Source organism: Marinomonas sp. BSi20584 (assembly GCF_002792415.1).
In the GTDB taxonomy this organism is placed as follows: Bacteria; Pseudomonadota; Gammaproteobacteria; order Pseudomonadales; family Marinomonadaceae; genus Marinomonas; species Marinomonas polaris.
Genome location: NZ_KZ454876.1, coordinates 57,672 through 115,342, shown reverse-complemented (window position 1 = coordinate 115,342; position 57,671 = coordinate 57,672). Strand labels below are relative to the sequence as shown.

Annotated in this window: 59 protein-coding genes (2 of these 59 cut by a window edge); 27 read left to right on the top strand and 32 right to left on the bottom strand. The window is 44.3% G+C overall.

Annotation, left to right across the window (positions count from 1 at the left end; all coding sequences use genetic code 11):
• From TY87_RS09365 to TY87_RS09310, 12 genes are all read right to left on the bottom strand, one after another.
• On the bottom strand, positions 1 to 167 hold the 5' portion of the coding sequence (locus TY87_RS09365; protein WP_100186885.1) for a putative phage tail assembly chaperone. 160 nt of this gene lie to the left of the window's left edge; 167 of the gene's 327 nt are visible here — the first part of the coding sequence; its start codon is at positions 165 to 167; its stop codon lies off the left edge, out of view.
• Positions 168 to 169: 2 nt separating this feature from the next.
• Positions 170 to 355, bottom strand: a complete 186-nt coding sequence (locus TY87_RS09360) for a phage holin (protein ID WP_100186884.1) — start codon at positions 353 to 355, stop codon at positions 170 to 172.
• Between the two features lie 15 nt (positions 356 to 370).
• Positions 371 to 931, bottom strand: coding sequence for a hypothetical protein (locus tag TY87_RS09355; RefSeq protein ID WP_100186883.1), 561 nt, complete (start codon positions 929 to 931; stop codon positions 371 to 373).
• Positions 931 to 1,332 carry an N-acetylmuramoyl-L-alanine amidase gene (locus TY87_RS09350; protein WP_100186882.1) on the bottom strand — a complete coding sequence of 134 codons (402 nt, stop codon included), beginning with the start codon at positions 1,330 to 1,332 and terminating at the stop codon, positions 931 to 933. Before TY87_RS09350 ends, TY87_RS09355 begins: the two co-directional genes overlap by 1 nt.
• A complete protein-coding gene (locus TY87_RS09345; RefSeq protein WP_157789886.1) occupies positions 1,333 to 1,755 on the bottom strand; it encodes a phage protein in 423 nt (140 codons plus the stop codon).
• A 39-nt stretch (positions 1,756 to 1,794) separates the two neighbouring features.
• On the bottom strand, positions 1,795 to 2,907 hold the full coding sequence (locus TY87_RS09340; RefSeq protein ID WP_100186880.1) for a DUF2586 domain-containing protein: 1,113 nt from the start codon (positions 2,905 to 2,907) through the stop codon (positions 1,795 to 1,797).
• Between the two features lies 1 nt (position 2,908).
• Entirely contained in the window at positions 2,909 to 3,553 is a 645-nt protein-coding gene (locus tag TY87_RS09335; RefSeq protein ID WP_157789885.1) for a phage virion morphogenesis protein, read from the bottom strand.
• A gap of 55 nt (positions 3,554 to 3,608) precedes the next feature.
• The gene (locus tag TY87_RS09330) at positions 3,609 to 4,064 is read right to left on the bottom strand and encodes a phage tail protein (RefSeq protein ID WP_100186878.1); all 456 of its coding nucleotides are present in this window, start codon (positions 4,062 to 4,064) and stop codon (positions 3,609 to 3,611) included.
• Positions 4,061 to 4,570 carry a head completion/stabilization protein gene (locus tag TY87_RS09325; protein ID WP_157789884.1) on the bottom strand — a complete coding sequence of 170 codons (510 nt, stop codon included), beginning with the start codon at positions 4,568 to 4,570 and terminating at the stop codon, positions 4,061 to 4,063. Before TY87_RS09325 ends, TY87_RS09330 begins: the two co-directional genes overlap by 4 nt.
• 107 nt (positions 4,571 to 4,677) lie before the next feature.
• A complete protein-coding gene (gene gpM / locus TY87_RS09320; protein ID WP_100186876.1) occupies positions 4,678 to 5,727 on the bottom strand; it encodes a phage terminase small subunit in 1,050 nt (349 codons plus the stop codon).
• 79 nt (positions 5,728 to 5,806) lie between these two features.
• Positions 5,807 to 6,832 (bottom strand): phage major capsid protein, P2 family, encoded by a 1,026-nt coding sequence (locus TY87_RS09315; RefSeq protein WP_100186875.1) that lies wholly within the window; start codon positions 6,830 to 6,832, stop codon positions 5,807 to 5,809.
• A gap of 63 nt (positions 6,833 to 6,895) precedes the next feature.
• Complete coding sequence (locus TY87_RS09310) at positions 6,896 to 7,783, bottom strand: GPO family capsid scaffolding protein (RefSeq protein WP_100186874.1); 888 nt, start codon at positions 7,781 to 7,783, stop codon at positions 6,896 to 6,898.
• Between the two features lie 176 nt (positions 7,784 to 7,959).
• On the opposite strand from TY87_RS09310, the gene TY87_RS09305 reads away from it, so the two are divergent.
• From TY87_RS09305 to TY87_RS09290, 4 genes are all read left to right on the top strand, one after another.
• Positions 7,960 to 9,786, top strand: coding sequence for a terminase large subunit domain-containing protein (locus TY87_RS09305; RefSeq protein ID WP_100186873.1), 1,827 nt, complete (start codon positions 7,960 to 7,962; stop codon positions 9,784 to 9,786).
• A gap of 15 nt (positions 9,787 to 9,801) precedes the next feature.
• A complete protein-coding gene (locus TY87_RS09300) occupies positions 9,802 to 10,884 on the top strand; it encodes a phage portal protein (RefSeq protein ID WP_100186872.1) in 1,083 nt (360 codons plus the stop codon).
• 2 nt (positions 10,885 to 10,886) lie between these two features.
• The gene (locus TY87_RS09295) at positions 10,887 to 11,615 is read left to right on the top strand and encodes a DUF7217 family protein (RefSeq protein WP_100186871.1); all 729 of its coding nucleotides are present in this window, start codon (positions 10,887 to 10,889) and stop codon (positions 11,613 to 11,615) included.
• Positions 11,616 to 11,696: 81 nt separating this feature from the next.
• Positions 11,697 to 13,022, top strand: a complete 1,326-nt coding sequence (locus tag TY87_RS09290) for a hypothetical protein (protein WP_100186870.1) — start codon at positions 11,697 to 11,699, stop codon at positions 13,020 to 13,022.
• Positions 13,023 to 13,035: 13 nt separating this feature from the next.
• Here TY87_RS09290 and TY87_RS09285 read toward each other — a convergent pair whose 3' ends face one another.
• The 11 genes from TY87_RS09285 to TY87_RS09240 all read right to left on the bottom strand — a co-directional run bounded on the left by TY87_RS09285 (position 13,036) and on the right by TY87_RS09240 (position 19,431).
• Positions 13,036 to 13,479, bottom strand: coding sequence for a hypothetical protein (locus TY87_RS09285; protein WP_100186869.1), 444 nt, complete (start codon positions 13,477 to 13,479; stop codon positions 13,036 to 13,038).
• Complete coding sequence (locus tag TY87_RS09280; protein ID WP_198432067.1) at positions 13,476 to 13,772, bottom strand: DUF7415 domain-containing protein; 297 nt, start codon at positions 13,770 to 13,772, stop codon at positions 13,476 to 13,478. Before TY87_RS09280 ends, TY87_RS09285 begins: the two co-directional genes overlap by 4 nt.
• 54 nt (positions 13,773 to 13,826) lie before the next feature.
• On the bottom strand, positions 13,827 to 14,213 hold the full coding sequence (locus TY87_RS09275) for a hypothetical protein (RefSeq protein ID WP_100186868.1): 387 nt from the start codon (positions 14,211 to 14,213) through the stop codon (positions 13,827 to 13,829).
• A gap of 7 nt (positions 14,214 to 14,220) precedes the next feature.
• Positions 14,221 to 15,648: a DNA cytosine methyltransferase gene (locus TY87_RS09270; RefSeq protein ID WP_232617100.1), complete on the bottom strand. Its 1,428-nt coding sequence runs from the start codon at positions 15,646 to 15,648 to the stop codon at positions 14,221 to 14,223.
• Positions 15,649 to 15,650: 2 nt separating this feature from the next.
• The gene (locus tag TY87_RS09265; RefSeq protein ID WP_100186866.1) at positions 15,651 to 15,905 is read right to left on the bottom strand and encodes an ogr/Delta-like zinc finger family protein; all 255 of its coding nucleotides are present in this window, start codon (positions 15,903 to 15,905) and stop codon (positions 15,651 to 15,653) included.
• Complete coding sequence (locus tag TY87_RS09260; protein WP_100186865.1) at positions 15,889 to 17,724, bottom strand: replication endonuclease; 1,836 nt, start codon at positions 17,722 to 17,724, stop codon at positions 15,889 to 15,891. Before TY87_RS09260 ends, TY87_RS09265 begins: the two co-directional genes overlap by 17 nt.
• Positions 17,687 to 18,241, bottom strand: a complete 555-nt coding sequence (locus TY87_RS09255) for a hypothetical protein (RefSeq protein ID WP_100186864.1) — start codon at positions 18,239 to 18,241, stop codon at positions 17,687 to 17,689. Before TY87_RS09255 ends, TY87_RS09260 begins: the two co-directional genes overlap by 38 nt.
• A complete protein-coding gene (locus tag TY87_RS22480; protein ID WP_157789883.1) occupies positions 18,171 to 18,377 on the bottom strand; it encodes a hypothetical protein in 207 nt (68 codons plus the stop codon). The genes TY87_RS09255 and TY87_RS22480 overlap by 71 nt, the downstream gene beginning before the upstream one ends.
• A gap of 238 nt (positions 18,378 to 18,615) precedes the next feature.
• On the bottom strand, positions 18,616 to 18,753 hold the full coding sequence (locus tag TY87_RS22475) for a hypothetical protein (protein WP_157789882.1): 138 nt from the start codon (positions 18,751 to 18,753) through the stop codon (positions 18,616 to 18,618).
• A gap of 3 nt (positions 18,754 to 18,756) precedes the next feature.
• Positions 18,757 to 19,194, bottom strand: a complete 438-nt coding sequence (locus tag TY87_RS09245; RefSeq protein ID WP_100186862.1) for a phage regulatory CII family protein — start codon at positions 19,192 to 19,194, stop codon at positions 18,757 to 18,759.
• Positions 19,195 to 19,230: 36 nt separating this feature from the next.
• Positions 19,231 to 19,431 carry a Cro/CI family transcriptional regulator gene (locus TY87_RS09240; RefSeq protein ID WP_100186861.1) on the bottom strand — a complete coding sequence of 67 codons (201 nt, stop codon included), beginning with the start codon at positions 19,429 to 19,431 and terminating at the stop codon, positions 19,231 to 19,233.
• Between the two features lie 103 nt (positions 19,432 to 19,534).
• Here TY87_RS09240 and TY87_RS09235 point away from each other — a divergent pair, with 103 nt between their 5' ends.
• The 8 genes from TY87_RS09235 (at position 19,535) to TY87_RS22465 (ending at position 22,966) form a co-directional block, all read left to right on the top strand.
• Positions 19,535 to 20,185: a LexA family protein gene (locus TY87_RS09235; protein ID WP_100186860.1), complete on the top strand. Its 651-nt coding sequence runs from the start codon at positions 19,535 to 19,537 to the stop codon at positions 20,183 to 20,185.
• Positions 20,186 to 20,288: 103 nt separating this feature from the next.
• Positions 20,289 to 20,630, top strand: coding sequence for a hypothetical protein (locus TY87_RS09230; protein ID WP_100186859.1), 342 nt, complete (start codon positions 20,289 to 20,291; stop codon positions 20,628 to 20,630).
• Positions 20,631 to 20,640: 10 nt separating this feature from the next.
• The gene (locus tag TY87_RS09225) at positions 20,641 to 20,907 is read left to right on the top strand and encodes a helix-turn-helix transcriptional regulator (RefSeq protein WP_100186858.1); all 267 of its coding nucleotides are present in this window, start codon (positions 20,641 to 20,643) and stop codon (positions 20,905 to 20,907) included.
• 76 nt (positions 20,908 to 20,983) lie between these two features.
• The gene (locus TY87_RS22470) at positions 20,984 to 21,121 is read left to right on the top strand and encodes a hypothetical protein (protein ID WP_157789881.1); all 138 of its coding nucleotides are present in this window, start codon (positions 20,984 to 20,986) and stop codon (positions 21,119 to 21,121) included.
• 9 nt (positions 21,122 to 21,130) lie between these two features.
• On the top strand, positions 21,131 to 21,493 hold the full coding sequence (locus TY87_RS09220) for a hypothetical protein (RefSeq protein ID WP_100186857.1): 363 nt from the start codon (positions 21,131 to 21,133) through the stop codon (positions 21,491 to 21,493).
• A 4-nt stretch (positions 21,494 to 21,497) separates the two neighbouring features.
• Entirely contained in the window at positions 21,498 to 21,887 is a 390-nt protein-coding gene (locus TY87_RS09215) for a DUF7673 family protein (protein ID WP_100186856.1), read from the top strand.
• Positions 21,888 to 21,919: 32 nt separating this feature from the next.
• On the top strand, positions 21,920 to 22,438 hold the full coding sequence (locus TY87_RS09210) for a hypothetical protein (protein ID WP_100186855.1): 519 nt from the start codon (positions 21,920 to 21,922) through the stop codon (positions 22,436 to 22,438).
• Positions 22,439 to 22,804: 366 nt separating this feature from the next.
• Positions 22,805 to 22,966 (top strand): hypothetical protein, encoded by a 162-nt coding sequence (locus TY87_RS22465; RefSeq protein ID WP_157789880.1) that lies wholly within the window; start codon positions 22,805 to 22,807, stop codon positions 22,964 to 22,966.
• A gap of 38 nt (positions 22,967 to 23,004) precedes the next feature.
• Here the strand turns inward: TY87_RS22465 and TY87_RS09205 are convergent, their stop codons facing one another.
• Positions 23,005 to 24,219: a tyrosine-type recombinase/integrase gene (locus TY87_RS09205; protein ID WP_100186854.1), complete on the bottom strand. Its 1,215-nt coding sequence runs from the start codon at positions 24,217 to 24,219 to the stop codon at positions 23,005 to 23,007.
• Between the two features lie 670 nt (positions 24,220 to 24,889).
• Between TY87_RS09205 and TY87_RS09200 the strand changes: the two genes are divergently transcribed.
• The 5 genes from TY87_RS09200 to TY87_RS09180 all read left to right on the top strand — a co-directional run bounded on the left by TY87_RS09200 (position 24,890) and on the right by TY87_RS09180 (position 32,475).
• The gene (locus TY87_RS09200) at positions 24,890 to 25,654 is read left to right on the top strand and encodes an ABC transporter ATP-binding protein (RefSeq protein WP_072840288.1); all 765 of its coding nucleotides are present in this window, start codon (positions 24,890 to 24,892) and stop codon (positions 25,652 to 25,654) included.
• Positions 25,655 to 25,674: 20 nt separating this feature from the next.
• Positions 25,675 to 26,541 (top strand): iron-siderophore ABC transporter substrate-binding protein, encoded by an 867-nt coding sequence (locus TY87_RS09195; protein ID WP_232617099.1) that lies wholly within the window; start codon positions 25,675 to 25,677, stop codon positions 26,539 to 26,541.
• The gene (gene fhuB / locus TY87_RS09190; RefSeq protein ID WP_072840286.1) at positions 26,541 to 28,517 is read left to right on the top strand and encodes a Fe(3+)-hydroxamate ABC transporter permease FhuB; all 1,977 of its coding nucleotides are present in this window, start codon (positions 26,541 to 26,543) and stop codon (positions 28,515 to 28,517) included. Before TY87_RS09195 ends, fhuB begins: the two co-directional genes overlap by 1 nt.
• Before the next feature lie 85 nt (positions 28,518 to 28,602).
• Positions 28,603 to 30,258: a multidrug ABC transporter permease/ATP-binding protein gene (locus TY87_RS09185; protein WP_100186852.1), complete on the top strand. Its 1,656-nt coding sequence runs from the start codon at positions 28,603 to 28,605 to the stop codon at positions 30,256 to 30,258.
• Between the two features lie 36 nt (positions 30,259 to 30,294).
• Positions 30,295 to 32,475 (top strand): TonB-dependent siderophore receptor, encoded by a 2,181-nt coding sequence (locus TY87_RS09180; protein ID WP_100186851.1) that lies wholly within the window; start codon positions 30,295 to 30,297, stop codon positions 32,473 to 32,475.
• Positions 32,476 to 32,587: 112 nt separating this feature from the next.
• Here TY87_RS09180 and TY87_RS09175 read toward each other — a convergent pair whose 3' ends face one another.
• Positions 32,588 to 33,298, bottom strand: a complete 711-nt coding sequence (locus tag TY87_RS09175; protein ID WP_100186850.1) for a 4'-phosphopantetheinyl transferase family protein — start codon at positions 33,296 to 33,298, stop codon at positions 32,588 to 32,590.
• Positions 33,276 to 33,851 (bottom strand): nitroreductase family protein, encoded by a 576-nt coding sequence (locus TY87_RS09170; protein WP_100186849.1) that lies wholly within the window; start codon positions 33,849 to 33,851, stop codon positions 33,276 to 33,278. Before TY87_RS09170 ends, TY87_RS09175 begins: the two co-directional genes overlap by 23 nt.
• A 249-nt stretch (positions 33,852 to 34,100) precedes the next feature.
• Here TY87_RS09170 and TY87_RS09165 point away from each other — a divergent pair, with 249 nt between their 5' ends.
• From TY87_RS09165 to phnE (TY87_RS09140), 6 genes are all read left to right on the top strand, one after another.
• Entirely contained in the window at positions 34,101 to 35,993 is a 1,893-nt protein-coding gene (locus tag TY87_RS09165) for an ATP-binding protein (RefSeq protein ID WP_100186848.1), read from the top strand.
• Complete coding sequence (locus tag TY87_RS09160; RefSeq protein ID WP_100186847.1) at positions 35,994 to 37,361, top strand: sigma-54-dependent transcriptional regulator; 1,368 nt, start codon at positions 35,994 to 35,996, stop codon at positions 37,359 to 37,361.
• Between the two features lie 219 nt (positions 37,362 to 37,580).
• Positions 37,581 to 38,624, top strand: a complete 1,044-nt coding sequence (phnD, locus tag TY87_RS09155; RefSeq protein WP_072840279.1) for a phosphate/phosphite/phosphonate ABC transporter substrate-binding protein — start codon at positions 37,581 to 37,583, stop codon at positions 38,622 to 38,624.
• Between the two features lie 105 nt (positions 38,625 to 38,729).
• Positions 38,730 to 39,515 (top strand): phosphonate ABC transporter ATP-binding protein, encoded by a 786-nt coding sequence (gene phnC, locus TY87_RS09150; RefSeq protein WP_072840278.1) that lies wholly within the window; start codon positions 38,730 to 38,732, stop codon positions 39,513 to 39,515.
• On the top strand, positions 39,503 to 40,297 hold the full coding sequence (phnE, locus tag TY87_RS09145; protein WP_072840277.1) for a phosphonate ABC transporter, permease protein PhnE: 795 nt from the start codon (positions 39,503 to 39,505) through the stop codon (positions 40,295 to 40,297). The genes phnC and phnE (TY87_RS09145) overlap by 13 nt, the downstream gene beginning before the upstream one ends.
• A gap of 22 nt (positions 40,298 to 40,319) precedes the next feature.
• Positions 40,320 to 41,117, top strand: a complete 798-nt coding sequence (phnE, locus tag TY87_RS09140; protein ID WP_072840276.1) for a phosphonate ABC transporter, permease protein PhnE — start codon at positions 40,320 to 40,322, stop codon at positions 41,115 to 41,117.
• A gap of 81 nt (positions 41,118 to 41,198) precedes the next feature.
• Here the strand turns inward: phnE (TY87_RS09140) and TY87_RS09135 are convergent, their stop codons facing one another.
• Together TY87_RS09135 and TY87_RS09130 are read right to left on the bottom strand one after the other, a co-directional pair.
• The gene (locus tag TY87_RS09135) at positions 41,199 to 44,327 is read right to left on the bottom strand and encodes an efflux RND transporter permease subunit (RefSeq protein ID WP_100186846.1); all 3,129 of its coding nucleotides are present in this window, start codon (positions 44,325 to 44,327) and stop codon (positions 41,199 to 41,201) included.
• Between the two features lie 3 nt (positions 44,328 to 44,330).
• Positions 44,331 to 45,524, bottom strand: a complete 1,194-nt coding sequence (locus tag TY87_RS09130) for an efflux RND transporter periplasmic adaptor subunit (RefSeq protein WP_100186845.1) — start codon at positions 45,522 to 45,524, stop codon at positions 44,331 to 44,333.
• Between the two features lie 93 nt (positions 45,525 to 45,617).
• On the opposite strand from TY87_RS09130, the gene TY87_RS09125 reads away from it, so the two are divergent.
• Positions 45,618 to 46,196: a TetR/AcrR family transcriptional regulator gene (locus tag TY87_RS09125; protein ID WP_100186844.1), complete on the top strand. Its 579-nt coding sequence runs from the start codon at positions 45,618 to 45,620 to the stop codon at positions 46,194 to 46,196.
• Here the strand turns inward: TY87_RS09125 and TY87_RS09120 are convergent, their stop codons facing one another.
• The 4 genes from TY87_RS09120 to TY87_RS09105 form a co-directional block, all read right to left on the bottom strand.
• Positions 46,197 to 47,087: a DMT family transporter gene (locus tag TY87_RS09120; protein ID WP_072840268.1), complete on the bottom strand. Its 891-nt coding sequence runs from the start codon at positions 47,085 to 47,087 to the stop codon at positions 46,197 to 46,199.
• Positions 47,088 to 47,219: 132 nt separating this feature from the next.
• A complete protein-coding gene (locus TY87_RS09115) occupies positions 47,220 to 48,533 on the bottom strand; it encodes a Na+/H+ antiporter NhaC family protein (RefSeq protein WP_100186843.1) in 1,314 nt (437 codons plus the stop codon).
• A gap of 311 nt (positions 48,534 to 48,844) precedes the next feature.
• Positions 48,845 to 51,184, bottom strand: coding sequence for a glucose/quinate/shikimate family membrane-bound PQQ-dependent dehydrogenase (locus TY87_RS09110; RefSeq protein ID WP_100186842.1), 2,340 nt, complete (start codon positions 51,182 to 51,184; stop codon positions 48,845 to 48,847).
• 197 nt (positions 51,185 to 51,381) lie between these two features.
• Positions 51,382 to 52,575, bottom strand: coding sequence for an FAD-dependent monooxygenase (locus TY87_RS09105; protein WP_072840265.1), 1,194 nt, complete (start codon positions 52,573 to 52,575; stop codon positions 51,382 to 51,384).
• Positions 52,576 to 52,907: 332 nt separating this feature from the next.
• Here TY87_RS09105 and TY87_RS09100 point away from each other — a divergent pair, with 332 nt between their 5' ends.
• The 3 genes in view from TY87_RS09100 to TY87_RS09090 are tightly spaced (at most 2 nt apart) and all read left to right on the top strand, a layout consistent with a single transcriptional unit that may run on beyond the window.
• Positions 52,908 to 54,362: a circularly permuted type 2 ATP-grasp protein gene (locus TY87_RS09100; protein WP_072840264.1), complete on the top strand. Its 1,455-nt coding sequence runs from the start codon at positions 52,908 to 52,910 to the stop codon at positions 54,360 to 54,362.
• A gap of 2 nt (positions 54,363 to 54,364) precedes the next feature.
• Entirely contained in the window at positions 54,365 to 55,309 is a 945-nt protein-coding gene (locus TY87_RS09095; RefSeq protein ID WP_072840263.1) for an alpha-E domain-containing protein, read from the top strand.
• Positions 55,306 to 57,671 carry the 5' portion of a transglutaminase family protein gene (locus TY87_RS09090; RefSeq protein ID WP_100186841.1) on the top strand. Its footprint extends 994 nt past the window's final position, so the window shows 2,366 of its 3,360 coding nt (coding positions 1–2,366); the start codon lies at positions 55,306 to 55,308; its stop codon lies off the right edge, out of view. The genes TY87_RS09095 and TY87_RS09090 overlap by 4 nt, the downstream gene beginning before the upstream one ends.

The following is a 57,671-nucleotide window of genomic DNA, read 5'->3' as shown; positions in this document are numbered from 1 at the left end:
ACAAACTTCGCGTGCTGCTCGTTATCTACCGCGTTTGATAGCATGTTATAAGCGGGCAATACGGCACCACCTTTGGTCATACCATCCACAAATTTGTTGTACATTCTGTCATCAACAGTGAAGCTAAACGCTACCGCGCCCGCTGTAATACAAATCACCTGAGCCATGTTTATTCCCCTATTTTTGCTGTCAAGCGAGCTATTTTTAGATGCTCGCGTTTAAACCATAAATTCGTTAAAAATGTTGCAACACCTATAACCAGACCACCAACAGCTACCCACTCGTTGACTGACAATCCAGTAAAAAATGTAAAGATCGACACCCAATAGTTGGCCGTAACGTTGGTCTGTTCCATGTGCTACCTATCCTTTTATTTGCGTAAAAAACCCATCACGCCACCCACCACATCAGCAATAGGCTGACCCGTTGCCGCTGCATACCTAGCCTGTTTTTCTTTGGTTCTCATACCAAAGTAAGCTCGCAATAGCGCGGTTGGAGTGCCCAACAAAACCAACATGAGTTCCCAGCTTTCTTTAAGCTCTTTTAACATTGCCGAGTCTTTCATTACGACCGCAACAGCCCAAATTAGCATCATTCCACAAACAGCGATAAATACCGTCCACGCCATCATATAGGCTATTTTTGGCCGCATATTTGCCGTTGGTGTTTCTGCTGAAACCATAGCTTGAAGCTTGTCTACCGAGGCATGTATTTCTGCCATTTCTACTTCAAACCGCTTTTCAATCGTTGCCTTTTCGCCTTCACCCAGTCCATTGAAGGCGTTCAAAATATCCCGACCAGTGGTGTTTTTTTCGTCCATTTTTTTATCATCAGGCAAAAAAGCATTTACGGCTTTTGCAGCAATAGCCACACTTGGAACAAATGCACCGACCAAATCCAACGTGCCACTTAAAAAAGATCTAATGTTCATCAATCAATATTCCTTTTCAGCACTTCCGCCCACCACGTTTTCACGTCGAAATTTGGACAGGTTTTATGTGTGTTCAAATCACAATGGCCGACTATTTGCGCGTTTGGATATTCAACGTGTAACGCTAAAAACAAGCCTTCTAATGAACGCATTTGCTCTTCAGTAAATTTGTCTTTACCGATCAAACAAACACCCAGTGATTCATGGTTATACGGATCAGCGTGCGCGCCCTGCCAATACATAGGGCGACCCGCTTCAATGTTTCCGTCCAGCTTAATAACAGCGTGGTATCCGATCCCATCCCAACCGCGTTCTAAGTGCCAACGGTGAATATCCGCCGCCGTGGTTTCTCGGCCATTTGGCGAATCCGAACAATGAACCACTAAGTATTTAATGTTCATTTACAACCCCAACGCCGCTAAGTGGTTTTGATCCCCGTAAGGAACGCCGCCTATTTCGACGAAACGCGGATCCGTCACTTTGTACGGGATGGTGTGTTCTAACTTGTCGCCGCCATCGCTCGCCGCATCAATCAGTTTCGAAATGCTAAGCTTGCAGCCGTACGCCACAATTTTTAGCTTCTGGTTTACTGTCTGCCCCAAACTAACGATGTCGAATACAGGCAATTGCTGGTATGACCCAACCTTGCGAGCTTCTTCAATAATTCGGTTAAAGTTCTCTGTATCCAACGTGATTTCACCGCTTGCCGACAATACGCCGTTAACATAGCCATCAGCCACGCCGCGCGTTGTTACTTCTTTCGCGCCGTCTTCAATGTTCAGCGTAAATTGTTTTACGTTGATCAATTGCGTGCCTACCGACACGTTTACATCTCTTCCCGAAACATGTTGCTTGCTCATGCGCTACACTCCGTTACTTAGTTCTAAGGCCACGGTCGCTTCAATCGCTTTCGGGCAGTTGTAAGGGCGAATCAATAAGCCCACGGCTACATTCGTTCGCGTTTTCCAAGTGATAACAACGTCACCGTCTTGTGGTTTTTTTACTTCACCTGGCTTAGTAATTCCGTTAATTGTCGTGGTGACACTGCGATCAATCAGCGGGCGCATAAAGTAGGTTTCATGCGAGGCAATAGATGCTGGCGTGCTGTTCAGCTCACGATCACCCACTTTTTTAATCGCCAAAATACGGATCTCGCGCTTACACACGTTGACTACTCGGCAGTTTTCAATCACGGCAAAATCGCTGGCTTCTGGTGCTAACGTCATGCCGTCGCTGCAATAAATACCGTCGTAATCTGCATACACTTGTGGCACGGTGCCGCGTGCATCATTTAGCGCTTTGGCATGGCTCATGTTGAACGTAATACCGTTTTTATCCACGGGTAATGTGGATAAACCCACGATAGCCCCGCTCGCCACGCGCATTGGCGTATCAGCAATGGACTGGTCTTCATGGCATAAACGGCCGCAATACGTACCCAGCCAACCCGCGAATACTTGAGGAGCCAATGTCAAAGAAGGCGCCGCAACGCCATCTTGCAATGCTTCAAAATCGGCAATGAAATCCGCCCACGTTTGCGTGGCTTTATCCATTGGCGCAGTGACGGCGATCATGTGCAAGTAGCGGCCGTATTGATTTTCCGCACTGGTAACGGCCACATTCATGGCGTCCAGTTCGGCTTTCGTTGTGACCGCGTCGGTAACAACAACCATTTCACACACTAGGTTTTGAGCCATTGCAGTATCAAACGCGTCTGACCACGTACCCGCCGCCGCTTGCGGCATGGCGATACAAGTCCAATTGGTGCCGGCGTTGTTACGGGCCCATTCAATAGCCGTTTTTAGTTTGCTTGGTGGAATGCCCAGCACTTCATCCAAGTTTGTGGTTTGGTCGATGTATTGAACCGTTCCGGCGTTTTTACCCGCTGCGCCGATGAACAAGAATTGCTTTTCTACTTGCGTAAAATCGCCCTGTCCGCTGTCTGTGCTGCTAACGCTTACGCTACCTAATGCCATGTTATTTACCTGCCTTTCTAAATTCTTTTGTTACCATTTGCGTGGCTAATTCTGTTAACCAAGCCCGTTCATTAGGGAAGAAGTGCCGCGCTGGAATCTTTGTTTCAATGTCCTTGCCGCCGCTTTCGCCTCTTTCCTCGCGTAACTTGGCGATAATAATCATGGCTTGAAACGCGGTTATGTATTGCATGATCCAAGCTTGAGATACTCGCCGTTTTTTTAACCCCGCTTTCCCTCGCTTGCCGCCGCCATCTTTGTTAGCAACCTTGAAACCCATGCCATTCATTAATCTTGCTTGCCAGCGTTGGGCCATCATGCCTTTCATTTCTTCTAGTTTTTGCCTAGACATTTTTCGAGACTTAGATTTAAATTGCGCCCCTTCTTGGTGTATTTTTGCCAGCCCTGCTATTTCGCCTTTCCATGACACTTGCGCACTTTCTGCCGACGTTTTCACAAAGAAGTTTTTGTCTCTACCAAAGCCGCTTAACATCTTGCCTTTTAGCGTTCTTTTTCTTTTCCGATCCTTGAATTTATTACCAGTTACCGAGCTTTGGTTTTTAATGTTCTTTCGCGTTTGGGTTTTAATGCTTCTGGCAATATTCCCTGTAATACGCCGCTTCTTTTTGTCGCTTAACTGCAGCAACATGAGCGAGTACTCTATGTCTTTAACGCCGCTCCAATTAGCACTTACACCGCTGGCGCTATTCATTCTGATCAACTAAATCAAACGATTCGGCAACGTCATGGTCTGGCGCGTCTAATCGCCACATTTTCCCGAAGTATTCAATGTCGCCGCTTTCGTCTTCTGTTATGTAAACGTCTTCTTCAAAATCCAGTGTTATTTCAATGTTGGCTGTTTCGTCGTCTAGCAAATCAACATCAATTTTTGGCTCTCTGCCTTCCATATCGCTGCGTTCGTCGTTGTCTGCTAACCAAGTAATTAACTTTGTGTGCAAAATCTCGAACGGGTATTTGCAATAGGCGTATTCTTCTATGGAATAGGCCGCGCGATATTTCATGGTATAAAGCAACACGCGGTTGCCTTCTAACTTTCCTCTTGATACCTGCTCCAGCTCTTCCGGCCACGCTTCAAATTTTTCACTATTGAAGCACCCAGTCCCCACTAAAAACGCGCGTAGTGCGGCGAGCTTTTTCATATGATCGATGCTCTAAAACCGTCGGCATATTCACGACGTCCGATTCCTAGCGCGCCGCTATCTGCTGCCACTTCTAGAATGCGCTTGCTTAGCATGTCGATGCAGCTTTGCGCCTCGCTTTTCCATTCTGTAACAATGATTTCGTTACGTTCGCCCTGTATTTCTGCCGCTGCTTTGCGGTTGATGGTTTCGAAATACTTGATCAATCCAGACCGCGCCCAGTGCATGACTGCAGCTTGGTAAACTGCCACTAATTCTTCATCGAACGCGGCCAGTGTTTCCGCGACGATCACGCTTTGCAGGACCAAAACATCGTCGGTCAATTCTTCGTTTACGTGACGCATGGCACCTGTTAATTCGTAAATAAGCGGCGCTTCGTTGTATTCACCTGGCAAGCGGTAGTTTTCAATAAACGCTTGCAATTCAATATCAGGAAAGAACGGGCGCGTGTTTTTAATCACTGTGTCCGTTGTCGTGCTGGCGGTTGTTTTGCCGTTTAAACTCACGTTTCTTACTCCTGATATTGGTTATGGAACACATCACAAGCGGCTTATGGTCATCGCCATAAAATGACTACGCCAAAGCCGTTGTGTGTGCCACCTGGGGGAGCCCGTTAAGATTCTTTTACTTTTTTAGCCAAACTTGCCTGTAACTTTTCCATTTTCTTTTTTACGCCTGCCGCGCTATTCAATGACATGGCTTTTTCAAAGGCACTTAATGCCGCCTCCTCTTCGCCTAGCACTTCCAAATGCTTGCCGTGCATGGCGTACATTTTCCCGTGGACAATGTCTGATAATTTCCATTTCTCCGACTCAATCGTTTTAATTAAGTCATCCAAATACGGCCCCGCGCTTTTATTCGCTTCCAACTTAGCCTTTGCCCAGTCGTACATTTGGTCACAAATAAAGGTTTCTATGCTGGAGCTAAAACGCGTCGGCATGTTGTGAATTTTTTGCTTAGCAAGGTGCAATGCTAATGGCACCGCGCGGGCAATATCGCCCAAGTCAAACAACCAAATCATGAACCACACCGCCACGATGTTTGGGTATTTCGCGGCGCTTTGTACGTAGCCATTTACAAACGCTTCTAGCTTTATAATGGCTTCCGCTTTGTAGGCTTTGCGGTCTTCGATGTCTTCCACGTTTAGCATTTCGTCAATGCTGGCCGCTAAAATCGCTTTGTGCGTTTCAAGCTCTGGATTGCCGATAAATTCGGAATCGTCTTGCAGCTTTTCTTTAATTTTTTCAATGTCGTTTTCGACCCAATCTAAGCGGCCATCTAGTTCGCTAACGTCGTCTTTGACGCTATCTAAATCACTGCTTAGTTCGTCAACGGTTCCGGCCAATGCGTCGGTTTTTTCACCTTGGCTTTCTACGTCGGTTTTTAGTTCATCAACCGAGCCTTCCACGCCGTCGACTTGGTTTTCTAAGTCGTCTAGCTTTTCGGACTGCTCGTCTTTTTTATCTTCCGGCGCATCCGTTTTTAGTGGTTCTTTTTGATCGACTACAGGCACAGCATCAGCTTTGGCTTTTTGCATGTATTGACGCAATTTAGAGACAACCGGCTTATTGCCTTTGCTGTCTTTATTGGCTGGTTTCGCCGCTTCGTTTTTCGCGTTTTGCTTCGCTAATCTGGCAAGGCGTCGCTGCTGTATCAGGTTCATGTTTGCTTTCCATTTGTATGGGTTTAATCAATGGCACTCGCGATTGAGCGAATACCATTTGTTAAACCATTGGTTTAATTTATGGCGTTGGTACGTATTTCGTAATGCCTTTGATAATGCCGATTGCGTCGGTTTCTTCGACGATGTAATCCACGTTTTCAGAGTTGTAATCTTCCACGCGTGAACGTTTCGGCTCGTCTTTAATATGACGACGCAACGACCCTTCTTGCAGATAAATCGACAAGTTTTCTGGGTAAGTCACAATTACAGTGCCAGACGGAAAAAACGGTGGCGTAATCGCTTTTAGACCAGCAAAAATGCCGGTTACACGGTTATCGTTTACCTGTGTTTTTTCCGTTGCTTTGTCGCCATTCGCGGCCAAGCTTTCAAGGCGGTAATCGCTCATCAAGTCGGACGAAATGAACGCGACCAATTCGGAATCGTCGCGCAAATGTTCAGGGATCATTTGCTTGGCGCTTTCAACCACCACGTCCAAATTACGCATATCCGCATCGGCATGACCGAAGGTCAAACCTTCTTCGTCAATTTGTGCCGCCGCTTCTTCACGTACTTTTTGAATCCAGCCTTTGTTGACGTCTTCACCGTTCGGATTTGCCACTTTGTTCGTTGTGGTCGCAATAGACGTACCGTGCCAACCAATGCGCACACGGTCATCGACCATGGCTTTTCGATATAAAGCCGAATACAAATCGCCGTATTGCTGCGGTGTACGGTTGCGCCACTGATCCAATTTTGCATAGTTGATATGCACATCGGTTTCGGTGAATTGGCATTCGTAACCTTTTGAATCTTCACTAACGACACTGGATGTTTGACGATCTGTGGTATTGGTGTTGGTACGCTTTGTGATTAAGCCCGCCACCATCAGGCCGACTTTCTCGCCTTTGATTTCGGTAACCACTGCAACATTGATCATGCCGAGGAACCACGCGCCATGCTCAACCGCTTTTTCATACAAGCGTTGTTGCACAGACGGCGTGACGTCGAATTGTTCGCCAAGCGCAGCACCCACCGACGCGTAAACATTATTTAAATACGCTTTTAGCTGTGTTCTGCCCTGTACTGATAACGATTTTGTAGCCATCTTCTTTTCCTATCTAAGATTCTTTTTTAAGCGGCTCCCCAGACGCTTTTCGTGTGACCTGACCTAAACGATTTCGAAACTGGTTTCCGACTCGCCTTTGCTCTTTGGCGGCATTTCCGTTTTGTCTTTCAACGCTTGTGCAAATTCGCCTTCCATCTTGGTGAATTTTTCGTTTAGCTCACCTAGCGTTTCCGCTTGCTTGGCAAACGCGGCTTTTTCGCTTTCTAGCGTGGCGATTTTGTCTTGCAGCGCTTTAATTTCCGTTGTGAATTCATTTGATTCGCCACCTTCTTGCTCACCTTTGGCCAAGGCTTTTTCAAGCAGGGTTTTAAATTCGGTCATTTCGGTTTGCATCTTGGCAAACGCTTTCTTTTCTTCATCAGTCATGGGGTTTTCGTCCTGTGTTGGGGAGATTTGCTTGCTAAAAAAACGTTGTAAAAAACCAGGGCGTTTCGTAACTTCCGCCGCCAATTCTTCGTCTGTTTGGGGTGCGTTAAAGTCCAGCTCTACGCCGTCTTTATCCGCAAAAATTTGGGAGTGTTCGCCGTTCTGGCTAAAGGAAAGTTGTTCCGTTCCAAGGCTGGCGGGCTCGTCTGTAATGGCTAAGTGCATCAAATAGGCTTTACCCGTCGCTGCGAAATCTTCAATCACGCGAATACTGGTAAAGAGTTTTTGACCCGCTTTATTCAATGCCAACAGCATTTTGTTTGCTTTGATTTGAGCAAATAGACACAAGCGGCCCTTGGCGTCTTTCTCTGCTTTTACCGCGACCACTTGGCCGTAATTGCCATACCAACCGTAATGGTCTTGAAAAATACTGGCGGTGTATTCGTCCATGTCGTAGGTTTCAGCCATATCAATTAGCCACTGTTCTTTGATCTCTCGACCATCCACAGTCGGGCCAGCCGTTGCGACTTTGAACCATTTCGACTCTTTCGTTTTATCCGCCATGTCGTGCCCTTTTCCTGTCTCGCTTAATTCGTTTAAACACTCGATAGAGCAAAGATAAGCGCCAAAACCCGACGATTCCAGCGGGTAAAATCCACGGAATTGCGATAAAGGCAAAAGCGCAACTCATTGTATTTACTGACGTTATTAGTTGCTGTTGTGGCAGCTAATATGGCGACATGGCACATTCCACAGATACGATTGAATACGCACGAAAGCTTTATATCCACGCGCACAAACCGTCGGAGATATCCGCACGCTTGAACGTCAGCGAAAGGACTATTTTTAACTGGATTGATAAATTCAATTGGAAAGAATTGCTGGCTTACGACACGCCCTCTATAGAAGTCAGCCGCCGCATTAATACGCTCACGAACCGTGAAAATAAGACGAAAGACGAAATTCAAGAGCTAAGAGCGTTATGCCAAATTTACGGCAGCATGGAACAGGATCTAGCCAAGGCCAAAAAGATCATGGCCGAAGCCAAAGCCATTGCCGATGGCAAACCGGAAGCGGTGGAAGGCGCCATAAGCCGTGGCAATCGTCGCAGCAATAGTAAGAAAAAAGCCAAGGCGAAAAACGACATTAGCGGTATTGATATTGGCTTGTTTGATGAATGGGCCCATGAAAACCTATTCGAATACCAAAAGCTGTGGCGTGCCGTGGCACACGATCCCGACCTATGCCGAAACCGCTTTATATTAAAAAGCCGTCAGATTGGTGCAACCTACTATTTCGCTTGGGAAGCGTTCGAAGACGCAGTGAAGAATGGCGAAAACCAAGTATTCCTATCCGCCTCTAAAGACCAGGCGCGAATATTCAAAGGCTATATTCAGGCGTTCGCCCGCAATACGTTTGATATTGAGTTGAAAGGCCAAGATTCTATCGAGCTAACGAAAGACGGCAAATCATGGGCCACGCTGTATTTTCTCTCGACTAACTCCAGCACGGCGCAGGGCTACCACGGCCACCTTTATGTTGACGAAGTATTCTGGATTCACGGTTACGCCAAGTTGCAAAAATTGGCGTCTGGTATGGCCGCGCATAAAAAGTGGCGCCGCACTTACTTTTCCACGCCGTCCAGTTTGCAACATCCCGCCTATGAACATTGGAGCGGTGCGAAATTCAATAAAAACCGATCCCGTAAAGTGGATATTGATTTATCCGACAAGTTGCTTAAAAAAGGCTCGCTTGGTGGCGACAAAATATGGCGCCACTTGGTCACCGTGGAAGATGCAGAAAAAGCCGGCTGTACGCTGTTCGACATTGACGAGCTCAAAGCGGAATACAGCAAGGCCGACTATGAAAACCTATTTGGTTGTAAATTTGTTGACGACAACGAAAGCGTATTCCCGTTTTCTACGCTGCAAAAATGCATGGTCGACGCGTACAGCAAATGGACGGATGTTGATTTCGACAGCGACAACCCAAGCCGTAATAGACCGGTGGCGATTGGTTATGACCCTTCACGGATTCGAGATAACGCCGCTTTGGTGGTGTTGGAAATCCCGCGAACATTGGCGCAAAAATGGCGCGTTATTGAAACCCATCAATTTAAGGGTATTACGTCCGAATACCAAGCCGCGCGTATTGCCGAGATATACAAACGATTCAACGTTAAATGGTGTGGCATTGACACCACGGGCATTGGTCACGACACCTTCCAGTGCTGTTTGGATCTGGACCTAGATTTTGTGGTGCCCATTTATTATTCCGTTTCCGAAAAAACCGACCTGGTAACGCGAGCAAAACGCCTAATTGATGGCGGTCGATTCGGATACGACATGGGCAATAAAGAGCTTTCGCAATCGTTGATGATGATTCACCAAATCACCACGCCTAATGGCTCTATCACCTACGGCGCAGCACGCAGTGGCGAAACAGGCCACGCGGATTTGGCGTGGGCAGCATTCCACGCGATGCAGGCGGAAAAACAATTCTTCGAATCGAAAAAAGCCGACGACACAGCAAACGACAACGAAACACACATGGCAATGAGTCAATAAACAGGACAACGAATCATGACAACACAGAAACCGCGCCAACGAATAGACAGCTCATACACCAGCACATCAACGGGCGTATTGATGCCAAAAGAAGAAGTACAACCGACAGCGTTTTCCTTTGGTGATCCCGAGCCTGTATTGGGCAGTCAGATCAGCGACTATTTAGGCGTGTTTGCGGATTCGAACGGGTATTGGTATGTCCCGCCTGTCAGTTTGGCAGGGCTGGCAAAAACCATGTATGCCAACGGCACCCATGCCAGTGTATTGGAGTTTAAACAAAATCAACTTTTGGCAAGCTGGCAAGATAACCCAATGATAGCCCGCCGCGAAGCCCGCGGCGCGTTTAAAGATTTCGAGGTGTTTGATAACGCTTACTTCTTGGCGATTCGCAATTGGCTAGGCGGCATTAATCGTTATATTCGTTTGCCCGCGGTGAATATGCGCGTGGGTACGGAAGACAATTACTATTTACTGAACAGCGATGGAAGTTGGACGGAATACGACGCGGCCGACATTATTCATCTAAACGGCGGCGATATTCGCCAAGGTCTTTACGGTGTGCCTACCTACTTTTCTGGCATTCACAGTATTTTATTAGGCGAAGCGGCCACGCTTTTCCGTCGCAAGTATTATCAGAATGGCGCCCACACTGGGTATATCTTGGTAACATTTGATTTAGATAAAAACAAAGCCAATGACTTACAAGACGCGATCTCTCACTCAAAGGGCCCTGGCAATCATCGATCCCTTTATTTAAACATGGCATCCACGCTACAAGGCAAACCGGGCTACACAAAAGACCGCGTGCAAGTTATCCCCGTTGGTGACTTTGGCAACCGTGACGAATACGACAAAATCAAAGAAATCACTCAGCAAGACATTTTAAATATGCACCGCGTGCCCGCTGGCTTGGCGTCTATCATGGCAAACAATGCTGCAGGGCATGGGGATTTAAAGAACGTTCGTGAAGTGTATTACGACTGTGAAACCATTCCTAAACAGGCTATTTGGCAGGAACTAAACGACCAGTTACTAACGCGGGCAAAAATTCAATTCAACGAGCCGCGATGGTTGGTTGATGCAAAGGCAGGCAATTAATTATGTCACTCAATTTTAATAAAGGCTTATTCAATGCGTTTGGCTCTAGTAACGCTTTTCAAAGCGCGACCATGAGCAAAGCCACGGCCGCAAATAGCCAATGCGGCACGCTACGCACGCGGCTAGATAAATACCTACCCGTTGAAGGGGAAGTGATTATTGACCCAACGCTACCCAACGAAGCCAAAGTAATGGCGTGTCAGTTGTCTTTATTGAATTATGGCATTGGCGCGAACACGTTAAACGCGCATGTACAAACGCGCCTTAATTCATTACTGGACGACATGCAAGTGGCAAGCGCGGTTAAGTCGGTAGACAGTTACATTAGCGACATTCCAGAAAGTTGCGCCAACATAAATACGATAGCTGGCACCATCGGCGGCGCAACAGATAGTTTATTGGCAGCATCAACGGACATATTGAACGAACTAGACCGAGGCATTACCGCATTCGATGGCGGTACGATGGAACTAGAAGAATTCGAAGCGCTACTAGACAGAGTCACCGCCGAGCTTGGCAGCAATTTATTATCAATATTAGGGATGATTAGCAACGAAATCAGCATGATTCAAAACATGTACGATACGCACATGCGCATGGCGAAATCGTTCAAGGTTTCCGCGTTGATAAATGACCCGTGTGTAAGGCCGTTTTTGGTCAGATTGGCAGGGCCAGAACTTAGCGCCGTTTTGGTTAGTGACTTTGGGGTTGATGATTTGCAAGGACTTTAAACGGTCAATATTTAAAAACGTGACGTGTCACGCTTTTGTAAATAACGTATATTCACCTTAATGTCAGATTAAGGAGGATTTATGGATTACAGAGAAATACGCCAAGCAATGAAAGAAGCCATCGATTTACGAACAGGTGAAGCGTTTGAAATCATTTATCATGGTGGTAGTTCGCCTGGCACTCGCCGCACTATCATGCCGCTTAAAGTTGATAATTATAAAGTCTATGCAAAGTGCTTTGCTTCCGACTCAGAAAAGAGCTTTCGCTTTGACCTTATGGAACTCGCGGAAAACAGCGACGCCCCCGAATGGCAATCATTTGACCAGCAAAAAACCAACATACCACCGACCAAGAAAAAAACAGGCTTTCTTAACTCTGTAAAAGAAGCCAATAAAAAAACCAAAGAGCCTATGAGCAAAAAAGGCATATTCTTTATGTCTCTCTTTTTCGGTGTTATTGGTGGTTTTTTCTTAGGCCCTATCGGTTTTTTAGCCATCTTTGCGTTATTCGTTTATGTCGGCATAGACAACAACAAAGGGCTTAAAAAGAAAAACGCAGCGTCTTACGAACAAAACAAAACCACTGTCTTTGCGCCGATCAGCATTAATGGTCAAGCAGCGTCCGTAAAAAGCACATCGAACAGCACGCCTTACACTGAACAAAAATCGTATAAAAAAACCCATGTTGCTACCGTTCCAACCCCCACGACCAAAACAGAAGCGCGGCAAATGGTTAAGGAACTTAATACCAAAGAGGAAGTGAAAGCCTTTATTGAATCCTGCGACGCGGCACAAGATGCTCTTTCCGACAATTACGACTTAACCGAAAAGCAACTTGATAGGCTGTCTGGAATACTTTTTGATGCCGTTGATCTAGCTGAACTCAAAACCATTACTTGGCAGTACGTTCCAGATATCAGCCCTCAAACCTCGCTTGATGATTTAAAAATGGCATTCAAGACCTTTTCAAATGACGAGTACAAATCACTACCAACTAAATACAAGAAAGATAAAAGCGCCGAGTGGCTAGAGCTTACTGCAGACGACGAACCCGACATTGCCGAAGAGTTCTTAGACAACCTCATTGCCTACCGCGAAATAGTGGAATCACGTTTATCTGATGAAGATATGATTAAGGCTATAGACGACTATCTCAATGAACACCCTATATTCACCGAGGAACATTTCGGCGAACTGGACGAAGACGCGCTATTAACGCACGGCCAAGAATGGTTCGCCGGAAAACTGGCACGTCTTGGATTACCCGCCGCATGGGAACTCTACGCCGAAGGCTACACCACCGTTGAAAAATGCCTAGAGATTGACCCGAATGAATTTGTAAAACGTCGCGGCATTGGGCCAAAGAAAAAACAAGAGCTAATAGAGTTTCAAGAGAAGCACAGATAACCAAAACGCCCCATCATTGGGGCGTTTGTTCTGGTTTAAAACTTCGACACAAATCAAACAATGAATCCACGTCCGCTTTCGGTTCCTGCTCAAGCTTTCTAAGGCGGCGGCTTATTTCCATTTCTTGCATTGACTCAGATACATGCGGCATATCACACGACGTTACCGCGTTCATATCAATTTTAAAATCATGATTGAAAAAGTGGCTTTTTGGCACTGTAATAGACTCCGCGACGCGCTCGCCTAGTAAGCGTTTGTTGTCGCATTCTAGGACGTCCACCTTCAAAAGTAGGTCATCAATTAGGTGTTTTGGTACCACGTAACTCTCTACGATGCCGTGTCTGACTATTTGCAGCGTTTCTGCACACGTAACCGCTGTAGCAAGCGTTCCGTTGTCTACCTGCCCGAGGGTGATTTTTTGGGCGTGTTCTAGGGTGTTTTCTAGGTTGTTAATCATTTTCTTGACCCTCCTATCATGACAAGTAATTTTTCTTCAATCTGTTCATTGGTTAGCTTTGGAATCTGGCTTTTTGTCCCTGCCGAGTATTCATAAACCCCGTCATCAGAAACAAAAATATGATCACTGCTGCCCGTTTCTGGATTACGAGATACGGCCAATCCTAGCGGGTGCAATACTTCTTGGTTGATTCGGGCCATCAAACCCAGTTCTGCTAATTGGTTCCAATTTATGGCTTTAACCTCATTCCCTGTTACCACGTCTTTTTTTCCGTTAGCCGCTAATGCTTTCATAGTCATTACTCCCCAGTGTTATTTTTTAAAAACGTGACGTGTCACGCTGTGGCTTTACAATCTCAGTTTTCGTTCTTCTCGTGTGTAAAAGCAGCCGCCGACGCCTTTTAATTTCGGTATACCAAGGCCGTTTTTGCACCCCAATGGCAATGGCTCGCCGCAAAAGTCGCATTGCCCTAAATGCTTTTTCTCTTCATCCACCCGCTTCTTTTCACGACGGATCAAGGTAGAGATAAATTCTTCAGGACTGTAAGGCTCGGCCCCGCCGCGATAGGCGCACAGCTCGGCCAGTGTTTCGGACTCGGTTTGTGATAAGGGAACTCGGTATTCATGAATACCGAGTTCCGAATTTTTTTCAGCGTCCCGCGCTCGTTTGGCGCGCTGGCGCTCTTTGTCCTGCTGGCGCTTCTTATCGGCTTTGGCTTGGTCGTTGTTTCTCATGCTTCACCTATGCCGCTATTTCTATGCTTAGTGGCTTATAGTTAGACCTTGCTAACGCTTCTGCAAATGGCGGTGGAACAGCGTTTCCACAGCGTGCCACTTGGTTGGCTTTGGTTAATTTCTTTCCTTGGCTGTCATGGCTTATTTTGTAATCTGCAGGAAAGCCCATACCTTTAAAAAGCTCGTATGGTTCCAACATGCGCAAGCCAATATCAATAATTTGGTAAGCCGTTCCCTTTACCATGACCAGCCCGAAACGATCACGCGTGGTAATAGTGTGCAAAGGCTTATCAATTTCTTGTGCGCTACCCGTTCCGTAATATTCGATAAGAAAAGCGCGCACCTCGCCAAAATGAAAACCGCCGGCGGAAATGGTGTGCAAAGGCTCGTTGGTGCCGTGGCCGATGTTGTCACCGCGAAACTTCACAATGTGGCTAGTGACTAAAGCAAAATGACCGCCTTTTACTTGCGCGCAAATCGTGCGCAATGGTTCGTCTATCGCCATGTTTCTTTGATGGCTGGCATTGGCGTATTCAGTAATAAAACTAATTTTAGTCGGATCAGGCGCAAGAAATGGCGCATCCGTGAAGGCGAATTTTTCCAAGCCTTTTGCAATCCGTTTCATTGAGTTTTCAGCCAATGGCTTTTTTCTTCCAAAGATCGATTTCACAGGCAAATTCCAATCGATAATGTCCGCCGCCGTTTTGTATGGCTGCAGCCCTTCACCGTGTGTTGGTTCCGGCCATACAATGGGGTCGCCATCTTTACGAGCAATCAAAAAAAGACGTGTTCGGCTTGTTGGTACACCAAAATCACACGCTTTAAGCATTTTCCATTCCACCTGGTAACCAAGCCCTTTGGATAATTGCAACTTAAGCTTTGGATTATGTTCAATCCCTAGCGCAACAACCGCTTCACGCCAATAGGAATGATTGGTTTTTAACCCCGATTGTTTCGTTAATTCTTCATTTGGTTTTATTCCAGTCGTCAGCGCTTTGATAAAGGAATTAAATGTTTTTCCTTTTCCCAACTTGCACGGCTTGCCATCCACCACCGGCCCCCACGTTAAAAACTCTTCTACGTTTTCAAGCATGAACATACGCACAGGCACCGACGCCGCCCAACGAACGGCCACCCACGCCAAACCACGAATATTTTTGTTTACGGGTGTCGCGCCTTTTGCTTTTGAAAAGTGTTTGCAATCGGGTGAAAACCACGCCAACCCAACGGGGTGACCATTACACGCCTCTACCGGATCAACGTCCCATACAGACTCGCAGTAATGGCGCGTTTCTGGATGATTCATTTTATGCATATCGATTGCGGCTTGATCGTGATTGATAGCAATATCCACATGGCGATTTAAACCAAGCTCTATGCCCGTACTCGCCCCACCACCGCCCGCGAAATTGTCGACTATGATTTCCCTTTTCACGCTCACACCCCTTTGATGTTCAGTTGTTCTTGCTGTTCTAAAATCTTGCGGGCCATGCTGACCACGTCGGTTTGCGGTGGGTTGATGTAGTGTTTAAATTCCATGCCAAAAACCGCGCGCGCGCCGCATCCGTCCTTCTCTACGCACTGCACGTAAAGTTCTTTGTAAAACACGTCTTTTATGTCTTTTGCTAAATCATTGCTGTTCGTGATAATCGCTTTGCCTTTGCAGCGTGGACATTTAACCCGTACTGACATTTGCGCCACCTCCACCGCTTCCGGTTCGCTGATTTCCGAGGCCGAAACTCGGCCCCGTACAGTTATTGACACGAGTCCAAGGAACGGCTGCGCCGTTCTTCAAAGAAGAAGACCCAGAACCAGACCCAATACGCTGGATCGTCCAGTCATAAAAACGCGTCACGAATACTTCAATACCACGGGCCACACCTTTGACAGACGAAACCAATTCCCCGTATTGGTTTTCTTCTTCTTCGCTGTAATGAAGCTTTAAAGTTTGGTTACGACCTGCGAACACACCACCCATCAGTTTGGTAAAGTCTTTCCAACGGCCTTTGTCTGCAGCTTCATGAATTGGTTTAATAACCGCGCCCACGTCCTTTTTGATTTTGCGTAGTTCACGCCATACACTCACAGACACACCGCCAAAAAATTGGAACTGTCGAATACCAAAACGACGCGCCCAACCTGTGATACTTTCGGACATGTCCGACGCGTTGCGCCCTGTCTCAATGTCTTTTTCAATGTGTTCACCATCCACGCTTTTACAAACGTATTTCGCCATGTAACCCGCCGCCGTTCCTTGCGCTGGATCCATGAATTTAATGTCGTAGCGCTTTTCTTCCGCGCCTTTTTCGTGCCCGTCTTCTTGCAATGCGTAATGCTTAAAAATGGCTAAAAACTTCTTTAGCTGTGCGGCTTCGCCAAACACCATCATGTGCCAATGTGGCGTGGCGTCGTGGTGTGGCTCGACCACACGAACCCCATAAAAATGCACATCATCACGTTTGCACTTTGAACGAATGCGCTTAAACACATTGCATAGGTAGGTTTGCCCACGTCTTGGATCAGGGCATTTTGCTTTGTAGAACTTGCCAACACGGCGCCCGTTTTTACGCACCGCGTGATATTTAGATGGACAGGTCAACGTTAGGAAATACCCAACGTGCCCCATTTCAACAGCCAACTCTTCCGTACCACGAACCCGCGCCATTAATTCACCACGACGAATAAACGGGTTAGATATGCCACGGCTGGATAAATCTTCTAGGGTAAAGGCTTCGTCATTTTGGTTAACCGCTTCCCAACCCCTTAAAAATTCGGCGTTGGCTCTTTGTTGTTTGCGGAACTTGTTTAAACCCCATTTTGAAAGATAAGGGGATGCGCCGTTGTGGACTTCGCCACATTCGCGCAAGATACTTTCAACCACTCGCCATTGCTTCTTGGCTTGGCGCGCCCACCATTCTGGTGTGATCATGCGGGCAATCATGGCAACAACTTTGTCTTGGTCGTCCCAATCTTTAAACGCCACGCCCACTTCCTTCAAATGAACTTCCGTCCACTTAAGAGCCGCTTCGCGCCCTTCGTTAACCATTAGCCCATACATGCCGGACTCGAATTCATAGCGCTTTGTTTCTGCCCATTTGCTCAGCTCGGCCCCGTCTAATTCGCTTATCATCTTGTCGCAAAAACGCAAACGGGCCACGACACCGCGCAACCATTCAATGGAGTCTTGACGGCTTCGCTTGGCGAGTCGTTCCGCTTCCTTTTGCACGTAGGGACGCATAACCGAAATCTTGTTTAATAGTTGGTAACGCTCAACCACCTCAACCAACCAAGCATTAGCCACAATGTGGCCTTTTTCTTGGTCTAACTCGTCAAGACGCGCGCGCAATTCGAAAACGTCCTCATGACTTAAACCTTTCAACCGCTCCTTACGCCATTCTTCACACTCATGCGGCCACATAAAACCCGCTGGCGCGGGTGTAATTGGCTCTAATACTTGTTCATGACTCCAATAACTAAGCATGCTTAACAACCGCTCCCGTATTAAATTCATTGAATTTTCTTTCTTCTTCTTGCGCTATTTCCAACGCGGCTAAATCCAACTTTTCCGCCAAGCGCAATGCAACCGCGCTACCCGTCCACTTTGCCGAATGTCGAACACCGTCAACCTCTGGCATGGTCGCCGCGCCATCCATTAGGAATCGTTTTAATTTTCCCGTTACTGCCGCCACCATCATTTCACTTAGCAACACCAATTCCTGTTTACTAAATGGATCGTCGCCCATTTCGCGTGGTTCGAACTTTTCAGCCAATCGCAATGGCATAACAGACCAACCACCAAAGCTGGTTTTGCCTTTTCTGGCACCCTGCTTTTCGATCTTCAAAATGCTAAAACGTGGATTCCATGTACCCATAAAAAACCAGCCTGTTTGCAAGTCTTGATCGACCTCATGACACACGCGCATTTTCATCCAATGCCTTGCCACTTCTAACAGCACTTCAATTTCCACATTGGCGAACGTCATCAATGAACTGGGTGTCTCGCGGTTCAACTCGTGTACGTTTGACATAACCTTTTTCCTCTAATGCTTTCTTTTCTTCTTTCCACGAACGCCATATTTTCTGGCGCACCTCTTGCGGCGGCATAATCCGCAGCATGGCTTTTAGCTGTTCGTATGACTGTTCAAGGGCTGTGATGGTTTGCATGAGTCATCCTCTCGCATCATTTCGTTGTATTCAGCGCGGGTAACAAGCCATCTCGAATCGCCGCACTCCGGACAAAACCTTTTTCCACCGAACAGCCAGCTACCCAATTGGCTTTTCTTCCCCTCCCAAGCGCAATCAACACAGTCATACATTTCGTTTGCGTCTTTCTGGACGGCTTCGAATTTCTGTATTTGCAATTCACGTAACTGGTGATTTATGCGATTTATTTTTGCTGACATCATAAAAACCCCACTTTGATTAACATGGTGATTTCCACCACGCTGCCGATGGTGACCAACACAGCCGATGCAGCGGCCAAGGCCATGCGGCGGTTGTGTCTTTTCCTTGCTGTTTTTTTCGTGAAATCGAAATGCATAACTCACCCCTCGAATGGTCGGCCGTGGACGATAACCGCTTGCATAAGTACTTCAAGCGACGTGATAGCCTCGCGGATTTCTTTTAGGATTTTTGAACGTTCGCGCTCGGATAAATGGTTATCCGCTAATGCTTCTTGAACCGCTGCGAATACGTCGCCTATCTCTTTGCCTTGATTAATCATGGCTTCCAGAATCGACGGCGGCGCGTCCTTCAAAACACTAAGAACAAATTCGGCTTGCATGGCACGCAATACAACGTCGTTACCCGTAAACACTTGGATGGCGTGTAACTCATGGACGGTTAATTTGTTGTATTCGTTTTGCGGATTGACTTTGTTTGTCAGGATTTGGCGACCAATGCCCAATGTCTCTGATATTTCCGTGGTGCTCATTTCAGATTTATGAACAAGGTCGTGCATTGCTTGATTTAAGTGGCTCACTTCATTTTCTCCCCAGACAATGAAATATATTTTTAGTTAGGCGGTTTGTTTATGCTTTGGCATATACAAAGAAGCATCGTATTTAAGAGCGCCATCAGTAAGGCGCTCTAGCTTCATGGCTTGAAGTTCTGGCACTCGATCAGGCCAACAAGAAACAGAGGCACGAGTAATATTTAAAACTCTCGCCACCTCAGATTGATTATTTCCGTAGAACTCGATCACGGATGTCTTGTCCATCTTTTTCACCTTTTTAGTGTTTAGTTTCGCTAACACTAATCGTTAGGCTAACTGGTGTCAAGATGTTCTAACATAATGTTTTGCTAACTAAACGGTTTTCGATATGACGACAGGCGAAAGAATTTCTAAAAAAAGACATGAACTAGGGATAACACTAAGAGCACTTAGCAGAATTGTTGGGGCCGCACCTGCGACCGTATCTCTATGGGAACACGACACAAACCAACCAAATGGCGACAACCTCCTCAAACTAGCCAAAGCCTTAAACACAACCCCAGAATGGTTGCGTCACGGACATGGCGTAAGAGAAAGTAAACATCTCTACAATATTGAGCCCGCCGCCAAACAACCAAGCACACGAAAATTACCCGTTATCAGTCACGTACACGCTGGAAATTGGGCGGAAGCCATAGACTATTATGCCGCTGGGGACGACGTAGAATGGGAGGATGCACCATATTCTGCTAGTTCCAACGCGTTTTGGCTTCGTGTAGTTGGTGACAGCATGACCTCACCAATAGGATTAAGTATTACCGAAGGGATGCTTATTCTAGTTGATCCAGACATTGCACCTGAAAATGGTAAATTGGTAGTTGCCAAACTAGACGGCACCGACGAAGTAACATTTAAAAAGCTAGTCATTGACGCAGGCATAAAATCTTTAAGACCACTCAACCCCTCTTACAGCCCTATCATAATTAATGGAAATTGCCAGATTGTTGGCGTAGTCACAGAGCTAAAACTAAAACTTTAAATTCCACTTATCTAAAATATTAATGTTTAGCTTACTTGACAGTAAGCCTTTTCACCTCTATTGTTCGGTTAACTAAACAACTAAAGACAAAGAGGGACAACACATGACAACCAAAGACACTAACACCATCATCCGCGCAATGAACAACGTTGACTTTATGGACTTCGTTGAATCTCACGACAAAAACGGACGTTTAGAAAAGGCGTGTGAAGCGTTTTTCACCGAATACCACCGCACCGATGCGGCGGCTAATTTGACCGCTATCTCTGAGCAACACCTAATCAGTATCTGGCGCTTCTTCGTGGCCTACATGCTGGGCTTTGCACCATACGGTTTTCAGATGGATGCAGCGTTTGACAATGGATGCCGCCAACCTTGGGAAACCGACGGTTTGAAAAAACTCATCACAGAACAACACGAACTTGCCATTAGCCAATTTGCATAAGGGGAACACCATGGCACAGCAAAACACAGAAGCAAGCGGCAACACCATGACACCAGCGAGCGGTTATTTAACGTCCGCGCAGCTTTGCGAACGCCTCGGCAATTTGTCGACGCGCACTCTTCACCGTTGGCAGCAAAAAGAAATCAACCCATTGCCAGAACCGACGATCCGCCCAAGTGGCACATGCAATCTGTGGTCAGCCGATGAAATCTACGCATGGGAAGAACGAGAAAAGGCGCTTTCAAAAGCTCGCAGTAAAAAAGCGAGCACGCATTAGAAATGAAAAAGCCGGTAGGAAATGCAACTTCCCAACCGGCCGAGACAACAACCAACCCTAACCATAGGAATTAATTATGTCGAAATCAGATTATAACGTCATCCGCCGCACCACGTTAAGCGGTTTTATCAATCTCTCACCAGATTTAAAAAGCCGTTACCTGGCAACCTGCCCAACTTGCGTAAAAACCGCCCTTCTTAAATTGGCTAAGTAAGGAACCATCATGGCAAACAAATCACGCTTTCTATCCGCTGAAATTAACCTCAGCGATGTATTCAAAACCGAATCGACAAAATGCCCAACATGCGGCGGCGATGCCGTCGAACGCGCTGGACACCTTGAAGCATGCGTACAAGATGCCGAAACCCTTTCGATCAAAATGCACGCGGTAGAAAAAACCATCAAAGCGTTTTATCTCGCCTTAGATCGTGGTGAAAACGCGTTGATTTATCAGAATAAAGCGTTTCGAGCTATTGAAGCCTTGTTAGGTGTGCAATGGGAACGCGGCGCCATGACCGAGCATTTAAGCAAGCACCCAAAGCTTAAAGAAATGTATGAACAACAACTTAAAAAATTAGGGCATTAAGACTATGAAACAACAACTCACAACAACAATGAGTCCAGAATTTCGCGCGGCGATTGAAGAACAACAACAGGCTTATGATGCAGCCGCAAGCAAAAGCCAAGCGGGTGAAGCCGAGTACAAAGACGCTATCTTGCGCTTGCTGAAATTGGCGCAAGATGACAGCAGCGCCTCAGAAGTGGCCGCGCAAATCTTGCTTTCTACTTACAATAGCTACAACTGGCACGCGCCGCTAGCTTGGTTTTGCCACCTCGACGCACTTAACTTTGACGCCGCCATTACCGTCATCAAAGGCCGTTGGTCATTGCACACCGAACCGCACAATGTCATCCAAAATGGTGACGTACTTTTCAAAGACCTAAAAAAACGCTGGTCTAATTTACCAACGCAAGGTTAATCACTTTTTTACTAATCAGGGGAGTAAATATTATGACTACACAACACAGCGAATCGATAGCAGCACGCATAAAAGAAATGGAATCACGTCCTGAAAACATGAACCACGAATGGTTGTTCGGATGGTTTACTACAGCAAAAACCAAACGCGATGCCGATTCAAAAGAAGTCACTATAAAAGAAATGCACAAGGCATGGGCGTACTTTCGTTCCTACTGCAAACGTAACGACTTGGAAATTCAAGGTTATCGCCGAATCACACTCGGTCAAAAACACGATCACCCAAAATTAGAAATAGGAATTTTTACCCAAAAAGAATCGCTAAAAAAAATAAGCGAAGCGCTTGCAGGACACTTCACAGATCATGGTTTCAAATCAGTCACCAAGAAAGCAAAAGAGCAATGCCACGTTGATCAATACATCGAGAAGTATTTTTCGAAATCACACACACCAGATCAACAAGATCGATTGCGGGATACGGCAGGTACACGCCCAACAGTTTTCATAAACCCACCAATACAACTTAAGCAATCACTTCTTATGATGCAGTGATTGCCCAATATCGCAAACACAAAAAAGCCGCAATTAAGCGGCTTTTTTGTGTAGAGGAGATTGGCGATCTACCGCCTACATTACTAAGTACAACTATATATCTGTGTCAATAATTGTAGTCCTTTCATACAACTTGTTCAACCTCGCTTTTAGTTTGTCCTTATTTGCCATAGAATAGCCCCGCAGTGTTTTTATAGTCTTCTCAGTCATTGATTTCTAACCGGATAAATATAAGTTAGAAGGCAGGCATCGCGCCTCAGCTTCTAAAATAAACCTTTTTCCCTCGTTAGAATGTTTACTCCCTCGCGGGGATACTCTCGCCCTTTTGCTAGCCTTGGCCGGCTATCTGGCTCAAAAGGATCATCAATGGCTAAGTACGACTATATATCTGTAGTTTCTAAAGGTAATTATAGCCAGCGACACTTTAGAGCCTTGGCCTTCCCAAAAGGAGGTCTTATGCTAGAAATAGCTATCGCCACTCTTGTTATCGGCATTGCGCAACTTATGGTAATGATCTTTCGCAAGTAAAAGAACAAACCACCCTACTTCGGTAGGGTGGTTTTTTATTATCTCTGTTTCGTTATATCTTGCAGCCGATCCCACCATTTTCTATACGCCTCGGCTTGCTCTTCTAAATAATCATATCGGTCATAGGTCTGCCATTCACCTGGTAGTTTGTGCCCAAGTATTATTTCCCCAATGTGCGGCGGCGCTAGTGTCGAAAAATTAGTTCTGGTCGTTCTTCGCAAGTCATGCAAGGACCAATGCGCCATTTCGTAACCGTCGTTTTTTCTCAGCCATTGCATAATGTTGTAGGGCAATTGAACCGGCGCGGTTCTGCCCATTGGTTCGTCGCTTCCCGCGTTGTTGAACACAAACCGACCTTTACCACTCAGTGCAATGGCGTCTTTTATGATTGGCTCTATTTCTGGAATGATTGGCCTTAGTAGTGGTTTTCCTGTTTTCGCCCCTAATTTGTGATTCTCTGGCGGCACGGTCCAAACATGATTTTCAAAATCAAAGTGGGCTTTTTCGCTCGCTCTTAGTTCGCCATTTCGACAGCCAAAAAATAAGCACAACTTCACGAAGTTTTTGTTCTTTGGCGCCATCCTTGACCGTTCAACCGCGCGCCAAAGGTAGTATATTTCTTCGTCGGTTAATGCCCGATCCGTTACGCCGCTGGTGATTTGCAAATCCTGCTTGGCGTTAATATCTGACAAGATATTTCTGTCTACTAATTGGCGTCTAACACACCATTTCAGCATTTGTTTTGTGTTGGTCAATATTCTATCGGCAATAGATGGCTTTCCAGCGGCCACCAAATCTTCCAATATTTTCAACCATTGCTGTAAGGTAATCGCACCAACGGGCAGCATGCCCACTTCTTTGATCACGTACAGCTCAAAAGACCGCTTTATTTCTTCGTGACCTTTTTTATTCTTTTTGCAGTATGCGTGATACCACTGTGTAAAAATCTCTTGGAATGATTCGGCCTGTACTATCGCCTGTTTTTCCATGCGTTTGACTATGCGAGGATCAAAACCTTGTTCTAGTTTTGACCTAAATTCCTGCGCCCTTTCGCGTGCTGTCTTCAATCCAATAAGAGGATAAGAACCCACATCAAGCCGCGCGGCTTTTCCAGCGTATCGATACCGAATTTGGAAAACGATCTTACCTTTTGCCGATATTCGAACACTTAAACCGTCACGGTCTGCTCTTTCTTCCGGCTTTGATCGTTCTTTTTTATGATTGGCCTTTAACCATGCCTCAGATAGCGCCATACCTAGCCCCCGCCGCTTTTTGTGTACATATTTTTCAAGACTCGAAAAACTGCATTTTATGTACACGCCTGTGTACACATTTAGTTTGGCTTATTATGTCTTGGTTGGTCTTGTTATGTCTAACCTTAAAACGGGGAATATCAGTAAATTAAAGGCTTATAGGGGATTTTTGACGGGTTTTGACTTGGCTAGACTTTAGCGCTATCAATTGGGTGGGAGATGATAGCAAATGTGCGTCTATCGCTTACTTCATTAAGAAAATTCTGGTCTGCCATTAAAGTGTTCTTTTAGGTTATACGCGGGCTCTAAAACACTCGACATAAAAGCCAGTGCTCAACCCCGTTATGTTAATCGTGATTTCGTTGGCGACTATTTTCGCTGATCTCGGCTTTATAAACAATCAATGCCTATGGAATTAATCACTATTTAAACTTTCAGTCACTAACACCCTAAAATAACCATCCAATACAACCCACCGCCATGCACACAAACACAATCACCGAAAACATCAAAGGGCGAAGAGGGAAAAATCAACACCCCCTTACAAATGATTTGCATTATTATTAACAACAGCAATAAAATAACCATCTCTCTGAATATAAGTGCAAACACTCAAATACAGTTTTAATCACTTTCAAGCTTCGATTTAAAGAATGGTAGAGCCTTAAGAATGATAGAGTCTAAAGAACTGCAGTTTAGTATCGGTGACCGTTCACTATTAACAAACTTTTCAATGACCTTTGAGGCGGGAAAAATCTACGCTTTAGTTGGCCATAATGGGTCCGGCAAATCTACCCTTTTAAAACTACTTGCTCAGCAACAAAAACCAACAGCTGGCAACATTTTACTGAATCATCAGTCTATTGCTTCATGGTCTCAAAAAAAGTTTGCTCAGCAAGTGGCGTATCTTCCTCAACAAACACCGTCTACAGATAGCCTTTCTGGAAGAGATCTTGTCAGCTTTGGTCGCTATCCTTGGCATGGTTTACTCGGACGACTAAACAAAGAAGATCAACAATATATTGACGAGGCAATGGAACTAACAGATACAGCAGGCTATGCCGATCGGTTGGTTGACACCTTATCTGGGGGCGAGCGTCAGCGTTTATGGCTAGCCATGTTACTAGCCCAACGGACACAATATCTCTTACTGGATGAGCCCCTTTCGGCACTGGATATCGCACACCAAGTTGACATGCTCAACCTCATCAAAAGTCTCAGTAAAAATCTCAATTTAGGCGTTATTATCGTTATCCACGACATTAATATGGCTGCGCGTTTTTGCGATCACATTGTGGCTCTCCACAGTGGTGAAATGATTGCTTCAGGCTCTGTAGACAGCATTTTTAATCAAGACCAATTGCAAAAAATCTATGGTATCAAGATGCATATATCTGAACATCCAGCCGGCTACCCAGTTGCTATGCCTTACTGATGGGAAAAGATTTTATAAAGATGAAACACTCAAAAATTTTAATCATATTTTTTGCTTTTTTTGCATCTAACATTCTTCACGCAGAACAAACAAAGCCACTTAGAGTAATGTCGATTGACTGGACTCAAACCGAAACCTTGATTGCTCTTGGCATAAAGCCTATTGCAATGGCGCAACAATCTGGTTACGAAGCTTGGGTTAAAGCTCCAGCCATTCCAAGCACAACTGCAGATGTAGGATTGAGAACACAACCAAATCTAGAAAGACTATCGGAGCTCAAGCCAGACAAAATTTTCATTTCACCTATGTTTACTTCACTTATTCCTAAGCTTTCCCATATCGCCCCTGTTACTAACATCACACTCTATAAGCAAGACAACATCTCTTGGGATGGTTTTAAGACCTTCACTCGTAGGCTTGGCGACGAGACAAATGCACAGGCAGAAGCAGAAACACTGATTTCCTCCTCAGAAAAAAAACTCGCCGATCTAGCGGGTCAAATAGCAAAAGACACACCACCACTACTGATGGTCCAATTTATGGACAGTAGGCATGTTCGAGTGTTTGGGGACAACAGTATGTACAAGGTTGCGGCGAATAATATTGGCTTAGAAAGCGCATGGAAAGAAGAAACCAATGCTTGGGGATTTTCGCTTGTGGGCATAGATAAGCTGATGAACATAAAAAGTCAAATCATCATAATTAAACCAATACCTGTTGGTGTTGAAGAAAACTTACAGCAAGATCTTTTTTGGCAATATTTAGTAAAACAATCAGGCCAACCCGCTTTGATAGTCGAGCCTGCATGGAGTTTTGGCGCTATCCCTTCCACCATTCGTTTTGCTGAATTACTCACCAACACTTTAAGCCATAAAGAGCAACAATAATGCGAGTTTTCCCTATTAGTTTTATCGCCATATTAACCGCCTGTGTTGCATTGTTTATGGGTTGGCAACTATCACTTAATGACTCTTTCTTACATAACCTAACCAGTTTATTACAGCCAAACTGGCTCTCTGATAACTCAATAAAGCTCCATTTAACCTGGTGGCCTCGCCTCTTTACTACCTTAATTTGTGGTGCGGCATTAGCGACCGCGGGACTTTTAATGCAGCAAGTATTAAGAAACCCATTAGCCTCACCAACCACCCTTGGCGTCGCAAGTGGTGCTAGCTTTAGCTTGATGATGGCCACACTCTATGCGCCATGGCTGATTGAACTATCGCACAGTTTAGTTGCAATGACCGGCGGTTTAATGGCCATGGGGATTGTTTTCGCACTTTCTTGGCGTCGTGCTCTTTCGCCTACAATTGTGGTTATCTCTGGACTAATTCTTAACCTTTACTTTGGCGCTTTCAGCTCTGTCCTACTCATAATGAACCAAGAAAAATTAGCAGGATTGATGATATGGGGAGCTGGATCATTAACACAAACAGGCTGGGGAAATGTTGCCTACTTGGCGCCTAGAATTTTTGCACTTATTCTTATCGCATTTCTCTTCGTCAAACCATTAACGCTCTTACAACTGTCGGAATCTGGCGCGAAAAGCCTTGGTGTCTCACTCGCTAAGTTGAGAGTTATTTGTCTAGGGCTTGCGGTGTTATTAACCTCTTTGGTAGTTGCCACCGTAGGTATAATAGGCTTCATTGGACTAGCAGCACCGGCCATTACACGCCTAATTGGCGTTCATAGATTACTACCAAAATTTCTCGTTTCTATGCTAATTGGTGCACTTTTATTAACCCTAACTGATTTGGCTATACAACGCTTACCTGGCCTTATGTCAATCATGATTCCAACTGGAGCAGCAACCGCCGCTCTCGGCGCTCCACTCATGTTGTGGCTACTACCAAAACTGGCAATGCGTAGCCAAACACATACTGAGACGATTTTAACTCGCCATAGCGAACAAGGACGATATCTCAGCAAATACACCATCTGGATTGCTCTTGGCATTGTTTTTACAGGACTGTTTATTTTTTCAAGTTTATCTATTGGAAATAATGGCTGGAGCTGGATATTCACTACTCACAACTGGTCTGTATTGGAATGGCGACTTCCTCGATTATTAGCCGCCATTTTAGCAGGCGCCATGTTGGCGACTGCAGGAACCATTATTCAACGCCTAAGTGGTAACCCTATGGCAAGTCCAGAAGTGATTGGCATCAGCTCTGGAACCGCACTCGGTGTGATAGTCGTACTATTTTCAGGTCTTAGTTCAAGCTTAACAGGGATGTATATTGGTGGCTTCATTGGCGCTCTATGTGCTGTGGGCTTAATCATATTACTTAACCGAAAATCCGGTTTCCAACCAGAAAAAGTACTATTAACGGGTGTTGCAATAACCGCATTAATGAGTGCGGTACAAAGCATTGTTTTGGCTGGTGGCGACCCAAGAAGCTATCAATTACTTGCCTGGTTAGCTGGCACGACATATTACGTTACGACTGACGCGCTCATTCCACTTACCACTGTGACAATAATCTTAATCGCGATTGGTTTTATCTGCCACCGTTGGCTGGATATTCTACCTTTAGGTGAAGCTAGCACACGCGCTTTAGGTATCAACGTCTCGCGATCAAGAATGCTGCTATTATTGCTAGTTTCAGGATTAACAGTCAGTGCAACATTAGTTGTCGGTCCACTTAGCTTCATCGGCCTAATGGCACCGCACTTGGCTCGTTTATTAGGATTTAGCCGAGCCAAAGAGCACTTGGTAGCCTCGATTATGGTTGGCAGTACGCTAATGCTTTTCTCTGATTGGCTTGGTCGTCAGATACTTTACCCTCAAGACATTCCAACGGGCATGGTCGCCTCTATTATCGGCGGACTCTATTTGATGTGGGGATTACGCCGACTTTAAAACATCTGATATAAAAAATTGAGAATAAACCACTCAATAAATGAGAATAATAATACAAATCACATTCTTTCTAAATAGAGACGCTATGAACTTATTCCACCAGCTAGCCAACAATCAACTAAAAACACTGTCTCTTGTCGTGTTACTTAGTATTGCTAGCGCATTACTTACTCTCGGTGTCATCGCATTTATCCAATACAAATTATTAAATGCAAATAACCTAACTCCAAATGTAATGTGGCAATTTTTATTGCTTTTAGTGGCATTACTAGCCATAGCAACTTGGGCTCAAATTGCACTGCATAAATTAGGGCATCAATTTGTCTATCTAAAACGCTGCCAGCTCATCAAACAATTGATCAATACAGACATTGAGCAAGTCGATAATATTGGTAGTGCTCGCCTACTCGCCTCACTAAGTACTGATATCCGCAATGTCACTGTGGGATTTGTTCACCTTCCCCAGCTTATTTATGGCGTTGTACTGTCTATCGCAGCAATGGGCTATCTTGCCTTTTTATCGATTCCGCTCTTTGGTATCAGCTTACTCATACTTTCTCTTACAGGATTAATTGGCTTTAGTCTCGTGAGTAAAATCACCTTTTATATCAAGCAAGTTCGCGAATATGACGATAGATTATATAAGGATTATCAAGCAATTATTGACGGTCGCAAAGAGCTCACGCTCAACCCACATAAAGCAAAACGCTACTTTCATCAAGAGTTTGACCCCAATGCGCAACATTATCGCCACCAAATAACTCAAGCTGATACGTTTAATGGCTTTGCCGCCAACATTGCAAACACCTTAATTTTAGCTCTAGTTGGTTTGAATTATTACGCCGCACTAGGACTTGGTTGGGCCAGCGTTGAAGTCGCTTCATCCTTCGCTCTTGTAATTCTTTTTATGCGCGCCCCTTTAATGACGGCAATCGCTTCTTTACCTACCTTGATTACTGCGAATGTTTCAATCAAGAAACTCGAATCTTTGGCGCTTAATAAAAATACTGAGTTTATTCAACAACAAAAAGCACCTCACCCATTCAAAACACTAAGCCTGCAACAAGTCACTTATCAATATAAAACAGATTCATCAGATAAGGCATTCCAAGTTGGTCCAATCAACTTCTCCATTAAGCAAGGAGAGACCATCTTTATTGTTGGTGGTAATGGTAGCGGAAAGTCTACTTTTGCCCGCTTACTGACCGGTCTCTATCGCCCTCATTCTGGCAAAATACTTCTCAACGGTGACCCTGTTCAAGCAGAGCAATGGCCAATATATCGACTACAGTTTTCCGCTGTTTTTAGTGACTATTATCTTTTTCGTCAAATCGCCGATGGTCATGGCCATAACATTGACGATGCCACGATTAATGAATGGCTAACTCTCCTAGAAATGTCCCATAAAGTCTCACATCAAAAAGGGCATTTATCAGACACTCGTTACTCTCAAGGACAACGCAAGCGACTTGCATTACTCATGGCAGTAATGGAGCAACGTGGCTGCATTCTTCTTGACGAGTGGGCGGCCGACCAAGATCCAAGATTCAGAAAAATATTCTACCGAGAACTACTACCAAGATTAAAAGAACGAGGTGTCACCGTCATCGCGATAACTCATGACGACAAATACTTCGATGCTGCAGATCGAATTTTCAAAATGGATATGGGTGTCCTAACCGAGCTCAGCATTTCTGAACAGCAGCAAAACCACTCTATTTTTTCTCATATCATTTATTAGAAATGTAAAAATCCAACTTAAAAGAAAGGAGAGGACATGAAACAACGCTTTACACTAACCCCGCTGTCATTTGCTATTGCTTTGGCACTATCAACAAATATTGCCCATGCGGAAGAGATGGGAACACTTGTGGTAGAAGGTGATACAGAACAAAGTTCAACATCGAATAACTTTAACTATGTCAGCAAGGTTGCCCAAACAGCGACAAAAACAGACGAACAAATCACTAAGATTCCTCGCGCCGTTTCTGTGGTTACTAGAGAACAAATGGATGATCGAGCGCCGATCAGCATCTCTGACGCGCTACAATATACGCCAAGCATCCAAACCAACTTTTATGGTGAAGACAACAAACAAGATTGGTTTGTAATTCGCGGCTTTAAACAAGCCAACAACGGTCTATACCAAGACGGCACTCGCCTATATTCTTCCAGCTTTTATAGCTGGCAAATCGACCCTTTCATGCTAGAACGCATTGAGGTGTTACGAGGCCCGGCATCAACACTGAATGGCCAAACACCACCAGGCGGCGTCATTAATGTCATCAGTAAACGCGCTCAGCTTGAAGAAGATTTTGGCTCTGTTACAGGCACCATAGGTTCTAATGACCGCAAAGAAATTAACCTTGATGTCAATAAAGTCATCAATGACAAATTAGCTTTTCGCATGGTAGCAATCACCCGTGAAAATGGCACTAAGGTCGATGAGGTTGAAGCAAACCGAACACTACTTGCTCCTTCTTTAGCATGGAAAATAAGTGATGATACCAAACTGACTGTGCTAGCCAGCTACCAAAAAGACGACTCTGATCCCTATCTGCAATTTTTACCGATGGAAGGTACTCTAACATCCAATGCAAGCGGTAAAATTAATTATGATACTGCTTTAGGAAACTCAGATTGGGAAACTTTCCAACGCGAACAAACCTCTGTGGGATATGAGCTAGAACATATCTTCAATGATAACTTAAGCTTCCAACAATCGGCTCGTTTTAGCCATATGGATATTAACTTACGTCAATTGTATTACGCAGCTTACGCTGCAGATTATGGTTTCAGTAGCACAAGAGACACTATTCTCCGTGGCGTCACTTATGAAGATGGCGACTCTGATGCCTTCAACATTGATAACCGTTTTATCTACAAGTTTGATGCAGGGAACACAAAACATACATTACTAACTGGTATTGATTACCAAAGTATCGATATAAATAGTAAATCTTACGCAGGAACTATTCTTGCGGCAGACGACGGTAACTTTCTATTTAATCCGTATAGTCCAAGTTATGGTAGCAGCATTTCACTATACAGCTATAATGGCACGTTAACGTCTGTGACAGATGCAGATCTACAAACCACAAAAACGAAGAATCGACAGCTTGGCTTTTATCTCCAAGATAAAGCCAACATCACAGACAAGTTCACAGTTATTGCTGGCGTACGCTACGATGATACCAGTAACGAAACCAACAACACTTCAACCAACAAAAAAACAGACATAGACCTCCATCAGTGGACAGGGAACTTAGGCGCTTCCTATCAGCTAGATAATGGCCTTGTTCCTTATGCTAATTACGCTCAGTCCTTCACCCCAATTATTGCTTTAGATGCAGATAACAATCCAGCAAAACCAGAAAAAGCAGACAGTTACGAAGTGGGTGTAAAATTCAAACCACAAAGTTTTGACGGGCAGTTTGGTATCGCGGCATATCAAGTCACTAAAGAAAATCTAAGCAGCGGATCCAGTGGTACAGCCAACTTCCGTCAGTTAGGAGAAGTACGTAATCGAGGCATTGAATTTGAAGCTGTTGCCAATCTAAACAGAGCGGTCACTTTAGTCGGAACATTGAGCTATGTCGATTCTGAAATAACCAAAGACACTAATAGTTCTAATGTAGGAAAAACACCGGCCCAAATCGCTAACAAACTAGCTTCTGTATGGGGTAACTACCGCTTTATTGACGGTATACTAGATGGTTTAAAAGTCGGTGCTGGAGTACGTTATATCGGTGAGACCTATGCGGATAACACTGAAACAAACAAAGTACCGTCTTACGCCCTTGTTGATGCCATGGCAAGTTATCAAGTTGATAATTACAAGTTCCAACTAGTGGCAAAGAACTTATTTGATAAAGAGTACATCGCTACTTGTGGTGATGGTTTCTGTTACTACGGTGATAGCCGCAACATCATGGCCAGCGTGACTTACGACTGGTAAGCGTTCTAATTGAAATGCTCTTCTAACTTTAAGAGCGCTTCTAACTTTAAAAGCTTTTCAAATCTAAGAGCCTCAAATAATAATGTTCGAGGCTCTTTTTTTGATGAATTAACTAAATGCAAAAAGCCTCAGATACAGGCACTCCAGAAGCCCAATTATCCAGTCTAATATCCGACACAGGCAGATCTGTAGACCACGCAGCAGTAATCACGCCCCAATCAAAAGAAATACTTTGCAGACAATACTGATTGCCTTGCCAATTCAATGGATAAACCTGATCACTCAGTAAGCTAGGCAGGCAATTAATATGATTCAAATCATCTATCAAACCACTTCCACACGCTTTTAGTAGTGCTTCTTTCGCAGTCCAAAGCTTAAAGAAACCTTTGCTTCGATCATGACATCTATCAAGTTGCTGTATCTCATCTGAATGACAGACCATCTCAATCATTGACTCAAGATCATCCATTTCCCGAAAACACTCGATATCCACACCAACAGCACTTTTATCAGTAGATTCGACAAGAGCAACCGCAACTGAGCTGGTACTGTGACTAAGATTAAAGGCAATGCCTTCTTTTATAAAAGGCTTACCAGATGACGTTTGAGCGAAATACCATTCAGATGCTTTTCTAAATGGAAAGTAATGGCTCAAAATCCGTCGTTTAAAAGCATGCGCAAAAATATATTGCTCACGTAGGTGTTCAAATCGAAACATTGAGGCACGTTTTATTTCACTGTCATCAAGAGTGCAATCTATAGGAAAAGCTTTTTTACTAAATGCGATCGTCAATACCACGCTACTTCCAAGGTTGTAATCCATCCTCTTGATTCCATTCAAAAGTATAATCCACAAAGGATTTTCGTTTAGCCAGAGAAGTACGCTTTGGCGTACCTAAGGATATAACCCCAAGCACTTGGTCTTCTTCACTCATTTGCAACATTTGACGCAAAGCATCATCCGTTTCTTGGCTATGCCAAATCCCACCAAACCCCATTGCGTGAGCAGCTAATAATATGTGTTCGCAGGCGGCGGCTCCTGCCAACTGTTGATCCAATACCGAAACACTCGTGTCTTGATTTATAGCGGAATAGACACAAATCATCATTGGCGTATTAATGATCTCTTCAATAAAACGCTGGAAATACTCTTCATTTTCCACTTCGCCATCGTAAATGGAACGAAGCAAGCCCTCCAGATCTCTCATACCTTGTCCCTGGATCACCACGAATCGCCAAGGTTTTAAATTACCATGATCAGGAACCGTCATCGCAGTCTGTAAAATTTGCGCTAATTCAGCTCTATTTGGTGCCGGTTGTAAAAGACTGCCCCGTGAATAAGAACGACGCGTCATCAATGCATCAATAGCATCCATTTTCTATTTGTTCCTTCTATAAAGCATATCAAGTCATGCAAAGTTAGATGTCATAAAACACGCTAATAATAACACGCTAAGATGAGATTGATTCCTAAAAACTTAAGATGGTAACAAAAGATAGTAAAAGCTTGTGATGGGACATTTTTGTCCTCAATATAGGCTAAAACCTAGCGATTATAAGGCCTTAAAGTTGGCATCAATCTTTCATTAGGTTATTCAATTATAAAAATAATAGGATATAAATTAATGGGCATTCCTACGCTTTTTTGGCTTCGCAATATTGGTATTGGCGGCAGGCTGTTTTTAGCCTTTGTGTTGATATCTTCTATCACGATTGTTGCAAGCGGTTTGGCGACAAACACTTATTTACAGCTTAGTGATCGTCTTCTTCTACTCAAATATCAGGACATTCCAGGTTTAGATGCAGCCGCTCGACTAAACGATAAAAGTCGTCAAATTGTCGCCACGGCACCACTACTCGTTACCAGTGACGCTTCCATTTCCAGAGAAAAAACCATGAACGAGCTGAGTGCCGCCATCAGTGATATGGACTCTCTCATGCGCAATCTGCCGGACTACAACCGATATTTTCTTGAGCTAATTACACAAATTCAAAACAGCCTGACACTATTGAATCAAAGCGTTGAACGCCGTGAGGTAATAAGAAGCGAACTGGCTACACAGTCATTGCTAATTTTCCCTTTATTTCAGGATCTCATTTTTCAAGTGGATCAATTGGATCGTTCAGCTGAATTAGAGCAGGTCATTAGTCGGCTGTATTATTTTTCAGGCTTAATTGAAAAAGTCAGCAATGATGCCTCTTTTAATGAATTAGACTATACATTTTTACGACTTGAAAAGTTAGGTTCAGAGATTGCCCAATACCTTACCTTATTACCACAAGTACCACTGCCATTACGCCAATCATTGCTCGATTTACTCACCATGAGCTCTCGACAAGGCGAGCTGTTCCAACTCAAGAACGAAGAGCTGGACTTGCTCTATCAACAGAGTTTTCTTTTAGAAAACAGCCAGCAGCACATTCAACAGTTAGCAGCACAAATCAATCAATATACGAACTATACCAATACCAGTATTCGTGGCTCCCTTGAAGGCGCCATCAAATCCATCAACAATAGTATTCGTAATATTCTATTGTTGTCCCTCATCAGCCTAAGTGTTGCTTGTGCTATTTCTTGGTTTTATGTACGCCGCAATGTATTACAACGCATCATCGAGCTGCAAAGAAACATGCGTGCCATCGCCAGCTCTCAACTAGACACCAAAATACGTATTGTCGGCCATGACGAAGTCTCTAGCATGGCTAGAGACTTACAATACTTCCAGCAAACGGCGATAGAAGTAGAGAAAACCAATCAAGCTCTCGCCGCTGAAATAGAAGAAAGAGTCGCCGCTGAAGCGCAATTAAAAGCCGCGCAAAACGAATTAGTCCAAGCAGGAAAACTCGCTGCACTAGGGCAGCTTGGCGTTGGAATCACCCATGAAATAAACCAACCTTTGACCGCTATTGCCAGTCATTTGCACACTGCTGGGCGACATATGGAAAAAGGCCAAGTGGATAAAGCGCAAAATAGCTTAGATAAAATTGGTCTGCTTCTCACGAAGATCACGCGAATTACCAAACACCTCAAAGCCTTCGCTCGCGTTGCCGGCACAGAACTGACGCCTGTTTGCTTAGACGCCGTTGTTCAAGATGCTATCGAACTAATGTCTAGCCAGATCATCGACCAGCATTGTACGCTTGATTATCAGACAAACTCAGCGTCATTTTATGTGCTCGCTGAACCGATTCGCCTAGAGCAAGTCATGGTGAACCTTATTAGCAACGCTGTTGATGCCTTATCAAGTGCGCCAGTAAAACAGCTGTCCATCAAAGTCTATGAACTCGACGACAAGATAATGATTGATGTCAGTGATACAGGAATCGGTATTGAAGAAAGCCAATTAGAACAAATTTTCGACCCGTTTTTTACTCAAAAAGAAGTCGGTCAAGGACTCGGTCTAGGCTTATCCATTAGTTACAACATAGTTCAAGATTTTGGCGGCCAAATTAGAGTGTCATCGACACCAGAAGCAGGCAGCCGCTTTACCTTAGAATTAAAAAAGGCAGAAAAATAAATGCTTAATACAATAAAAATAGTCATTATCGACGATGATCAAACCATCATTGAAGCATTAACCGAAATGCTCGAACTCGAAGGTTTTCAAATAGAAAGCCATAGCAGAGCGGACAAAGCCATCGCCTTACTCGATAAAAATAGCGCAGCGGTGGTACTTAGTGATGTCAGAATGCCCAAAATGGATGGAATGAATTTACTGGCTCGCCTGCAACAATTAGACAATGAATTGCCCGTCATATTAATGAGCGGCCATGGCGACATTCCTATGGCTATCGAAGCGATGAAAGAAGGCGCATACGACTTTCTAGAAAAACCCTTACAACCTGCTCAACTGATCAACCAACTGCAACGCGCCGCTGAAAAAAGACAACTGGTTTTAGAAAACCGAAAACTAAAACAAAACCTAGCTCAACAAACAGGCTTAGAAGCCTTTATCATTGGCGAATCGGCTGCCATAAAGAACATTCGCCAACATATATCCTCTTTAGCACAAGCAAACGTTGACACCATTATTTATGGCGAAACAGGCTGTGGCAAAGACGTGGTTGCCAGAGCTCTGCATCAATTCAGCCTACGCAACAAAGGCCGATTCATTGCCATTAACTGTGGCGGCATCAGCGAAAGCCTGATTGAAAGTGAGCTTTTTGGCCATGAAGCAGGCTCTTTTACTGGCGCCAATAAACGTCATATCGGCAAGATTGAAGCGGCCAATGGCGGCACGCTATTTTTAGATGAAATAGAAACCATGCCACTGCCGGTACAAATAAAACTATTGCGCGTGCTACAAGACAGAACCATTGAACGAGTTGGCAGCACCATGCCAATTCCCGTCGAACTCACGGTTATTGCGGCTAGTAAAGATAACCTTGCTCAACTAGGCGATGAAGGAAAATTTCGTAAAGACTTATTCTATCGACTGAACGTTGCTAGCCTGACCGTTCCACCACTCAGAGATCGGCCAGAAGATATTCTGCCCCTGTTTCATCACTACGCACGAAAAGCCTCTGAGCATTTTTCTAGAGAGTTACCCAGCATCACACCTTCATATTTAGATTATTTGATCCAGCATCAATGGCCAGGCAACGTTCGAGAGCTAAAAAATTCAGCGGATCGATTTGTACTTGGCATTAGCGAAAATTCCCTCGCGTCGATTAAGCGCGAAGACGACATAAATGGTAGCTATGAAGAACGCATGGATCAATTCGAGCGTCACATCATTGAAGAAGGACTAAGAGCCACCAACGGCCTATTAAATGAAGCCGCCGAGCTACTGGATATGTCACGCAAGACCTTGTATCGAAAAATGAAAAAGCACCAACTAGACAAACAGCAATTTAAGGCATTAGAAGATGAAGGACAAGAATGACCCATTTTATATTTTCACATGAGACTAAAGCGTCCCAAAAAACACAAGAAACCCATAGAAAAAACCATTAACCATCTGTTTTTAAAAGATTTATCACTATTGGCATCAGCCTTGCTCTATATCAGTCAATCCTTCATACGTGTTGGATTGACTCATCTCCGACAACGGAACCTCCCGACCGGTGATAACAATAAAAAATACATCACGAGGAAAACAATAATGCCTATTAAATTATTAACAGGTTTAGTGCTCTCTAGTTCATTACTATTAGGTGCCAGCACCGCCCTAGCCGATGATTGCAGCTACCGTGGCGTTCTGGACGATAAATTCTGTGACGAAAACTACGACTTAGTCGCTGACCTACCAAAAGATTCAAGCCAATGGCGTGATCCAAGTACCCTAGTCTTTACCTACACTCCGGTAGAAGATCCAGCGGTTTACAAAGACGCATTCAGTGATTTCCAAAAATACCTCAGTGAAGTAACTGGCAAAAAAGTGGTGTATTACACAGTTCACTCTAATGCGGCAGAGGTCGAAGCTTTGCGTTCTGGCCGATTGCACATTGCTGGCTTCTCCACAGGTCCTACTGGCTATGCTGTTAACTTAGGTGGTTTAGTACCAATCGCCGTCAAAGGCACAGAGGAAGCGTTTCAAGGTTACAACCTCATCACCATCGTTCGCAAAGACAGCAGCATTACCAAAATGGCTGACTTAAAAGGCAAAGTTGTTGCTCATACATCTGCGTCATCAAACTCAGGCAACTTAGCACCTCGCGCTATTTTCCCAGCATTGGGTTTAACACCCGATAAAGACTATGAAGTGAAATACTCAGGTAAGCACGATCAATCGGTAATGGGTGTTCTATCTGGTGACTATGATGCAGCGCCAGTTGCCTCAGATGTTTTCAAGCGCATGGTTGATGCGAAACGCGTGAGCAAAGATGATTTCCGTATCATTTATACTAGCCCTCGCTTCCCAACCTCGTCCTTTGGCTACGCTTATGATCTCAATCCTGAGTTGGTTGAAAAGATTAAAAAAGCCTTCTTCACTTTCCGTTTTCCACCAGAAATGCAAAAAACCTTTGGCGGAGCTGATCGCTTCTTCCCAATCACATACAAAGAAGATTGGCAAATCATCCGTGATATTGCTCACTCATCAGGTACTGCTTACACCAAAGCTGGGCTTAAACAGCTAGCCGAAGCGGATGCTGCTAAAGCTGCAGCAGACAAACGCAAAAAAGAAGCCGCCAGTAAAAGCCAATAAGCGGATATCCCTAATCGTTTAATTCATTTTAAAAGACTTACTTTAATAAAGACCAACAGCCTGAACTATCAGGTTGTTGGACCTCTTCGCCTGTAGGAAATCATCATGTCTGTCACTCAAAACACAGCTGAGCGTTCAAACTTTCTAGAAATTCGAAATTTAAAAAAAGAATACACCGCAGGAAATCCTATTTTAAAAGGGATAGACATTAACATCACAGAACCAGGCATCATCGCCATCATAGGGCCTTCTGGAACGGGTAAAAGTACCTTACTACGTTGTATCAACCGTTTAATTGATCCTACGGATGGGCAGATTTTATTTGATGATGCTGATCTTTGCTTAGCCAAAGGGGCTCAACTACGCAAGCTTCGCCGTCAAGTAGGTATGGTGTTCCAAGAATACAACCTTGTCGAACGCTTAACCGTTATTGAAAACGTCTTAACGGGTCGTCTAGGTTATATGTCAGCATGGCAGGCTTGGCGCAGAAAATTCAGCCAAGAAGACATTAATACTGCGTTTGAATTATTAGACGCCGTGGGCTTGACCGAACACGCTAAGAAACGCGCCGATAGCCTTTCTGGTGGTCAACGTCAGCGTGTGGGTATCGCCAGAGCTGTGATGCAAAATCCTAGAATTCTATTGGCTGACGAACCAACCTCTTCTCTCGATCCAAAAACTGCTGTGGAAATCATGGAGCTGCTTGAACGCTTCTCTGCAGAAAAGAACATTCCAGCTTTGGTCAATATTCATGACGTAAAACTGGCCAGTCGTTTTGCTAAACGGATGATCGGCATGAGCAATGGCGTTGTGGTTTACGACGGCCCACCAGAAGGCATTACCGACGAGCACCTAAAACAAATTTATGGAGGTGAATCATGGCTAGTATAAATTCTTCACAAAATAGAGAAAATCCATTTAAACAGAATTGGTTTGTTACTGCTATTTGGCTGCTAATCATCTGCTATGTGGCTTATTCTTTTAACGCTATGGGTCTAAGTTGGGAACGTTTTAACGAAGGCTTAGGGCACGCCAGCAACCTATTAGGTCGCATGGTTCCGCCTAACTTTAGTCGTTGGTCTTTGCTAATGAGCGGACTAATTGAAAGTCTTGAAATTGCAGTTATTTCAAGTATTTGCGGAATTTTTATCTCATTGTTTCTAGGACTATTCGCAGCTCGTAACATGATGCCAAACTGGATCAGTACACCTGTACGAACACTTATCGCACTTTGTCGTACTTTTCACCCTGTGATCATTGCGATCTTGTTTGTTAAGAGTGTGGGATTTGGTGCTTTGGCAGGGATTTTAACTCTAGTTGTCGCATCGGTTGGCTTTATAGCCAAACTCTTTGCTGAAGCCATAGAGGAAATTTCTCTTAAGCAAGTCGAAGCAATCCGCGCCACTGGCGCTGGCTTTACTAGCATCATTTTATTTTCCGTTATGCCACAGGTGTTTTCTCGCTTTATTGGCTTCTCCACATATCAGCTCGATTCTAACTTGCGTAATTCCACCATGGTGGGGATTGTCGGCGCGGGCGGTTTAGGCGGTACATTATTCTCTGCGTTCCAACGCTTTGATTACGATTTTGTCGCGGCCATCCTAATCATCATTATCGCTCTAATCATGTTTGGTGAGTTTCTATCAAACATCGTTCGAAGCATTTTTCGCTAGTTTGACCTAGGAGCCTATTTTTATGAACACAATAGATCATCACTGGCAGCGTTTTACGCTAAAACAAAAGCTATCTCGTTATGCTGTTTACCTTGTTCTCGTTATAGCGTTTGTACAATCCATTCAATCCGTCGAAGTCATCCCTGAGTTCTTACTGGATGCACCAGAACAAATGGCAGACATGTTTTCCCGGATGTGGCCCATTGATTTCGCGTACTATCCTGTTGCCGTACACGACGCTATGGTTGAGACGCTAAACATCGCCACGTTAGGTACGCTCATTACATTGATTTTTGCGATTCCGTTAGCATTAATGAATGCCAGCAACATTGTTAATTCAGCTTGGTGCCATTGGATATCTCGATTTTTCCTAGTGTCTTCTCGCTCGGTAAACTCACTGGTTTGGGCATTACTTTTTGTCTCCATCTTTGGCCCAGGCGTAATCGCCGGCGTATTAGCGATTGCCTTCCGCTCTATCGGCTTTGTCGGCAAGCTACTTGGCGAGGCGATTGAAGAAGTGAATATGGGTTCTATTGAGGCACTAAAAGCGACTGGCGCGTCTTGGATGTCTATTCTGCTGAAAGGCTATTGGCCTCAGGTGCTACCTGCTTTCTTTAGTATCGTCTTGTTCCGTTGGGACATTAATGTCCGAGAATCTGCAGTATTAGGCTTGGTGGGGGCTGGTGGCATCGGCGTGGTACTTGATGATTCGATGAATTTATTCCAATGGGATCGTGTTGCTATGTCCCTATTAGCTATTTTTATCATCGTTATCTTGGCTGAAATTGTCGTAGTGAATATTCGTAAACGCTTAATCTAAATTCATTATCTAATCTCAGTATTTTTATCATAAAAAAGGAGCCTAAATTGGCTCCTTTTTCATTCATAACCTTTTAACGAATTACTCAGCGTTTTCGTTACTAGATAAAGCCTCAGGACGCTTAGGGAAAATACGACGTACGATTACAAAGAATAAAGGCACGAAGAAAATTGCCAATACCGTAGCGGTTAATGTACCACCCACAATACCTGAACCAATTGAGATTCGGCTGTTTGCACCAGCACCAGAAGAAAGTGCCAACGGTAATGTACCCACCATAAATGCCATAGACGTCATAATAATAGGACGTAAACGCAAACGAGCGGCTTCAGCTGCGGCATCCCATACATTTAACCCTCGACGATAAGCGGCTTCCGCAAACTCAACGATCAAGATCGCATTTTTTGACGAAAGACCAATAGTTGTCAACAAGGCTACTTGGAAATAGACATCATTTTCTAGGCCGCGCAAATGAGCCGCTGCAGCGGCACCAATTACACCAAGAGGTATCACCAAAATAACAGAGAAAGGCACTGTCCAACTTTCATACAAAGCGGCAAGACACAAAAACACGACTAAAATAGAAATAGTGTAAAGTATCAGTGTTTGACCACTCGATAAACGTTCTTGATAAGACAAGCCACTCCAAGATCCCATTACACCGCTAGGCAATGCATCAGAAACAGACTGCAACTCATCCATTGCTGCACCGGAACTCACACCTGGAGCACCAGAACCTTGAATTTCATAAGAAGCTAAGCCATTAAAACGAGTTAAGCTTTTTGGACCATACGTCCATTCACTCTTAGCAAAAGCAGAGAATGGGGTCATAGTATTATCATTACTACGAACATACCAATGCTGTAAATCTTCGGGAGATGAACGATATTTCGCATCACCTTGCATATAAACAGTTTTAACTCGACCACGATCAATGAAGTCATTTACATAGCTACCGGCCCAAGCACTACTTAACGTCGCACTGATATCAGACATAGAAAGACCTAGAGCGGATGCTTTTTCTTGGTCTATATCAATGTGTAATTGTGGCGCTTCAGAATCAGAACCTAATCGTACCCCCATTAAAAGTGGGCTTGCATTTGCGCTTTGTAACAGTGCATCACGCATTTTAAGCAAGGTTGCACGATCTGTATTACCAGATGCTTGAAGCTGAAAAGTAAAACCATTACTTTGGCCCAAGCCTTGGATAGAAGGTGGGATCAGAGAGAAGATTCTTGCATCGCGTATTCCTGCAAAAGCACCATATGAACGGCCAACAATCGCACTAGCACTATTCGCAGGACCAACACGCTCACTCCAATCTTTTAGTGCTATAAACGCCAAACCGGCATTTTGCCCACTACCCATGAAGTTAAAGCCAGAGATGGTAAAAATAGCATCGACATTATTTTTCTCGGCTTCCAAGAAGTAAGTTTCAATATCTCTCATCACTTTATCAGTTCTGGACATACCAGCACCTTCAGGCAAAGACACCATAACCATGACACGACCTTGGTCTTCTGTTGGTAAGAAACCTGACGGCAACGTAATCATCAGACCACTTAGACCAGCAACAATGACACCGTAGACAAGCATCCAACGAATCGGTTTCTTAATAATACGGCTAACACCACCAAAATATTTATCAGTAGCGCGATCAAAATTACGGTTAAACCAACCACCTAGTCCTTTGCTGCTTGCACCGTGATTTGCTTTTAATAACGTCGCACAAAGCGCTGGTGTTAATGTTAATGCTACGATTACAGACAAAGTCATAGACGCTACTATGGTAATAGAGAATTGACGGTAAATAACACCCGTTGACCCACTGAAGAAGGCCATTGGTAAAAACACCGCGGACAATACAACCGCAATACCAACTAAGGCGCTGGTAATTTCTTTCATGGATTTGATTGTTGCCTCTTTTGGAGACAACTTATCTTCTTCCATAACCCGTTCTACGTTTTCCACCACTACGATGGCATCGTCCACCAGCAAGCCGATAGACAGCACAATACCAAACATCGTTAGGGTGTTAATCGAGAAACCAAATAACTCCAAAACCCCGAAAGTACCTAAAAGCACAACAGGAACAGCAATCGCAGGAATTAACGTTGCGCGCCAATTCTGCAAAAAGATGAACATAACGATAATAACCAAGATGATGGCTTCAAACAGAGTTTTAACCACTTCTTCAATTGATATTTTAATGAAACTTGTATTATCAACCGGGAAAGACAACTTATAGCCATCTGGTAAACTTCCAGACAAGCCATATAATACATTTTTAACCGCCTCAGACGTCGATAGTGCGTTAGCGCCAGGTGCCAACATTACTGCCATACCTGAAGATGGATGACCATTCAAACGGGCAATGTAGGAGTAAGACTCACTGCCTAGTTCAACTTTAGCAACATCGCTCAAACGAACTGTCGCGCCACTATCGTCATACGCCAAAATAATGTCACGGAATTGCTCAGCTGTTTGTAGTTTAGATTGGGCCGTCACAGTAACATTTAGTTCCTGCCCCTGCTCTACAGGGTAAGCCCCCAAACTGCCTGCTGCTACCTGAGTATTTTGTGCAGTAATCGCAGCAGATACGTTAGAAGGCATTAATTTATAAGACGCCAACTTTAATGGGTCTAGCCATATACGCATTGCATATTCAGCACCAAAAACCTGAATACTACCGACACCGTCAACACGAGAAACTGGATCTTGCACACTAGAAACAAGAAAATCGGAAATATCATTTGCCGAATCCTTATCTGTTTCATCGTAAATTGCAGCAACCATTAAGAAATCAGAGTTAGATTTTTTAACTGTAACACCGTCTTGCTGCACTGATTCAGGCAAATTAGAAGTGACTTGCTGAATCTTATTCTGAACTTGTACCTGTGCAATATCAGCATCTGTACCTTGTTCAAAAGTCACATTAATGCTGGTTCGACCACTTGAGCTGCTTGAAGAAGAAAAATACAACAAGCCATCCAAACCAGTCAGCTGTTGCTCCAAGATTTGTGTAACACTATTCTCAACAGTCTCAGCAGAAGCACCCGAATATTTAGCAGATATATTAATAGTTGGAGGAGCAACATTGGGATATTGTGCTATGGGTAAGGTCGCAATAGACGCAAGACCAGCCAGCATGATTGCAATAGAAATTACCCATGCAAAAACCGGACGATTTATAAAAAAATGAGCTAACATAAATTAGTTTCCTTGAGCCGAAGAGCCACTCGCATTCGCTGCGACAATAGCACCGGTTTTACTGTCACGTTTCATTTCAACAGTAGACACCTCACTGCCTGCTCTCACTTTCAATGAGCCTTCAACCACCACTCTATCACCCGCTTTAATACCATCAAGTACCATCCATTGATTACCAATAGTGCGTTCGACCGTCAGAACTCTGCTTTCAATAACATTATTTTGATTAACAACCAAAGCAATTGGGTTACCTTTTACATCGCGAGAAACCCCCTGCTGTGGTACTAAAAGAGCCGCATTATGAGTTAGCTCATGAATCAAGCCGCGAACAAACATACCCGGTAGTAAAAGGTTATCTGGATTTGGAAACTCTGCACGCAGAGTCACACTGCCAGTAGATTCATTAACACTGACTTCTCGTGCTTTTAAGTTGCCTTCATATTGATATTTGGTGCCGTCCTCAAGTATCAAAGACACGTTATTAGAGCCTTTTACAACATCGTCTTGTGATAAGAAATTTCGTTGTTTAAGTTGATCTAAACTGGTTTGTGCTAAATCGACAAAAATAGGATCTAAAGAGCGAACTGTTGTCATCACTGTTGCTTGGCTACCTGTCACCAATGCACCAACAGTAACTTGAGAAATACCAATTCGACCATCTATCGGTGATTTAATTTTGGTATAGCCTAAATTGATTCTAGAACTTTCCAATGCAGCTTCAGAACCCTTCTGCTTAGCGATTGCCTCTAAATAAGCAACATGCGCATCATCGAGATCTTGCTGAGAAACGTTATTCTGTTTACGCAATTGAGTGTAACGTTCATTTTTCAGCTGCGCAGACTTAAGGCTTGCATTCGCAGACTCTAAATCAGCTTGCGCTTGCTTGTAAGAAGAAACATAAGTTGAGTCATCCAATTCATAAAGTAAGTCGCCAGTTTTAACGTCCTGACCTTCCTCAAAAAAGCGCTTCTTAACTATTCCGCCAACTTGAGGGCGAATTTCAGCAACTAAACTAGAAGTAGTTCGACCAGGCAGTTCAGTCATCAAGTCTGTTTTTTGAGGTTCAATAGTGACAACACCCACTTCTGCTTTAGGAGGGGCTGATGGTGCAGCCGCTGACTTAGGGGCCTCCTCCTGACAGCCAACCAGCAACAAAACAAGTAACGCACTTGAAGCATATTTAAATTTAGACAACATTGAGGAGACTTCCTTTCGAAATATTGAGAATGATCATTCACAGGCACTATAATATAAGCAATCTACCTAATATATGACAAATCGTGCAAATAAATGAGAACTATTAAATTACCATGTAAAAGCGATCTACGAAAACAATGCATTATTGATGCCACAGAACAACACGTTCTTATTAAAGGCTTTCATAAGGCAAGTATGAGTGAGATTGCAAAAACGGCAGGGTTGAGTGTCGGCCAAATTTACCGTTACTATGCCCATAAAGATGACATTATTTGTGCATTAGTTGAACAGCTTACACAAAAAAGATTACAGTTTATGGCGTCTTTTTTAGATAAAAAAGACTGGCTAGAGCGACACTTTTCTGAAGAAAATCAAGAAACTCATAATATGAGAATAATGCATACTGAGATTCAAGCGGAGGCAACACGTAATCCAGTTATCGCCAAAATCTACAAAGAATCTCATACTCGTTTACAAAATCACGCAGTCGTTATTTTAATGTCACGCTATCCGACTATTACAGAAAGAGAGGCCATTGCTCGTATTGAAATGCTGGTCACTTTAACAGAAGGGTTACTCGTTCGCTGGGATTTTCAAACGAGGCCCTTTACTAAAGAAATGCATCAAATTTATAGACAAACATTAGACACTATTTTGCCTGATGTAATTTAATCAAAAAGATTTAACTGGTTTGAAAATCGCCCTAATTTGAGACCAGCGGCTCACTAACATAGCAATAAAAATCAAAAAACAGCCAAAGACTTGACCTGAAGCCATGGTCTCACTAAACCAAAAAACAGCAAAAATAGCCGTCCAAACTGGCTCCAGGTTCATAATCACTGCGGCATGACTCACTGGAGTCAAACTCATCCCATAGGTTTGTAATAGGAAACGTAAACTACTTGCCACCAAAGTACTAACTAAAAACCATCCAGCCACTGCAATACTAATACTGTGCGGAAGCGTTTCTGTTAACAGAGAAAGGAAAAGTAAAAAACACCCAGCTACACTCAATTGAATGGCAGTTAATACTAGAGCATGCATGCGCATTGAAAAGCGAGATAATAAGTTTAATTGGAATGCTGAGCCTAAAGCGGCCCCCAAAAAATACAAGTGCGAAAACTCAAAATTCAGCCCATCGTTCAACGCTAAAAAGCCCAAACCAACAACCGCAATAGGTAAAGCAATCCAAATACTTAACGGCGGCCTAGCACCAAATAGAAAACGAGCAACCACTGGAACGAGTACAACACCAAGACTAGTGATAAAAGCTCCCACCCCTAAGTTTGAGCCTTGATCCAATCCAGTTACCCAAAACATCATGGTGATGCCCATTACCAAACCAACCAAACTCGCTTGCTTAACGTTTTGCCAATCTAAACCGCGAAAATACTTTTGCCCTGCAAGAAACAATACAAAGCCAGCAACAATAAAACGCACGCCCATAAAAAAAAGTGGAGGTAATCCTGCTAGCGCTTCTTTTGAAAAAATCCAACCGAAGCCTGCCAGAACAGTAACAAACACCAGTATCAGTTCGGCCTTTAAATGTGATCCTTGCTTCAAGAATATTCCTTATTAAAAAAGCTTACTAAATAAAGTTCAAAACATTAAACCAGGGAGCAAAAAGCCTGCGCTCCTAGTGATTAGCTACTAAAAGGGCAGGCTTTTCTATGAATAATTTGCTTCTGTTAAGGCCTACTTCGCACCTTTTGGCCAAGCAATAAAAATAGAAATCAAAGCAGCAACAGCCAACATCCAGCTATACTGAACATAATCCACAAGCTCTAATGGCGACACTTTAGCCAAAGAAGACGCCAATAAAATTTGCGCACCATATGGCAATACACCCTGTACCACACATGAGAAAATATCTAACAAGCTGGCACTGCGCTTCGGATCAACATTGTAGCGTTCAGCAATATTTTTTGCGACAGAGCCATTAATTAAAATAGACACCGTGTTATTAGCAGTACATAAATTAGTTAAGGCTACTGCAGCGCTGATACTCAACTCGCCCGCGCGCGTTGATCCCGCTTTTGCACCCAACGCTTTACTAATACGTTCGATAGCACCAACCAGCCACTCCAGACCACCTTGAGCTTTCATTAGTGCAGCAAGGCCACCGATCAACAAAGAAAGAATCAAAATTTCCTGCATCCCTGTGTAACCAGCATAAATATCAGAAGACCAAGACGCCACCGAGTAATCAGGCTGCATAGTCAAACCAATCACACCCGCTAAAACAATACCGCTGAACAACACTAGCATTACGTTAACACCAGCGACAGCCAAGCCCAAGACGACAACGTAAGGCAAAACGCGAATCAGCTCATAGTCTTTAATATCTGTAATGTGCGCATCGCTGCTCTGGAAAAACAACCAAACTAAAGTAACCAATGCCGCAGGCAAAGCAATTTTGAAGTTCATGCGGAATTTATCACGCATGTCACAACCCTGAGTTCGTGTCGCGGCAATTGTGGTGTCAGAAATAATCGATAAATTATCGCCAAACATAGCACCACCAATGACGGTACCAACTGTCAACAACAAAGATAAATCCGCGGCTTCAGCAACGCCAATAGCGATCGGAGCAATGGCTGCAATAGTTCCCATCGACGTTCCCATGGAAGTAGCAACAAATGCAGTAATAACAAATAAACCTGGCAATAAAAGCGAAGCTGGCACCACACTCAGGCCAAAGTTAACGGTCGCATCAACACCACCAACACTTTTAGCCACACTAGCAAAAGCACCAGCCAGCAAATAAATCAATACCATGGTGACGATAGTGTTATCACCCACGCCCTCAATAAAGGTTTCGATGCGCTTATTAAAATGTCCTTTGCCTAATAAAATTGCCAAGGCAATAGCAGGCAAAATAGCAACAGGGGCAGAGATCTGATAGAAGGCAAAGTCCACACCTTCGGACTGATACCAAAGGCCACTGCCAACAAAAAGAACAAGGAAAAGTAACAATGGCAACAATGCCAAAGGAGATTTAGAAGTCATATCGTCTGAGGATTCCAGATTGAGTTAACCCTGCAACTTGTGGTTTTAGGGAAGAAAGGCCCGAATGATAGTAAAAAGTAATACATAGAACCAATAATAAATCGCGATGTCGTTGTCACAAAACGTTATAACAAAAAATACACATAAGCCTAATCATTATACAAAATAGATATAAACGATGTTAGGCCAATAAAAAACCCAGCTATTAAAGCTACCACTATCTGGCAACTTCAATACTGAGCTTTGTTGTAACTTATTAAAGACAGCCTCTCTATAAAACAGCTAATAGATAAAGAGGACTGTAAAGAAAGTTACTTTTTAAGTTTATAAGCAACCACATAATCGCCGATGGTTGTACCAATGGAACCATGTCCACCAGCTACCTGAACGACCATTTGCTCACCTTTACTATTTAAGTAAGTCATTGGTGTGGCTTGACCACCTGCAGGCAAACGACCTTTCCACAACTCTTCACCAGTAGACATGTCGTAAGCTCGCAAATAGTTATCAACAGACGCGGCCATGAAAACAACACCGCCATCCGTAATCACTGGACCACCAATACCTGGCATGCCCATTTTTATTGGCAATTTAAATGGTGTCATATCTTCAATAGTGCCGTTTTTATGCTTCCAAACGGTTTTGCCTGTTTTAAGATCGGCACCAGCCACATAACCCCATGGTGGTTGCTGACAAGGAACACCTAAAGGAGATAAGAAAGGCTTCAACTGCACCGCATACTCAGCACCTTCATTAGAATTAACACCCTGCTCGCCTTTATTGGCGTTAGTCAAATCTGCACCTTCTCGTGGCACCAGAGTAGAAGTAAAAGCAAGATACAAAGGCATACCAAACATTTGTTGGCGTTTTGGATCGACAGCAATGCTACCCCAGTTGAATACCCCGAAGTTCCCAGGATAAACAATAGAGCCTTGCTCTGATGGTGGTGTGTAGCGACCTTCATAGCGTAATTGCTTAAATTGAATTCGACACATTAGTTGATCCAATGGTGTCGCGCCCCACATATCTGCTTCCGTTAACTTAGCAGGCTTAAAGGAAAAAGCAGAAGTTGGTTGAGTTTTCGCCGCATAGTCACCAGGAATAGTACCCTGTGGCGCAAGTTCTTCGGTAATAGGAAAAATAGGCTCACCTGTTTTTCTATTTAACACGTACACATCACCTTGTTTGGTTGGGACCACCAAAGCAGGCTGTTTACCTGTTGGCGTATCTAAATCCAACAAAGCAGGTTGTGCTGGCGTGTCCATATCCCATAAATCATGGTGAACAAACTGCTGCACCCAAGCGACCTGACCAGTTTCGAGGCTCAAAGCCACAACCGAAGTTGCATACTTTTCTTCCGCAGGAGTACGATACATACCTAACTGATCCGGTGTACGATTCCCCATAGGGAAATACGCCAAGCCAAGCTTTTCATCCGCACTGGCAACCGACCAACTATTTGGCGAGCTTGTCGCATAAGTTTCGTCTGGACCTATAGGCGTTGTATCGTCTGGATGACCAGAATCCCAGTTCCATTTCAACTCACCCGTTTTCACGTCGTAAGCGCGAATCACACCAGATGGAGAATTCACATCATAGTTATCATTCACTGACCCAGAGACGATCACCACGCCACCAGCCACTAATGGCGGCGACGTAGAATAATAATAACCAGACTGCTTAAACGGCATGTTGTGCATTAAGTCCAATTCGCCATTGTCCGCAAAGTTAGCACAACGGGCACCCGTTGTTGGATCTATAGCTACTAAACGAGCATCAGAGGTTGGTAAGAACAACTGAGCATCACACTGCATACTGGTTAAGCTTTCCGCCGGAGCCGACTCTTTTTGAATAGGTGGAAGCTGTGTTCCATTGGAAGGAGGTAAATAAGACACACCTCGACAAGTCTGGTGCTGACGCTGACTTTCTGCAGGCACTTTCGCATCATAAACCCATTGTTCTTCACCGGTATCCGCATCTAATGCCACAACCCAGTTATGTGGAGTACAGACATAAAGAGCATTACCGAGCTTCAAAGGCGTTGCTTCGTAAGTTGTTTCCCCCACATCTTTCGGGCCTTTTTTATCGCCGGTTTGATACTGCCAAGCGACTTGAAGCTGATCGGCATTATCCGGTGTGATTTGAGCTAATGGCGAGAATCGCTGACCTAAATTACTACGTCCGTAAGCGTTCCACTCGCCCTGATTAACATCACCAGTATCGGCATCAGACATGGTCACTGACCGTGTCATTTTACCTTCAACAGTCGTAGGTGACGTCATAAACAAAGGAGAAATAGTAACTAAAGCGGTTGCAACCCAAACTGGCAATAACAAACGTCCACCACTGCGGCGCTTAAATAAAGCCAATAAAAGAAGAGGAACGGCGAGGATTAAGAAAAGCCCCATTCGCGTTGCGAGAGGCCACCAGCTTAAGCCCGACTCCATAATCGACCAGATTAAGGTTCCAATCAATAAAAGAGCATAAATAAGGTTGGCGACTTTATTGCGCTTTCTTAACAACAAAGCGACAGCGATAAAGGCAACGCCAGCAACAACATAGTAGAGGCTGCCATCAAGTGACACTAGCCAGCCACCACCCAACAGCAAAGCCAAACCAATAACTAAAAACAGTACCGAGAGAACAATCATATGACACAATCCCTTCGAGTTTAATTCGTTTGTTTAATTCATTTAATCTAGGAGTAAAGAAGTAAAACGACCGCAGAACAGCCATCACACCACCTATTTACCATAGATGATTACAGCTCAAAGGAAAAGTGTAGAGTATAAAATGACAAAATAGACTTTTTTCTTACATATTTATAAAGCAATACCCATGTCAATGCTCAATTCTTAGTCACATCATGGCCATACACTGCATCTAATTTAGACTGGATAACACTAGGAGCAAAGCGCCCAGCAGCTTGAAGTGCTTTTAATTTCATTCTGCCGAACACACCACCGTGCATGTGATATAAGCCAGCATTGGCTTTCGACATTTGCTGAATTTTAGTAGCACGAGGTTTACGCACTTGCTCATATTTAAGCAAAGCATCACTCAAGGCATAATTAGACAAACACTTAGCTAAAATATATCCGTCTTCAATCGCCATCGCGGCACCTTGCGCCATGAAAGGCAACATGGGATGACAAGCATCACCCAACAAAACCACTCGACCTTTGTGCCAGGTAGGCAGTTCATCGCGGCCATTTAACGCCCATAAAAACGTACTGCTCGCAGACTTGATTAACTCACTAACTTCAGGGTGCCAATCTGCAAAAGCGCGCTTTAACTCTTCGACATCACCCTCTTCACGCCATGACTCAGACCGCCAATCGCTGCGCTCTTCCACAGCTACGAAGTTCACGTAGTCGCCACCACGCAAATAATAACTCACGAAATGCCGACCAGGACCAGCCCAAACACACGCATCAGGTTTAACATCAACAGTCAGATCACTGACAGGAATAACGCCACGCCAAGCAACTTGCCCCATAAAGATTGGGCATTCTTGTCCTAGCATTTGCTCACGTACTTTTGAGCGAATGCCATCTGCACCGATCAATAAATCCGCGCAAAACTCTCGGCCATCTTCGAGCAATAAACAGACTTGCTTGAGCTCAGTATTTTCACGATAGCCAATCACCACCGCATTTAGCACCAATTCGACACCCGCCTTTGCACAGGCTGCAGCTAAAACCTGATGCAAATCCGCACGATGCAGATGCCAATAAGGCGCACCATAACGCGCTTCAGCTTGCTTACCTAAAGGCGATTTGAGGTAGTATTCGCCGGTTTTATAATCTCGAATAGCAGCATGTTGAGGTTTAAAAACAAACTGACTTAATTCAGATTCTAAACCTAGCTGTCGCAATACTTTTAAAGCATTAGGGCTTATTTGCAGGCCTGCGCCAACTTCACCAAGGCTCGCAGCTTGCTCACACACTACCACTCGAACACCTTGCTTAGCCAACGCTAGCGCAGCGCACAAACCGCCAATACCTGCACCAGCAATCACAACACAATTAACTTGCCCCACTCATCTTTCCTCTTTGTTAGCGATGCTTTTGCAATAATTAAAGGCGCCATAGTAGCGAATTCCGGCCTAAATAAAACCGACCTATGTCACTTATCATGGAACAAAAAATGTAAAAAAACTTTTCAAATACTATGGCTCGATCCTTGCTTTATTCTCTAAGTAGTGCGAAAACACTATGCATAGCCTAGTAAATCAAGGTAATGATATGGCTAGGTTCCACCTTACAAAGTAAAGAAGTCTCCCCAATGTGGGGCGGATGCACAAAAAAAGCCCACAAATGTGTGCAAGTTTAAGGCACCCACCTCCGGCTTGATAAAGAGAACGAGGTATACATGGAAAAACTAACGAGCCATTATCAGTCATCTGATTTTTTTGACGAGTTAATAGATGACAAAGGCGCCCCAAGATCTCCGGCAAAACAACTCTTGGGATATTTGGACAGTCTTTCAGAAGACGAACTAGAAAAGAGGCGCCTCACCGCAGAAGCAACGATACAAGAAATGGGCATCAGCTTCACGGTCTACACAGAGGAAGGCAATATAGACAGAGCATGGCCCTTCGATATTGTCCCTAGAACCATAGAAGCCTCAGACTGGAAAATAGCTGAAGCAGGATTAAAACAACGTCTAACCGCTCTTAACCTTTTCATCAACGATCTCTACCACGACCAAAACGTCATCAAAGACGGCATCATCCCAGAACATATCATCAAAGATTCCAAAAATTTTAGACCAGAATGCGTTGGCGTATCACCAGCCTACGGCGTATGGGCGCATATTTGTGGTACCGATCTAGTACGAGATGAAAATGGCGACTTCTTTGTTTTAGAAGATAACTTACGCGTACCTTCTGGTGTGTCTTACATGTTGGAAAACCGCGCCATTACTAAGCGAGTTCTTCCAGAACTGTTTGAAAACGAATCAATCTTACCAATCGATTCTTACACCTCGCAATTGTTTGACACCTTGGCCTCTTTGTCGCCAAGAGATATAGAAAACCCTGAGATCGTAGTGTTAACACCGGGTATTTATAACTCCGCCTATTTTGAACACGCCTTCTTGGCGCAACAAATGGGTGCTGAACTAGTTGAAGGCAGCGATCTATTTGTCGACAACGACGACTGCGTTTACATGAAAACTATTGATGGTCCAGAGCGCGTAGATGTAATCTATCGTCGCATTGACGATTTATTCATCGACCCAGAAGCGTTTGATCCTGAATCAGTCCTAGGTGTTGCTGGTCTAATGCGCGCATGGCGAGCAGGTAATGTCGCACTAGCAAATGCGCCGGGTGCAGGTGTTGCCGATGACAAAGTGGTTTACGCTTATGTCCCAGACATCATTCGTTATTACTTGAACGAAGAGCCGATCCTTAACAACGTCGAAACCTTCTTGTGCGATGACCCAGAGCAACGCGCCTACGTACTCGCCAACCTAGACAAACTGGTTGTTAAACCGGCCAACGAATCTGGCGGTTACGGTATGCTAGTCGGGCCTCATTCAACGAAGAAAGAACAAGCACTGTTTGCCGAGTTAATTACTAAAAATCCGCGTAATTACATTGCTCAACCAACGTTGAAATTATCCACCGCACCAACGCTTATATCCAAAGGTGTCTTAGAACCTCGTCACCTAGACCTTCGTCCATTTATCTTGCAAGCTAAGGAAACCTACGTCACCACTGGCGGCCTAACTCGCGTTGCCATGAAAAAAGGTTCCTTGGTCGTTAATTCGTCACAAGGTGGTGGTAGTAAAGACACTTGGATTGTTGAAACAAAGGGGCAGTAACCATGTTATCTAGAGTCGCAGAACGCTTATATTGGAGCGCACGGTATTTGGAACGCGTTGAAAACACAGCCCGCTTGGTCAGTGTTTATGACGACCTATTATTCGACCTTCCAAAAAACATCGAAGTATCTTGGTATAACTTAATCGAGATACTAAGTGGCGAAGAAATTTTCGAACAACGTTATAAAGTAAAAGACGAACGTAACGTAGTGAAGTTTCTTTTAGCCGATGACACAAACTCAAGCTCTATGCTGTCATCATTAAAAATGGTGCGGGAAAATATCCGGACCACTCGTGATGCGGTTCCTAAAGAAACATGGGAACTAATAAATGAACTAGATCTATACGCACAACAGAATATCAAGCAAGGGATTAACCGTTCAGAACGACATCTTTTCTTGAATACTATTATTGAAGGCTGCCAAAAAATCATCGGCCTCTTTGCTGGTGCAATGAGCCGTGATTCAGGCTGGCATTTCCTCATTATGGGACGTTATTTAGAACGTGCTGATATGGGAACACGTATTCTTGATGCGGCCGTGTCTTTAATGTTGAAATCTGAGCCAGAAGCAAGAATTCAACTTGGACAAGTGACTTGGTCAAAAGTATTAAAGTCTCAAAGTGCGTATTTGGATTATCGCCGCACCGTTAGAACGTCTATCAACGGAGCAAAGGCTACTACATTCTTGATGAATGACCTTTGTTTCCCACGATCTCTAGCTTACTGCCTAGGTCAAATAGGTGAAGCGGCGACAAAATTACCACGCGCCGGTTTAATTACCGCTAAGGTAGATAAACTTTTAGAATTTGATTACCCAATCAATAGTTCAGAAGATTTGGATGAAGACTTTCACAACCATCTCAATGATATACAGATTGCCATTATCGAAATAAATCACCAGATCACCGAAAACTGGTTTCATTTTCGGCAAGGAGACGCTGCATGACCATTAGAGTCGCAATACAGCACAAGACCACTTACGAGTTTGACCGTTTTATTAACGTAGCTCCTCACGTTTTAAGACTGCAACCGGCTGCGCACTCACGCACAAAAATTCATGCTTACTCGCTTAAAGTTTTGCCTGAAACGCATTTTATCAATGTGCAACAAGATCCGTTTGGAAATTTCCAAACTCGCTTAGTGTTTCCCGAAAAGACCAATAAGCTAGAGTTTTACGTGGAAGTTATCGCCGATATGACGGTAATCAACCCATTCGATTTCTTCGTTGAAAGCTACGCGGAAGAATATCCATTTGCCTACGATAAAGCGCTTAAGAAAGAGCTCGATCCTTACTTACAAGTAACTGAATCTTGCCCGTTATTGGACAAATGGCTATCTACGGTTGATCGTAAAAATACGCCGATTAACGATTTTCTCGTGGCGATCAATAGTCGCTTAGCAGCGGATATTGGTTACGGAATTCGTTTAGAGCCAGGCGTTCAGACTTGCGAAGAAACCCTGACCCTGAAAAAAGGTTCTTGTCGTGATACATCATGGTTACTGGTTCAAATACTACGTAGCCTTGGTCTAGCAGCACGTTTCGCGTCTGGTTATCTAGTACAACTAACGTCTGACGTGAAAGCGCTCGACGGCCCATCAGGCCCAGAAGAAGATTTCACCGACCTACACGCATGGTGTGAAGTATTTTTACCTGGCGCAGGCTGGGTTGGATTAGATCCAACTTCAGGCCTATTCGCCGGCGAAGGTCACATCCCTCTAGCTTGTACACCAGAGCCGGCTTCAGCAGCACCGATTACTGGCTTTGTTGACGAATGTGAATGTGAGTTTAGCTACAGCAATATTGTAACTCGTATCCATGAAGATCCGCGTGTGACAAAACCCTATGCAGAAGGCGAATGGGACACCATCAAAGCCTTAGGTTTTGCGGTTGACAAACAGCTTGAAGACGGCGACGTTCGTCTAACAATGGGTGGTGAGCCAACGTTTGTCTCCATCGACGACATGGATTCAGAGCAGTGGAATACCGGCGCATTGGGCGCAGAAAAGCTTAAACTAGCCAAAGACTTGCTGATTAAAATGAAGCAAGAATTCGGCGCTAACGGCCTACTTCATTATGGCCAAGGCAAATGGTATCCGGGCGAAGAAGTACCGCGCTGGGCACTGGGTTGTTTCTGGCGCACCGACGGCGAAGCGTTATGGAATGATCCGAAATATTTAGCGCGCGTAGACAAAGACTACAAACACACCATTAAAGATGCCCAAGCTTTTGGCGAATTATTGTGTGAAAAACTAGCATTGGATAAGCAATATCTACAAAGCACCTACGAAGACACTCTGTATTATTTATGGATGGAGCAATCGCTTCCTGCGGATGCCGATCCAACCAAAGCCGATTTAAAAGACGATTTAGAACGCCGTCGTCTAGCAAAACTGCTTAGCCGTGGTTTAAGCACCACAACTGGCTTCGTTTTGCCGTTAGAATTCGATACGGTAAACAATCGTTGGAATAGCTCCCTTTGGCCAATGCGCAGTGACGTTATTACCTTGATTCCGGGCGACAGCCCAATGGGTTATCGTTTGCCACTGAATTCTTTACCAGCGCAAGCCGAAGAAGATCGTATTCCCGAGCGTGATCCGTTTGATCCTCGCCAACCTTTGGCGAACAAAAAAGACAACGCGGTATTAGAAAGCGTTGCCAAGCAGCATTTCGCTAAAAAACCAGCAGCACCTGCCCTAGCGCCAGAAAAAACGTTGAAAAACGTGATTCGCACTACCTTGTGTATCGAACCACGTGATGGCCGCTTGCATGTATTCATGCCGCCTATGACGCATCTTGAGCATTTTGTGAATGTTCTTGAGCATCTTGAAGCGGTTGCGAAAACCCTTGATAAACCTATCGTTGTCGAAGGTTACGAGCCACCAAAAGATCCGCGCTTGCAGAAATTCCTAATCACGCCAGATCCAGGTGTTATCGAGGTGAACATTCACCCTGCGGCAAGCTGGAAAGAATTGGTTCACAATACCGAAACTCTATATCACCAAGCCTACCTTTCTCGTCTAGGCGCAGAAAAATTCATGCTTGATGGTCGCCATACCGGCACAGGTGGTGGTAATCACGTAACGCTTGGAGGCCGTACACCAGCAGACAGTCCGCTGTTACGTCGCCCTGAGTTACTACAAAGTTTAGTAACCTTCTGGCAGCATCATCCAGGTTTATCTTATCTTTTCTCTGGCATGTTTATTGGCCCAACTAGCCAAGCACCACGTCCAGACGAAGGTCGCGACGAAGCCCTATATGAAATGGAAATCGCTTTCCAAAACATGCCGTCTGGTTTTGTTGAAGAACC

Coding starts and splice junctions, on each gene's coding strand:
- TY87_RS09360 (WP_100186884.1), bottom strand. CDS start 355: ATGGAACAGACCAACGTTACGGCCAACTATTGGGTGTCGATCTTTACA.
- TY87_RS09355 (WP_100186883.1), bottom strand. CDS start 931: ATGAACATTAGATCTTTTTTAAGTGGCACGTTGGATTTGGTCGGTGCA.
- TY87_RS09350 (WP_100186882.1), bottom strand. CDS start 1,332: ATGAACATTAAATACTTAGTGGTTCATTGTTCGGATTCGCCAAATGGC.
- TY87_RS09340 (WP_100186880.1), bottom strand. CDS start 2,907: ATGGCATTAGGTAGCGTAAGCGTTAGCAGCACAGACAGCGGACAGGGC.
- TY87_RS09335 (WP_157789885.1), bottom strand. CDS start 3,553: ATGTTGCTGCAGTTAAGCGACAAAAAGAAGCGGCGTATTACAGGGAAT.
- TY87_RS09330 (WP_100186878.1), bottom strand. CDS start 4,064: ATGAAAAAGCTCGCCGCACTACGCGCGTTTTTAGTGGGGACTGGGTGC.
- gpM (WP_100186876.1), bottom strand. CDS start 5,727: ATGAACCTGATACAGCAGCGACGCCTTGCCAGATTAGCGAAGCAAAAC.
- TY87_RS09315 (WP_100186875.1), bottom strand. CDS start 6,832: ATGGCTACAAAATCGTTATCAGTACAGGGCAGAACACAGCTAAAAGCG.
- TY87_RS09310 (WP_100186874.1), bottom strand. CDS start 7,783: ATGGCGGATAAAACGAAAGAGTCGAAATGGTTCAAAGTCGCAACGGCT.
- TY87_RS09305 (WP_100186873.1), top strand. CDS start 7,960: ATGGCACATTCCACAGATACGATTGAATACGCACGAAAGCTTTATATC.
- TY87_RS09300 (WP_100186872.1), top strand. CDS start 9,802: ATGACAACACAGAAACCGCGCCAACGAATAGACAGCTCATACACCAGC.
- TY87_RS09295 (WP_100186871.1), top strand. CDS start 10,887: ATGTCACTCAATTTTAATAAAGGCTTATTCAATGCGTTTGGCTCTAGT.
- TY87_RS09290 (WP_100186870.1), top strand. CDS start 11,697: ATGGATTACAGAGAAATACGCCAAGCAATGAAAGAAGCCATCGATTTA.
- TY87_RS09285 (WP_100186869.1), bottom strand. CDS start 13,479: ATGATTAACAACCTAGAAAACACCCTAGAACACGCCCAAAAAATCACC.
- TY87_RS09280 (WP_198432067.1), bottom strand. CDS start 13,772: ATGAAAGCATTAGCGGCTAACGGAAAAAAAGACGTGGTAACAGGGAAT.
- TY87_RS09275 (WP_100186868.1), bottom strand. CDS start 14,213: ATGAGAAACAACGACCAAGCCAAAGCCGATAAGAAGCGCCAGCAGGAC.
- TY87_RS09265 (WP_100186866.1), bottom strand. CDS start 15,905: ATGTCAGTACGGGTTAAATGTCCACGCTGCAAAGGCAAAGCGATTATC.
- TY87_RS09260 (WP_100186865.1), bottom strand. CDS start 17,724: ATGAATTTAATACGGGAGCGGTTGTTAAGCATGCTTAGTTATTGGAGT.
- TY87_RS09255 (WP_100186864.1), bottom strand. CDS start 18,241: ATGTCAAACGTACACGAGTTGAACCGCGAGACACCCAGTTCATTGATG.
- TY87_RS22480 (WP_157789883.1), bottom strand. CDS start 18,377: ATGCAAACCATCACAGCCCTTGAACAGTCATACGAACAGCTAAAAGCC.
- TY87_RS22475 (WP_157789882.1), bottom strand. CDS start 18,753: ATGCATTTCGATTTCACGAAAAAAACAGCAAGGAAAAGACACAACCGC.
- TY87_RS09240 (WP_100186861.1), bottom strand. CDS start 19,431: ATGGACAAGACATCCGTGATCGAGTTCTACGGAAATAATCAATCTGAG.
- TY87_RS09235 (WP_100186860.1), top strand. CDS start 19,535: ATGACGACAGGCGAAAGAATTTCTAAAAAAAGACATGAACTAGGGATA.
- TY87_RS09230 (WP_100186859.1), top strand. CDS start 20,289: ATGACAACCAAAGACACTAACACCATCATCCGCGCAATGAACAACGTT.
- TY87_RS09225 (WP_100186858.1), top strand. CDS start 20,641: ATGGCACAGCAAAACACAGAAGCAAGCGGCAACACCATGACACCAGCG.
- TY87_RS22470 (WP_157789881.1), top strand. CDS start 20,984: ATGTCGAAATCAGATTATAACGTCATCCGCCGCACCACGTTAAGCGGT.
- TY87_RS09220 (WP_100186857.1), top strand. CDS start 21,131: ATGGCAAACAAATCACGCTTTCTATCCGCTGAAATTAACCTCAGCGAT.
- TY87_RS09215 (WP_100186856.1), top strand. CDS start 21,498: ATGAAACAACAACTCACAACAACAATGAGTCCAGAATTTCGCGCGGCG.
- TY87_RS09210 (WP_100186855.1), top strand. CDS start 21,920: ATGACTACACAACACAGCGAATCGATAGCAGCACGCATAAAAGAAATG.
- TY87_RS22465 (WP_157789880.1), top strand. CDS start 22,805: ATGGCTAAGTACGACTATATATCTGTAGTTTCTAAAGGTAATTATAGC.
- TY87_RS09205 (WP_100186854.1), bottom strand. CDS start 24,219: ATGGCGCTATCTGAGGCATGGTTAAAGGCCAATCATAAAAAAGAACGA.
- TY87_RS09200 (WP_072840288.1), top strand. CDS start 24,890: ATGATAGAGTCTAAAGAACTGCAGTTTAGTATCGGTGACCGTTCACTA.
- TY87_RS09195 (WP_232617099.1), top strand. CDS start 25,675: ATGAAACACTCAAAAATTTTAATCATATTTTTTGCTTTTTTTGCATCT.
- fhuB (WP_072840286.1), top strand. CDS start 26,541: ATGCGAGTTTTCCCTATTAGTTTTATCGCCATATTAACCGCCTGTGTT.
- TY87_RS09185 (WP_100186852.1), top strand. CDS start 28,603: ATGAACTTATTCCACCAGCTAGCCAACAATCAACTAAAAACACTGTCT.
- TY87_RS09180 (WP_100186851.1), top strand. CDS start 30,295: ATGAAACAACGCTTTACACTAACCCCGCTGTCATTTGCTATTGCTTTG.
- TY87_RS09175 (WP_100186850.1), bottom strand. CDS start 33,298: ATGGATTACAACCTTGGAAGTAGCGTGGTATTGACGATCGCATTTAGT.
- TY87_RS09170 (WP_100186849.1), bottom strand. CDS start 33,851: ATGGATGCTATTGATGCATTGATGACGCGTCGTTCTTATTCACGGGGC.
- TY87_RS09165 (WP_100186848.1), top strand. CDS start 34,101: ATGGGCATTCCTACGCTTTTTTGGCTTCGCAATATTGGTATTGGCGGC.
- TY87_RS09160 (WP_100186847.1), top strand. CDS start 35,994: ATGCTTAATACAATAAAAATAGTCATTATCGACGATGATCAAACCATC.
- phnD (WP_072840279.1), top strand. CDS start 37,581: ATGCCTATTAAATTATTAACAGGTTTAGTGCTCTCTAGTTCATTACTA.
- phnC (WP_072840278.1), top strand. CDS start 38,730: ATGTCTGTCACTCAAAACACAGCTGAGCGTTCAAACTTTCTAGAAATT.
- phnE (WP_072840277.1), top strand. CDS start 39,503: ATGGCTAGTATAAATTCTTCACAAAATAGAGAAAATCCATTTAAACAG.
- phnE (WP_072840276.1), top strand. CDS start 40,320: ATGAACACAATAGATCATCACTGGCAGCGTTTTACGCTAAAACAAAAG.
- TY87_RS09135 (WP_100186846.1), bottom strand. CDS start 44,327: ATGTTAGCTCATTTTTTTATAAATCGTCCGGTTTTTGCATGGGTAATT.
- TY87_RS09130 (WP_100186845.1), bottom strand. CDS start 45,524: ATGTTGTCTAAATTTAAATATGCTTCAAGTGCGTTACTTGTTTTGTTG.
- TY87_RS09125 (WP_100186844.1), top strand. CDS start 45,618: ATGAGAACTATTAAATTACCATGTAAAAGCGATCTACGAAAACAATGC.
- TY87_RS09115 (WP_100186843.1), bottom strand. CDS start 48,533: ATGACTTCTAAATCTCCTTTGGCATTGTTGCCATTGTTACTTTTCCTT.
- TY87_RS09110 (WP_100186842.1), bottom strand. CDS start 51,184: ATGATTGTTCTCTCGGTACTGTTTTTAGTTATTGGTTTGGCTTTGCTG.
- TY87_RS09100 (WP_072840264.1), top strand. CDS start 52,908: ATGGAAAAACTAACGAGCCATTATCAGTCATCTGATTTTTTTGACGAG.
- TY87_RS09095 (WP_072840263.1), top strand. CDS start 54,365: ATGTTATCTAGAGTCGCAGAACGCTTATATTGGAGCGCACGGTATTTG.